General features: G+C 71.2%; 52 protein-coding genes (2 of these 52 only partly in view). 26 read left to right on the top strand and 26 right to left on the bottom strand.

The window, feature by feature from the left end:
• A protein-coding gene (locus tag IF22_RS0115850; RefSeq protein WP_030332675.1) for a DUF3817 domain-containing protein crosses the window boundary here: on the bottom strand, positions 1-132 show its start. The gene continues 207 nt to the left of window position 1, outside the view; 132 of the gene's 339 nt are visible here — the first part of the coding sequence; its start codon is at positions 130-132; its stop codon lies off the left edge, out of view.
• A gap of 152 nt (positions 133-284) precedes the next feature.
• Here IF22_RS0115850 and IF22_RS0115845 point away from each other — a divergent pair, with 152 nt between their 5' ends.
• Positions 285-1,763 carry a glutamate-cysteine ligase family protein gene (locus tag IF22_RS0115845; protein ID WP_030332674.1) on the top strand — a complete coding sequence of 493 codons (1,479 nt, stop codon included), beginning with the start codon at positions 285-287 and terminating at the stop codon, positions 1,761-1,763.
• Between the two features lie 30 nt (positions 1,764-1,793).
• Here the strand turns inward: IF22_RS0115845 and IF22_RS33790 are convergent, their stop codons facing one another.
• Positions 1,794-2,180 carry a DUF2267 domain-containing protein gene (locus IF22_RS33790; protein WP_051708528.1) on the bottom strand — a complete coding sequence of 129 codons (387 nt, stop codon included), beginning with the start codon at positions 2,178-2,180 and terminating at the stop codon, positions 1,794-1,796.
• Positions 2,181-2,544: 364 nt separating this feature from the next.
• Between IF22_RS33790 and IF22_RS0115835 the strand changes: the two genes are divergently transcribed.
• A complete protein-coding gene (locus IF22_RS0115835) occupies positions 2,545-3,564 on the top strand; it encodes a S66 peptidase family protein (protein WP_245233645.1) in 1,020 nt (339 codons plus the stop codon).
• Here the strand turns inward: IF22_RS0115835 and IF22_RS0115830 are convergent.
• From IF22_RS0115830 to IF22_RS0115820, 3 genes are all read right to left on the bottom strand, one after another.
• Positions 3,561-4,136, bottom strand: coding sequence for a GNAT family N-acetyltransferase (locus IF22_RS0115830; RefSeq protein ID WP_030332669.1), 576 nt, complete (start codon positions 4,134-4,136; stop codon positions 3,561-3,563). The genes IF22_RS0115835 and IF22_RS0115830 overlap by 4 nt on opposite strands.
• 437 nt (positions 4,137-4,573) lie before the next feature.
• Entirely contained in the window at positions 4,574-5,746 is a 1,173-nt protein-coding gene (locus IF22_RS0115825; protein WP_030332667.1) for a zinc-dependent alcohol dehydrogenase, read from the bottom strand.
• Positions 5,747-5,773: 27 nt separating this feature from the next.
• The gene (locus IF22_RS0115820) at positions 5,774-6,724 is read right to left on the bottom strand and encodes an SRPBCC family protein (RefSeq protein WP_051708526.1); all 951 of its coding nucleotides are present in this window, start codon (positions 6,722-6,724) and stop codon (positions 5,774-5,776) included.
• 238 nt (positions 6,725-6,962) lie between these two features.
• Here IF22_RS0115820 and IF22_RS0115815 point away from each other — a divergent pair, with 238 nt between their 5' ends.
• The 3 genes from IF22_RS0115815 (at position 6,963) to IF22_RS0115805 (ending at position 9,761) form a co-directional block, all read left to right on the top strand.
• Positions 6,963-7,973: a carboxypeptidase-like regulatory domain-containing protein gene (locus IF22_RS0115815; protein ID WP_051708524.1), complete on the top strand. Its 1,011-nt coding sequence runs from the start codon at positions 6,963-6,965 to the stop codon at positions 7,971-7,973.
• Positions 7,974-8,044: 71 nt separating this feature from the next.
• Positions 8,045-8,581 (top strand): sigma-70 family RNA polymerase sigma factor, encoded by a 537-nt coding sequence (locus IF22_RS0115810; protein WP_156057577.1) that lies wholly within the window; start codon positions 8,045-8,047, stop codon positions 8,579-8,581.
• On the top strand, positions 8,568-9,761 hold the full coding sequence (locus tag IF22_RS0115805) for a WD40/YVTN/BNR-like repeat-containing protein (protein ID WP_030332663.1): 1,194 nt from the start codon (positions 8,568-8,570) through the stop codon (positions 9,759-9,761). The genes IF22_RS0115810 and IF22_RS0115805 overlap by 14 nt, the downstream gene beginning before the upstream one ends.
• 153 nt (positions 9,762-9,914) lie before the next feature.
• Here the strand turns inward: IF22_RS0115805 and IF22_RS0115800 are convergent, their stop codons facing one another.
• Positions 9,915-11,111, bottom strand: a complete 1,197-nt coding sequence (locus IF22_RS0115800; RefSeq protein WP_167337303.1) for a low temperature requirement protein A — start codon at positions 11,109-11,111, stop codon at positions 9,915-9,917.
• A gap of 207 nt (positions 11,112-11,318) precedes the next feature.
• Here IF22_RS0115800 and IF22_RS0115795 point away from each other — a divergent pair, with 207 nt between their 5' ends.
• Both IF22_RS0115795 and IF22_RS0115790 read left to right on the top strand, forming a co-directional pair.
• On the top strand, positions 11,319-11,681 hold the full coding sequence (locus IF22_RS0115795) for an SCP2 sterol-binding domain-containing protein (protein WP_051708522.1): 363 nt from the start codon (positions 11,319-11,321) through the stop codon (positions 11,679-11,681).
• Positions 11,682-11,684: 3 nt separating this feature from the next.
• Positions 11,685-13,751: an amylo-alpha-1,6-glucosidase gene (locus tag IF22_RS0115790; protein ID WP_425339848.1), complete on the top strand. Its 2,067-nt coding sequence runs from the start codon at positions 11,685-11,687 to the stop codon at positions 13,749-13,751.
• A 30-nt stretch (positions 13,752-13,781) separates the two neighbouring features.
• Here the strand turns inward: IF22_RS0115790 and IF22_RS0115785 are convergent, their stop codons facing one another.
• Positions 13,782-14,723, bottom strand: a complete 942-nt coding sequence (locus tag IF22_RS0115785; protein ID WP_030332659.1) for a helix-turn-helix domain-containing protein — start codon at positions 14,721-14,723, stop codon at positions 13,782-13,784.
• Positions 14,724-14,817: 94 nt separating this feature from the next.
• Here IF22_RS0115785 and IF22_RS0115780 point away from each other — a divergent pair, with 94 nt between their 5' ends.
• Positions 14,818-15,828: a saccharopine dehydrogenase family protein gene (locus tag IF22_RS0115780; RefSeq protein WP_030332658.1), complete on the top strand. Its 1,011-nt coding sequence runs from the start codon at positions 14,818-14,820 to the stop codon at positions 15,826-15,828.
• Between the two features lie 87 nt (positions 15,829-15,915).
• Here the strand turns inward: IF22_RS0115780 and IF22_RS0115775 are convergent, their stop codons facing one another.
• Positions 15,916-16,422, bottom strand: a complete 507-nt coding sequence (locus IF22_RS0115775; protein WP_030332656.1) for a hypothetical protein — start codon at positions 16,420-16,422, stop codon at positions 15,916-15,918.
• Between the two features lie 609 nt (positions 16,423-17,031).
• On the opposite strand from IF22_RS0115775, the gene IF22_RS0115770 reads away from it, so the two are divergent.
• Entirely contained in the window at positions 17,032-17,232 is a 201-nt protein-coding gene (locus IF22_RS0115770; RefSeq protein WP_030332655.1) for a hypothetical protein, read from the top strand.
• A gap of 82 nt (positions 17,233-17,314) precedes the next feature.
• Here IF22_RS0115770 and IF22_RS0115765 read toward each other — a convergent pair whose 3' ends face one another.
• Entirely contained in the window at positions 17,315-17,884 is a 570-nt protein-coding gene (locus tag IF22_RS0115765; protein WP_156057574.1) for a hypothetical protein, read from the bottom strand.
• A 218-nt stretch (positions 17,885-18,102) separates the two neighbouring features.
• Between IF22_RS0115765 and IF22_RS0115760 the strand changes: the two genes are divergently transcribed.
• A complete protein-coding gene (locus IF22_RS0115760; protein ID WP_030332652.1) occupies positions 18,103-19,194 on the top strand; it encodes a winged helix DNA-binding domain-containing protein in 1,092 nt (363 codons plus the stop codon).
• On the opposite strand, the gene IF22_RS0115755 is transcribed toward IF22_RS0115760, so the two are convergent.
• Positions 19,191-19,829, bottom strand: a complete 639-nt coding sequence (locus IF22_RS0115755; RefSeq protein ID WP_245233644.1) for a TMEM175 family protein — start codon at positions 19,827-19,829, stop codon at positions 19,191-19,193. The two genes, IF22_RS0115760 and IF22_RS0115755, sit on opposite strands and share 4 nt — an antisense overlap.
• Before the next feature lie 192 nt (positions 19,830-20,021).
• On the opposite strand from IF22_RS0115755, the gene IF22_RS0115750 reads away from it, so the two are divergent.
• From IF22_RS0115750 to IF22_RS35645, 3 genes are all read left to right on the top strand, one after another.
• Positions 20,022-20,717 (top strand): DUF4396 domain-containing protein, encoded by a 696-nt coding sequence (locus tag IF22_RS0115750; protein ID WP_030332648.1) that lies wholly within the window; start codon positions 20,022-20,024, stop codon positions 20,715-20,717.
• Positions 20,718-20,884: 167 nt separating this feature from the next.
• Entirely contained in the window at positions 20,885-23,497 is a 2,613-nt protein-coding gene (rph, locus tag IF22_RS0115745; RefSeq protein ID WP_030332646.1) for a rifamycin-inactivating phosphotransferase, read from the top strand.
• Between the two features lie 59 nt (positions 23,498-23,556).
• The gene (locus tag IF22_RS35645; protein ID WP_209444562.1) at positions 23,557-23,700 is read left to right on the top strand and encodes a hypothetical protein; all 144 of its coding nucleotides are present in this window, start codon (positions 23,557-23,559) and stop codon (positions 23,698-23,700) included.
• A gap of 74 nt (positions 23,701-23,774) precedes the next feature.
• On the opposite strand, the gene IF22_RS0115735 is transcribed toward IF22_RS35645, so the two are convergent.
• Positions 23,775-24,689 (bottom strand): SDR family NAD(P)-dependent oxidoreductase, encoded by a 915-nt coding sequence (locus tag IF22_RS0115735; RefSeq protein ID WP_030332644.1) that lies wholly within the window; start codon positions 24,687-24,689, stop codon positions 23,775-23,777.
• 102 nt (positions 24,690-24,791) lie between these two features.
• Between IF22_RS0115735 and IF22_RS0115730 the strand changes: the two genes are divergently transcribed.
• Together IF22_RS0115730 and IF22_RS0115725 are read left to right on the top strand one after the other, a co-directional pair.
• A complete protein-coding gene (locus IF22_RS0115730; protein WP_030332642.1) occupies positions 24,792-25,457 on the top strand; it encodes a TetR/AcrR family transcriptional regulator in 666 nt (221 codons plus the stop codon).
• A 63-nt stretch (positions 25,458-25,520) separates the two neighbouring features.
• Positions 25,521-26,405, top strand: coding sequence for a S41 family peptidase (locus tag IF22_RS0115725; protein WP_030332640.1), 885 nt, complete (start codon positions 25,521-25,523; stop codon positions 26,403-26,405).
• A gap of 165 nt (positions 26,406-26,570) precedes the next feature.
• Here the strand turns inward: IF22_RS0115725 and IF22_RS0115720 are convergent, their stop codons facing one another.
• The gene (locus tag IF22_RS0115720) at positions 26,571-26,912 is read right to left on the bottom strand and encodes a GlsB/YeaQ/YmgE family stress response membrane protein (protein ID WP_209444561.1); all 342 of its coding nucleotides are present in this window, start codon (positions 26,910-26,912) and stop codon (positions 26,571-26,573) included.
• Positions 26,913-27,128: 216 nt separating this feature from the next.
• Here IF22_RS0115720 and IF22_RS0115715 point away from each other — a divergent pair, with 216 nt between their 5' ends.
• Complete coding sequence (locus tag IF22_RS0115715; protein WP_030332637.1) at positions 27,129-28,202, top strand: glycoside hydrolase family 43 protein; 1,074 nt, start codon at positions 27,129-27,131, stop codon at positions 28,200-28,202.
• 40 nt (positions 28,203-28,242) lie between these two features.
• On the opposite strand, the gene IF22_RS33785 is transcribed toward IF22_RS0115715, so the two are convergent.
• On the bottom strand, positions 28,243-28,899 hold the full coding sequence (locus IF22_RS33785; protein WP_030332635.1) for a class I SAM-dependent methyltransferase: 657 nt from the start codon (positions 28,897-28,899) through the stop codon (positions 28,243-28,245).
• Between the two features lie 61 nt (positions 28,900-28,960).
• On the opposite strand from IF22_RS33785, the gene IF22_RS0115705 reads away from it, so the two are divergent.
• Together IF22_RS0115705 and IF22_RS0115700 are read left to right on the top strand one after the other, a co-directional pair.
• The gene (locus IF22_RS0115705) at positions 28,961-29,599 is read left to right on the top strand and encodes a TetR/AcrR family transcriptional regulator (protein WP_030332633.1); all 639 of its coding nucleotides are present in this window, start codon (positions 28,961-28,963) and stop codon (positions 29,597-29,599) included.
• A 79-nt stretch (positions 29,600-29,678) separates the two neighbouring features.
• Positions 29,679-30,056 carry a hypothetical protein gene (locus tag IF22_RS0115700; protein WP_030332631.1) on the top strand — a complete coding sequence of 126 codons (378 nt, stop codon included), beginning with the start codon at positions 29,679-29,681 and terminating at the stop codon, positions 30,054-30,056.
• Positions 30,057-30,246: 190 nt separating this feature from the next.
• On the opposite strand, the gene IF22_RS0115695 is transcribed toward IF22_RS0115700, so the two are convergent.
• Positions 30,247-30,933: an SDR family NAD(P)-dependent oxidoreductase gene (locus IF22_RS0115695; protein ID WP_030332630.1), complete on the bottom strand. Its 687-nt coding sequence runs from the start codon at positions 30,931-30,933 to the stop codon at positions 30,247-30,249.
• A gap of 149 nt (positions 30,934-31,082) precedes the next feature.
• On the opposite strand from IF22_RS0115695, the gene IF22_RS0115690 reads away from it, so the two are divergent.
• Positions 31,083-31,691 (top strand): TetR/AcrR family transcriptional regulator, encoded by a 609-nt coding sequence (locus IF22_RS0115690; protein ID WP_030332627.1) that lies wholly within the window; start codon positions 31,083-31,085, stop codon positions 31,689-31,691.
• A gap of 136 nt (positions 31,692-31,827) precedes the next feature.
• Entirely contained in the window at positions 31,828-32,190 is a 363-nt protein-coding gene (locus IF22_RS0115685; protein WP_030332625.1) for a nuclear transport factor 2 family protein, read from the top strand.
• A gap of 268 nt (positions 32,191-32,458) precedes the next feature.
• Here IF22_RS0115685 and IF22_RS0115680 read toward each other — a convergent pair whose 3' ends face one another.
• The 4 genes from IF22_RS0115680 to glgX all read right to left on the bottom strand — a co-directional run bounded on the left by IF22_RS0115680 (position 32,459) and on the right by glgX (position 39,423).
• Positions 32,459-32,848 carry a hypothetical protein gene (locus IF22_RS0115680; protein WP_030332624.1) on the bottom strand — a complete coding sequence of 130 codons (390 nt, stop codon included), beginning with the start codon at positions 32,846-32,848 and terminating at the stop codon, positions 32,459-32,461.
• 428 nt (positions 32,849-33,276) lie between these two features.
• Positions 33,277-35,001, bottom strand: a complete 1,725-nt coding sequence (treZ, locus tag IF22_RS0115675; protein ID WP_030332622.1) for a malto-oligosyltrehalose trehalohydrolase — start codon at positions 34,999-35,001, stop codon at positions 33,277-33,279.
• Positions 34,998-37,304: a malto-oligosyltrehalose synthase gene (gene treY, locus IF22_RS0115670; protein ID WP_030332620.1), complete on the bottom strand. Its 2,307-nt coding sequence runs from the start codon at positions 37,302-37,304 to the stop codon at positions 34,998-35,000. The genes treZ and treY overlap by 4 nt, the downstream gene beginning before the upstream one ends.
• A gap of 1 nt (position 37,305) precedes the next feature.
• A complete protein-coding gene (gene glgX / locus IF22_RS0115665) occupies positions 37,306-39,423 on the bottom strand; it encodes a glycogen debranching protein GlgX (RefSeq protein ID WP_030332618.1) in 2,118 nt (705 codons plus the stop codon).
• Positions 39,424-39,739: 316 nt separating this feature from the next.
• Between glgX and IF22_RS0115660 the strand changes: the two genes are divergently transcribed.
• Both IF22_RS0115660 and IF22_RS0115655 read left to right on the top strand, forming a co-directional pair.
• The gene (locus IF22_RS0115660) at positions 39,740-41,179 is read left to right on the top strand and encodes a glycosyltransferase family 4 protein (RefSeq protein WP_030332616.1); all 1,440 of its coding nucleotides are present in this window, start codon (positions 39,740-39,742) and stop codon (positions 41,177-41,179) included.
• 317 nt (positions 41,180-41,496) lie between these two features.
• Positions 41,497-42,141 carry a maleylpyruvate isomerase N-terminal domain-containing protein gene (locus IF22_RS0115655; protein WP_156057571.1) on the top strand — a complete coding sequence of 215 codons (645 nt, stop codon included), beginning with the start codon at positions 41,497-41,499 and terminating at the stop codon, positions 42,139-42,141.
• A gap of 182 nt (positions 42,142-42,323) precedes the next feature.
• Here IF22_RS0115655 and IF22_RS0115650 read toward each other — a convergent pair whose 3' ends face one another.
• The 5 genes from IF22_RS0115650 to IF22_RS0115630 all read right to left on the bottom strand — a co-directional run bounded on the left by IF22_RS0115650 (position 42,324) and on the right by IF22_RS0115630 (position 49,605).
• The gene (locus IF22_RS0115650) at positions 42,324-43,607 is read right to left on the bottom strand and encodes a citrate synthase (RefSeq protein ID WP_030332612.1); all 1,284 of its coding nucleotides are present in this window, start codon (positions 43,605-43,607) and stop codon (positions 42,324-42,326) included.
• Between the two features lie 300 nt (positions 43,608-43,907).
• Positions 43,908-45,953 (bottom strand): sulfatase-like hydrolase/transferase, encoded by a 2,046-nt coding sequence (locus IF22_RS0115645; RefSeq protein WP_051708519.1) that lies wholly within the window; start codon positions 45,951-45,953, stop codon positions 43,908-43,910.
• Positions 45,946-47,379 (bottom strand): class I SAM-dependent methyltransferase, encoded by a 1,434-nt coding sequence (locus tag IF22_RS0115640; RefSeq protein WP_030332609.1) that lies wholly within the window; start codon positions 47,377-47,379, stop codon positions 45,946-45,948. The genes IF22_RS0115645 and IF22_RS0115640 overlap by 8 nt, the downstream gene beginning before the upstream one ends.
• Positions 47,380-47,396: 17 nt before the next feature.
• Positions 47,397-47,546, bottom strand: a complete 150-nt coding sequence (locus IF22_RS35410; RefSeq protein ID WP_165947858.1) for a hypothetical protein — start codon at positions 47,544-47,546, stop codon at positions 47,397-47,399.
• Between the two features lie 217 nt (positions 47,547-47,763).
• Positions 47,764-49,605, bottom strand: coding sequence for a glycoside hydrolase family 15 protein (locus IF22_RS0115630; protein ID WP_036411565.1), 1,842 nt, complete (start codon positions 49,603-49,605; stop codon positions 47,764-47,766).
• A gap of 68 nt (positions 49,606-49,673) precedes the next feature.
• Here IF22_RS0115630 and IF22_RS0115625 point away from each other — a divergent pair, with 68 nt between their 5' ends.
• The 3 genes from IF22_RS0115625 to IF22_RS0115615 are packed head-to-tail and all read left to right on the top strand — an operon-like array spanning position 49,674 to position 52,434.
• Positions 49,674-50,888: a D-arabinono-1,4-lactone oxidase gene (locus IF22_RS0115625; RefSeq protein ID WP_030332605.1), complete on the top strand. Its 1,215-nt coding sequence runs from the start codon at positions 49,674-49,676 to the stop codon at positions 50,886-50,888.
• Positions 50,888-51,262: a sensory rhodopsin transducer gene (locus IF22_RS0115620; RefSeq protein WP_030332602.1), complete on the top strand. Its 375-nt coding sequence runs from the start codon at positions 50,888-50,890 to the stop codon at positions 51,260-51,262. The genes IF22_RS0115625 and IF22_RS0115620 overlap by 1 nt, the downstream gene beginning before the upstream one ends.
• A 47-nt stretch (positions 51,263-51,309) precedes the next feature.
• Entirely contained in the window at positions 51,310-52,434 is a 1,125-nt protein-coding gene (locus IF22_RS0115615) for an FUSC family protein (RefSeq protein WP_081883844.1), read from the top strand.
• 11 nt (positions 52,435-52,445) lie between these two features.
• On the opposite strand, the gene IF22_RS0115610 is transcribed toward IF22_RS0115615, so the two are convergent.
• The 3 genes from IF22_RS0115610 to IF22_RS0115600 all read right to left on the bottom strand — a co-directional run bounded on the left by IF22_RS0115610 (position 52,446) and on the right by IF22_RS0115600 (position 55,070).
• Positions 52,446-53,957, bottom strand: coding sequence for a sensor histidine kinase (locus tag IF22_RS0115610; protein WP_051708516.1), 1,512 nt, complete (start codon positions 53,955-53,957; stop codon positions 52,446-52,448).
• Positions 53,935-54,681 carry a response regulator transcription factor gene (locus tag IF22_RS0115605; RefSeq protein ID WP_030332598.1) on the bottom strand — a complete coding sequence of 249 codons (747 nt, stop codon included), beginning with the start codon at positions 54,679-54,681 and terminating at the stop codon, positions 53,935-53,937. The genes IF22_RS0115610 and IF22_RS0115605 overlap by 23 nt, the downstream gene beginning before the upstream one ends.
• 98 nt (positions 54,682-54,779) lie before the next feature.
• Positions 54,780-55,070 carry a hypothetical protein gene (locus IF22_RS0115600; RefSeq protein ID WP_245233643.1) on the bottom strand — a complete coding sequence of 97 codons (291 nt, stop codon included), beginning with the start codon at positions 55,068-55,070 and terminating at the stop codon, positions 54,780-54,782.
• Positions 55,071-55,198: 128 nt separating this feature from the next.
• Here IF22_RS0115600 and IF22_RS0115595 point away from each other — a divergent pair, with 128 nt between their 5' ends.
• On the top strand, positions 55,199-56,012 hold the 5' portion of the coding sequence (locus tag IF22_RS0115595) for a serine/threonine-protein kinase (protein ID WP_030332595.1). The gene runs 125 nt beyond the window's last position; 814 of the gene's 939 nt are visible here — the first part of the coding sequence; its start codon is at positions 55,199-55,201; its stop codon lies beyond the right edge, outside the window.

Below are 56,012 nucleotides of genomic sequence, written 5' to 3'. Positions count from 1 at the left end.
CCCGAAAATCTTGACGCCCAGCTCGTTGTCGGTCGGGCCGTACTTGACCAGCATGCCGACCAGCAGGGCCAGCCAGGAGCAGGCCTCGGCGATCGCCGCCGCGACGAACAGCCGGGTCACCTTCTCGCGCATTCGCACGCCACCACCTCTCGGGCCGCAATGCTATCGGTCGGCTCTGGTCGGGGTGGCGGGGCGGGCGACTGGGTAGGAAAGGACCATCGGGTCTTCCCCTGCCCGCCGATCAGTGCGAGGTTAGGGGGACCAGCGGTGACGGGGTGGTGACCATGGGCGAGGACGTCGGCGTGCGGACCTTCAGTCGGGAGGATCGGGCCCGCTATCGCGACAAGGTCCGCCGCTGCCTGGATGTCTTCGCCGAGATGCTGCGCGAGTCCCGTTTCGACCTCGACCGGCCGATGACCGGCGTCGAGATCGAGCTGAATCTGGTCGACGAGGCGTCGAACCCGGCGATGCGCAACGCCGACGTGCTGGCGGCCATCGCCGATGAGAGCTTCCAGACCGAGCTGGGCCAGTTCAACATCGAGATCAACGTGCCGCCGCGCCGGCTGACCGGCACCGGCACCGCCGAGTTCGAGGAGTACGTGCGGGCCAGCCTCAACGCCGCCGAGGTGAAGGCCCGGGCGATCGGCGCGCACATGGTCATGATCGGCATCCTGCCGACGTTGCGCCCCGAGCACCTGACCGCCGAGACGCTGTCGGCCAATCCGCGCTACAAGCTGCTCAACGAGCAGATCTTCGCGGCCCGCGGTGAGGATCTGCCGATCGCCATCAGTGGGGTGGAACGCCTGGCGGTCACCGCCGACACGATCACCCCGGAGGCGGCCTGCACCAGCACCCAGTTCCACCTGCAGGTCAGTCCGGCCCAGTTCGCCGACTACTGGAACGCCGCTCAGGCGGTGGCCGGCATCCAGGTCGCTGTCGGCGCGAACTCGCCGCTGTTCTTCGGCCGGGAGCTGTGGCGCGAGACCCGCATTCCGCTGTTCCAGCAGGCCACCGACACCCGGTCGGAAGAGATCAAAGCCCAGGGGGTACGCCCCCGCGTCTGGTTCGGCGAACGCTGGATCACCAGCGTGTTCGACCTGTTCGAGGAGAACGTGCGTTACTTCCCGGCGCTGCTTCCGGTCTGCGACCCGGAGGACCCGGCGCAGGCGCTCGCGGCCGGCGAGGTGCCCAATCTGGCCGAGCTGCGCCTGCACAACGGCACCGTCTACCGGTGGAACCGCCCGGTGTACGACGTGTCGCGTGGTCGTCCGCACCTGCGGGTGGAGAATCGGGTGCTGCCCGCCGGGCCGACCGTGCTGGACACCATCGCCAACGGCGCCTTCTACTTCGGGTTGGTACGCGCCCTCGCCGAATCGGACCGGCCACTGTGGTCGCAGATGTCGTTCAGCGCCGCCGAGGAGAACTTCACCAGTTGCGCCCGGCACGGCATCGACGCGCAGGTCTTCTGGCCCGGTCTGGGCTACCTGCCGGTCACCGAACTGGTGCTGCGCCGGTTGCTGCCGATGGCGCATCACGGCCTGGACCGGTGGGGGCTCGACCCGGGCGAGCGCGACCGATTGCTCGGGATCATCGAGCAGCGCTGCCTGACCGGCCGCAACGGGGCGACCTGGCAGGTGGAGACACTGCACCGGCTGGAGACCGCCGACCACCTGGACCGGCCGGCGGCGCTGCGCGAGGTGGTCCGGCACTACGTGGACCTGATGCACAGCAACCGGCCGGTGCACGAGTGGCCGATCCCGTGAGCGCCCCGGGTGGCCCGATCGGCGCGGGGCTCAGCCGCGCGGGGTGGGAACGCCGAAGAGATCGGTGATGCCACCGGGAAGCTGGGCGAACAGGTCGTGTCGCTCGTCGTCATTCAGCGCATCGGCGACGGTTCGCAACACCGCCTGGGCGTGCTGGCGCACCTGGTCCGCGTTCGCGACCTGCTCCCGGTCGCCGACGTGTTTGAGAAACTCACCGACGTCCCACCGGCGACCCTGGGGATTGCGGGTGACGGACGCGTCCAGTCCGTCCGGTAGCTGGGCCGCCAGGTTGTCGGCCTCCTGTCCGGCGAGCCGTTCACCGAGCACCGACAGGACGGCCTGGATGGACCGGACGGCCTCGTTCTCACCGAGGCCCGCGCGCTGTCGTACCGTGGCGATCATCTGCTCGTACTCCATGCCCCGCTCCTTCGGTCTCGTCGGCATGCCGTCAGGCGCGCCTGCGGACGAACGGGGCGAGTTCCCACGCTCTCTGGCCACAAACGGGTCGCGCGCGGACCCGGACTTCCCGCCGTCGACGCCCGAGGCCTCGCAAGCCGCCGCGAACCGGACGGGTCACCGGTGCCCTCCAATACCGGGGCACCGCGCGCCCGCCGGGATGAACGCGGTCCCTTGTGGACCCCGCATCACACTGATGACTGTCGTAGGCTGGGGCAGCTCGCACATCGTCTGATCACGATGAGGGGACGCGCCGGTGACCGCTTCTGGAACAGACCGAGCCACGATCCAGGGGTCCGCGCGGGTGCCCGTGTCCCGTCGACGCATGCTGCGGATGGGAGCGGCGGCGGCCGGTGGCGCGGCGCTCGTCGGCTCGGCGGAGGCCGCGTCCGCGCAGACCGCGCCGGGTGGTGCGAAGCGCGTCCTGCGGGCGCCGGTGCTGTCACCCGGTGACCGGGTCCGGGTCGTGTCGCCCGGCGGCACCCCCAACCCCACCGCCATGGCCCGCGGCATCGAGATCCTGCGCGGCTGGGGCCTGGAGGTCGAGCTGGGCACGAACGTGTTCGCCAGGTACGGCTACCTCGCCGGCACCGACGCGCAGCGGCTGGCCGACCTGAACGCCGCACTCAACGACCCGGGGGTTCGTGCTGTCTTCGCCGCCCGTGGCGGGTACGGCACCCAGCGGATCGTCGACCAGATCGACGTCTCCGGTCTGCGCCGGGACCCTCGGGTGGTCGTCGGCTTCAGCGACATCACCAGCATCCAGGGCAAGCTCTGGCGCGAGATCGGCCTGGTCACCTTCTACGGCCCGATGGTCAACTGGAACGACGCCCGCACCGGCCCCGAGTCGGCCGAGGCGCTGCGCAGGGCCGTGATGACCACCGAGCCCGTCACGATCACCAGGGATCCGGCCGAGACGGCAGCCCCCGTCCTGGTGCCCGGGCGGGCGTCCGGTCCCCTGCTCGGCGGCTGCCTGACGTTGATCTCCACCTCGCTCGGCGCGGAGGACGCCCCGAGGTTCGACGACGCGATCCTGTTCTTCGAGGACGTGGACGAGGCTCCGTACAGCATCGACAGGATGGTGACCGAGCTGCGCCGGGTGGGTGTGCTGTCCCGGGTCGCCGGGGTGGCCATCGGCCAGATCACCAACAGCGTCGGTGGTCCGGGTGAGTGGGACGCGGCGGCGGTGCTGAAGGACCGCCTGTACGACCTCGGCGTGCCGGTCCTGGGCGGGTTACGGCTGGGACACGGCAACGGGCAGCTCACCGTTCCGCTCGGCGCACGGGCCACCATCGACGCCGAGGCCGGGACCTTGACGGTGCAGCCGGGAGTCCGCCCGCGTTAGCCTCCGGTTACCGCGTCCCACGGGGAAGGGTCGTCGCGCAGCCGGCTGTAGAGGTACCCGTCGCGCCACCGACCGGCCCGGAACTCGCTGGCCCGCACGATGCCCTCCAACTGGAAGCCGGCCCTTTCCAGCGCCCGCTGCTCGGCCACGTTCTCCGGGTGGGTGCCGGCCTGGATGCGTTGCGCCGGGGTGTGCTGGAAGAGGTAGTCGCAGAGCAACGCCTGCGCGCGCCACCCGATGCCCCGCCCCCGCCACGGTGGCAGCAGGACGATGCCGATCGACCAGTACGACGCCCGACCCGCGTAGCACCCCGCGGTGTAGCTGACGATGCCGGCGGCGGCCCGCTCCTGTTCGACCTCGACGATGAGCCGCCCGTCGTCCTCGCCGAGGTAACCGTCCATGGCGAACCGCCGCGCCGGCGCGCCGGCGTCCGTGAAGCCGGGCCAGTCCAGACCGATCAGGCCCGGCTCGGTGCGTAACCGTCGGAACATCGCCAGGTCGGGCTCGGCAACCGGCCGCAGGCGGATAGCGAGGTCGGCCGAGGCCGGCAGCGACGTGTCACCACTGTCCATGGCGACACGCTAGCTGCCGGACGCTGGGAGGGGCGCCCCGCGTTCGCGCCGTGTGGACGGGGGACGACCCGAGGTGGCGGCCGCGGTGGCGACCGAGGTGGTGCCGGGGTGGCGACCCCGGGGTGGCGGCCGGGGTGGTGGTCGAGGTGGCGACCCGGGGTGGTGGCCGGGGTGATGGTCGGGGTGATGGTCGGGGTGATGGTCGGGGTGATGGTCGGGTCCTTTAGAGCTGATTCACTGACGGCATCACCCGCCCGGAGCGTTACGGCTGCACGCATCCGGCCGCTCGACCCCCGGCAGGAGATCCCGGACCAGCCGGGGCTGATTCGTTTGCGACATCAGCTCCAAAGGCGGCGCGGCACTTCCCCGCCCCGCCGGCACCTCCGCGCCTGGTCAGACCTTGAGCGGCACTCCCCCGCCAGCACCTCTGCGCCTGGTCAGACCTTGAGCAGCACCTTCGTACAGTCGTCCTGCTTCTTCTGGAAGATCTTGTAGCCCTTCGGGGCGTCGCGCAGCGGCATCCGGTGGCTGACGATGAAGCTCGGGTCGATCTCGCCGCGCTGGATGCGCTCCAGCAGCGGTCGGGTGTAGCGCTGAACGTGGCACTGGCCGGTCCGCATGACCAGCGACCGGTTCATGAACGCGCCCATCGGGAACTTGTCGACGAAGCCGCCGTACGCGCCGATGACCGATACCACCCCTCCGGAGCGGCAGGCCAGGATCGCCTGCCGAAGGGCGAACGGCCGTTCCGTCTCGACCCGCGCGGCCTGCTTGGCCCGGTCGTACGCGTACATGGCGGTGTTGCCGTGGTGGCTCTCCATGCCCACCGCGTCGATGCACGCGTCGGGGCCCCGGCCGGCGGTCATCGCGTTGAGCGTGTCCAGCACGTCGACGGACTCGTAGTTGATCGTCTCGGCGCCGATGTGCTTCTCGGCCAGCCGCAGCCGGTACGGGAACCGGTCGATGATGATGACCCGCTCCGCGCCGAGCAGCCGGGCGCTGGCGGCGGCGAGCAGCCCGACCGGCCCGGCGCCCCAGACGGCGATCACCTGACCGGGTTTGATGTCGCACATCTCGGCGCCCATGTAGCCGGTGGGGAACACGTCGGCGAGCATGACCGCCTGGTCGTCGCTGATCTCGTCGGGCACCTTGATCGGGCCGACGTCGGCGAACGGCACCCGGGCGTACTCGGCCTGGCCGCCCGCGTACCCGCCGAGCAGGTGCGAGTAGCCGAAGATGCCGGCCGGCGAGTGCCCCATGATCTTCTCGGCGATGCCGGCGTTCGGGTTGGAGTTCTCGCAGACCGAGTAGAGGCCGCGCTGGCAGGAGGCGCAGTGCCCGCAGGCGATCGGGAAGGGCACCACCACCCGGTCGCCGGGGGCGAGGTTGCGGACCTGCGGGCCCACCTCCACCACCTCGCCCATGAACTCGTGGCCGAGGATGTCGCCCTTGCGCATCGCGGGAATGTAGCCGTGGTAGAGGTGCAGGTCGGAGCCGCAGATCGCGGTGGTGCTGATCCGCACGATCGCGTCCCGGGCGTTCATGATCTTCGGGTCGGGTACGTCGATGACCTTGACGCTGTCGGCGCCCATCCAGGCGGTGGCCTTCATTATCGGTCCCTTTCGGAGCGTGGACGGTCAGCGACGCGACGGCGGCAGCGGCTGGGCGGGACGCTGCATGGCCTGTTGGCGGACGGAGATGCCGTTGGGGCTGCCCTCGGAGCGGACGACCTCGCCGGTCTCCAGCACCTGCTTGAACCGGCGCAGGTCGTCACGGACCTGCTGCTCGGGTTCCTCGCCGAAGAGCTTCGCCACCGCTCGACCCAGCGCCCCTGCTGGCGGCGCGTAGCGCAACTCCACCCGCACCTCGGTGCCCCGGTCACCGGGGGCGGGCACGAACCGGACCCGGCCGGCGTTGGGCACCCGGCTTCCCGGCAGCGACCGCCAGGTGATCGACTTGTTCGGCTGGTCGTCGATGATCTCGGCGTCCCACTCGACGCGGTGCCCGGCCGGTCCCCTGGCGATCCAGTGCGAGCGGCGCAGGTCGTCGGCGCGGACGGATTCCAGGTGGGCCATGAACCGGGGCAGGTTCTCCATGTCCCGCCAGAACCGGTACGCCTCGGCGGGCGACCGGTTCACCGTCACCGCGATCTCCATCTGGATCACCCGGGCGCGGGCCCGTCGGGCCCGGCCGGTGCGGACGGCGGCGAGCACGTCCACGGCGGTGATGCCGGCGATGGCGAGGGTGGTCAGCGCGACCCGGCGGCGGCGGTCACCAGCACGGTCGGCCAGGGCCCGCCCGAGCACCGCGAGGTCCATCGCGTCGCCGGCCACCCGACTCCAGGCCCAGCCGGCCGGGCGGCGGCCGCTGAGCAGGCCGGCGGCGCTGCCCAACTCCCGCAGGCCGATGGCGGGGAGCACGGACCGGGCGGCCGGGCTGTCGTCCACGCCCGTCATCCGCGCGACAGGACCGGGCGCGGCCAGGGCGCCCACGCCCAGGGCCAGGCTCAGCAGGCCGAGCGCGCGCGGCAACGTCGCCGGCACCGGCCCGTCCAGCTCGGGCAGGAGCACAGTGTCGACACGACTCATGTCCGGTCCTCTCAGGTGGACGTCGCCGCCGGTCCGCTGCCGGGGCGGCGGTGGTCCCGCCCCCGTGACGCTATGTCGTACCGGTGCCGTACGCGCCGGGTTCGGGGGAGAACGTCCGATCCGGGAGGGGGTGGCCGGTTACCCGACCGGCGACGGTCGACATGGCGACATTGACCGAAATGGATCACTGTCTGCGGTTACCGTCGGCCCACCCGTGGCGCCGTCGGAAGGACACCCCATGAGCCGCGCACTCCTGCGCCAGCTGACCGCCACCGCCGCCGTCGCCCTGCTCGTCGTGGAGGCCGCCGCGCCGGCCGCCGCGGCTCCCCCCGGGTCGTCCGCGCCCGGCGGCGTCCGGACGGTGGTGCGCGACGCGACGAGCGGCGCGCCGGTCCCCCGGGCCTGCGCCGCGCTCGTCCCGGTGGACGCCGCGGCGTTGGCGGCGGTCACCCTCGGCGAGGACCAGCTCGGGCGGTACGGAGGCTGCGCCGACGAGCAGGGTGTCCTGGTGACCGGCGATGTCGCCCCGGGGCGGTACCGGCTGCTGGTGCGCCCCTACGACACGACGACGCACGGCTGGCAGTGGGTCGGCCGGCACGGCGGCACCGGTGAGCGCGAGCGGGCCCGGGTGGTCCGGGTGCGCCCCGGCGCGGTGACCGCCGTGCCGGACGTCCGACTCGACCCGCCCGGCACCGTCGTCGGGGTGGTGACCGACGCGGCGACGGGCGCGCCGGTCCCCCGCGCCCGGGTCATGGTCGTGCCGTACGTGCCGGATCCGAAGTACGGCGACCACGGCCCGACCACCGACGACGACGGCCGCTACACGATCACCGGTCTCGGCCCGTACCACTGGCCGGTCCAGTTCGCCGCCGCCGGCCTGGCGACCGTCTGGTCCGGCGGGGTGGGCAGCCGGCAGCAGGCACGGCCGGTGCGGGTGCGCGCCCAGCAGACGGCGACCCTGAATCAGGCGCTGCCCGCCGGGACACCGCTCGGTGGGGCGGTACGGGTCGACGAACTGCTCACCTACGCCCAGGTGATCGCGTTCGACGCGGCCACCGGGGACGTGGCCGGCGTGGCGGACGTGGGCAGCGGTTACGACCTGCGCCTGCTCCCCGGGCAGCGGGTGAAGCTGCGCTGCGACTGCGCGTACGCCCCGCCGGTGTGGCATCGCGACGCCGCCGGCTTCGACGCCGCTACCGCCGTGCGGGTCGGGCGGACCCCGCTCGTGGTGGACTTCAACCTCGGCTGACAGGGATTCTGTCCAGCCACCGGAACCTTCTCCCGGCCCGTTGGTGGGAGTGGTGAAGAAGGGGGGTGGCGGTGTCCGACGGCGATCTGATCTCCGAGCTCTACGCCGGCTGTTTCCGACGCCTGGTGGTCCAGCTGTACGCGGTGACCGGCGACCTCACCGAGGCGCAGGAGGCGGTCCAGGAGGCGTTCACCCGTGCGCTGGTGTCGCCGGGGCGGTTCGCCGGGCTGGACAACCCGGAGGCGTGGTTGCGTCGGGTCGCGGTGAACTGGGCCCGCAGCCGGTACCGCCGCCGTCGGGTGCTGGACGGGCTGCTGCGCCGGATCGGCCCGCCCCCGGCCGTCGCCGACCACTCCCCGGAGCACCTCGCCCTGCTCGCCGCGCTGCGCGTGCTGCCGGAGGGGCAGCGGCAGGCGCTGGCCCTGCACTACCTCGTCGACCTGCCGGTGGACGAGGTCGCCGCCACGCTGGGCGTGTCGTCCGGGACGGTGAAGTCTCGGCTGTCGCGGGGCCGGGTCGCCCTGGCGGCGCTGCTCGCCGACACCGACGACACCACCACGACCGCCACCGACGCTAGCCAAACCGGGAGGATCGATGTCCAATCGTGAGTTCTCCGGATTCGACGTGGACACGGTCACCGAGGCCGTGTCGCAGCCGCCCCTCGACGAGCTGCGATCCATCGCCCGGTCCCGCCGGCATCGGTCGGTCGCGATGGTGGCGGTCGCACTGGTCGCGCTGGTTGGTCTGTCTGTCGTACCGCTGGTGGCCGAGCCGGACCGGGTCGCTCCGGCGAACCCGCCGACCGCCGAGTTCAGCGAATTCACGCTGACCGGGCCCGCCACCGGCGTGAACGTGCGGCAGGATGGTTGCGTCGTGCGCTTCGCGTACACCGGCGACGGTGGCCGGAGCTGGTCGGACTGGGACGCGGCGCGCTTCGAGGGCACCAGATGTGTGGCCGGTTCCGCCATCGGGACGCCGGGCAGCGGCATCAATTTCTCCGTACTCGGCGAACGGTCCTACCTGGTCACGGACTCGGGGCTACCGCGCGTCTCCACCGACTACGGCCGCACCTGGCGGGACGGGGACTCCGCGATCGTCGCCGTACCGGCGTTCCCGGCGACGGCCCGGCCGGTCCTCTGCGGGTTCGGCTGTCAGCCGCTGTTGGAGCCGCTGGCGGTGGACCCGACGAGCGGGACGGTGTACCGGCTCAGCGCCAAGGCGCCCTCGTGGCGTCCGCTGTTCAGCCTCTACCCGGCAGCGGACGGCAGCATCTGGGCGACGTACCAGATGGGTAGTGCCGACGGAGCGACCGTCGCTCGCAGTACCGACCGTGGCGCGACCTGGACCACCTGGGAGGTGGGAGACGACGCGAACGCGGTGGCTGTGGTCGGGCTCGACGACCAGGAGGGGTACCTGGTGGTCCAGGCACGGGACGGTGGGACGCGGGTATTGCGGACCACGGACGGCGCGAAGACCTGGACGGATACCGGCGCCGACCTGCCGGAGCAGACGCTCTACGACCTGACGGTCGGCGCCGACAGGTCCCTCCTGGCGATCGCTCCTGGCAGGGGTACCGAACCCGACCAGCGCGCGAGGCTCCTGGCCAGCCGGGACAATGGGCAGACCTTCACGCTTGCCCGGGAGTACGGCCGGCTCGTCGGCTCGGTCAGTGTCGCGCCCGGTTACGCCTGGCTCGTCGGGCGCGACGACGGGTCGACCGGAGAGCCGGACCATGCCCTGGTCACCACGGACGGGAGCACCTGGACCCGCTTCTCGCTCGCTCCCTGAACCACTGTGCCGCCCAGCAGACGGCGACCCTGGATCAGGCGCTGCCCGCCGGGACACCGTTCAGTGGGGCGTGCGGGTCGGGCGGGCCCCGGTCGTGGTGGACCTCAACCTCGGCTGACCCGACGGCCCGCGACGCCCACCAGGTCACGGTGATCAGGTCGACGGCGGCGCGGCGTCGGCCTCGGTGGTGGGCCCCTGATCCGACTGCTCCCGGGGCATGACCTCGTTCGCGCCGTGCGACGCGTCGCCGCGGCGTCGGACGGTTGCCTCCTCGGCCGCCACCATCACGGCGATCACCACGATCAGCGACGCGACCGCGGCGAGGGCCGGCATCAGCGTGGCCAGCGGCACCAGGATCAGGCAGGCCGCGCCCGCACCGAGCCGACGCCAGGCAATCGTGTGGTGGATTCGCCAGTGGGCGCAGGCGAAGGTGATGAGGAACAGCGCGCAGCCACCGGCGAGGAGCATCGCTTCGCGGGTTGGCAGTGCGTGGAACGGCTCGGGCACTATGTCCGCCAGGCCGACGGCGATGGTGATGATCCCGAAGCTGTAGAAAAGGTGGCCGTAGACGAGGATCGTCCGGCGCAGGTCCGGCTGGTCCCGGGCCCGTTCCAGTGCCTGCCGGAAGTCGGACAGGCCGTAGCCGAAGTACGCGTACCAGAGGACGCTGACCAGGATGTAGGCGGCACCGACGGCGACGAGTTGCACGAGGGTCAGCCCCTCCTTGGCGGCCACCGCCCCGACCTGGATCACGGACTCGCCGAACATCAGGATGATCAATAGGCCGTAGCGGTGTGCGTAGTGCGCCGGCTGCACGTGGCGCTGCGCCACGAGGCGGCTCGCCACCCAGGGGCTCAGCACGTCGATCGTGGCGGCGGCGCCCCAGAGGACGACCCGGGCGGTGCCGTGCATGAGCGCGCCCGCCAGCAGCAGCGGTGCGGTGAACAGGAAGACGCCGTAGGGGCCGACGAAGAGGGACCGCCAGACGGGGAGGTGGCGGAGGGCGAGTCCGGCCAGCATCACCCGGCCGGCGAGGTAGATGACGACGAATTGAAGGCCCTGGTCTTCGTAGGCCCGCGGAATCGTCAGGGCCATCAGGAGACTGCCGAGCCCGAGCGTGATGATGCCGAGGCGATCCAGCGGTGAGGTGATGTCCCGTTGGTTCGTGTAGAGGGTCACGCCACCCCAGGCCCAGTAGACCGGAACGAAGAGGATCAGCGCGCGGCCGATACCAGACCAGCTGTGATCCTCGTGGAGCTGCGTGGAGAACTGGGTGAGGGCGAAGACGAACGCGAGGTCGAAGAAGAGTTCCTCCCAGGTCACCCCCTTGCTGCCTGGGAGCTTCGACACCGACCTTCCTCCGACCGTCCGGTCGTCCCGATGAGGCGAGGTTAGCCGCGACGATCGTGACGAGGCGGCCGAATGACGGCGGGTCACCGGAAGGGAGCGATCTTCCTCCGTTCGGGCGGCGGCCAGTGCGGGGAACGCCAGGAGTTAACAGCCGCCGGTACCGGGTAACCGACGTGCGCTTCTACCAGCGGCGGTCGGGGAGGTGGGATGTCGGAGACCAGCGACTTCTTCGAGCGGTTGGCGGTCGCCGGCCAGGATCCGCGGTTCAGCAAGGTCCGTGGGAGTGTCCGGTTCGACATCCGCGACGGTGGCCGTCTGGAGCAGTGGCTGCTGGACATCGACCATGGCCAGATGCGGGTGATCAAAAGCGGTGGTCCGGCCACCACCGTGATCAAGGTGTCGGCGCAGGTCGCGGACGCGATGGCGCGGGGCGAGGTGAACGGGCTGGCGGCGATCACCAGGGGCGAGGTCATCGTCGACGGTGATCTCGCTCTGGCGTTGCGCATCGGGCGGCTGTTTCCGCGAGCGTCCGGCCGGTCTCAGCCCGACGATCCCGACAGTGGGGCGTGACCGGTGAGGGACATCGCGGGCACCGTGGCGTGCATCGACGGGAACACCTTCATGGTCTCCGACGCCAGCGGGGACGTGGAGTCGTCCCCGAGCACTCCGGTCGGCCTCTTCGCCGCCGACACCCGCTTCCTGTCCCGCTGGCGGCTCACCGTCGACGGTGAGTGCATGACGGCGCTGTCGGTGGACGACAGCCAGTACTTCGAGGTGACGTTCTTCGCGGTGCCGGGTCGGGCGGTCGACTACGTGGAGGCGGACGTGTCAGCCATTCGGCGCCGGCGCATCGGCCCGGACCTCACCGAATCGCTCACGATCTTCAACTACGGCGAGGAGGACATGACGCTCGACGTACGCCTGGAGGTGGAAGCGGACTTCGCCGACATCTTCGAGATCAAGTTCGACATCGAGGAGAAGGCCGGCACCTACTACACCAAGGTCGGCAAGAACGAGTTGCGCCTGGGCTACCGGCGGGGCACCTACCACCGTGAGGTTGTCGTGTCGGCGAGTGAGCCCGCGCAGTTCGACCCGGGCGGCCTTCGGTTCGCGGTCCGGCTACGCCCGGGGCAGCAGTGGTCGACCCGGTTGCAGGCCGTCATGCTGGCGCTGCGTCCGGACGGCGTCGACCTGCGCTCCGCCCTGCGGGCCCAACGGCCGGACGACTCCACCCTGCCCACCAGCATGCGGGACTGGGTCGCGGCGGCCCCGACCCTGGACACCGACAGCGTCGGCCTCCAGCAGGTCTACCACCGCAGCCTGGTGGACCTGGCGGCGCTGCGCTTCGCCCCGCTGTCGCTCGGCGGCGCGAGCGTGCCCGCGGCCGGGTTGCCCTGGTTCATGACCCTGTTCGGCCGCGACAGCCTGTTGACCTGCTTGCAGACCCTGCCCATCACCCCGTCGCTGACCCCACCGACGTTGCGGATCCTCGCGTCGTTGCAGGGCGCCCGGACCGACGACGTGCTGGAGGAGGACCCGGGCCGGATCCTGCACGAGTTGCGCTACGGGGAGTCGGCCGCGTTCGAGGAACAGCCGCACTCCCCCTACTACGGCACTGTGGACGCCTCACCGCTGTTCGTGGTGCTGCTCGACGAGTACGAGCGGTGGAGCGGCGACGCCGCGCTGGTGCTGGAGTTGGAGCAGGAGGCCCGCGCGGCGCTGACCTGGATCGACAGGTACGCGGACCTGACCTCCACCGGCTACGTCTGGTACCAGCGACGTAACCGGGTCACCGGCCTCGACAACCAGTGCTGGAAGGACTCCTGGGACAGCATCTCCTACGCCGACGGCCGGCTGCCGGGCTTCCCGAGGGCCACCTGCGAAACCCAGGGGTACGCCTACGACGCCAAGATCAGAGCAGCGCGGCTGGCCCGTACCGTATGGGGTGATCCGGCCTACGCCGAGCGGCTGGAGAGCGAGGCGGCGGCGCTGTACGAGCGGTTCAACCGGGACTTCTGGCTTGAGGACCGCGGCTTCTACGCCCTCGCGCTCGACCACGACGGCACGGCCGTGGACAGCCTGTCGTCCAACATCGGGCATCTGTTGTGGAGCGGTATCGTGCCACCGGAGCGGGCGCCCCGGGTGGTGGAGCACCTGATGGGCCCGGCGCTCTTCTCCGGGTGGGGTGTGCGGACCTTCGCCGACGGGCAGCGCCGCTACAACCCGCTCGGCTACCACAACGGTACGGTCTGGCCATTCGACAACTCCTTCATCGCCTGGGGTCTGCGCCGGTACGGGTTCGGCAACGAGGCGGCCCGTATCGCCGAGGGCATCCTGTCCGCGGCCACCTACTTCGAGGGTCGGCTGCCCGAGGCGTTCGGCGGGTTCGACCGTGACACCACCAAGTTCCCGATCCGGTACCCGACCGCGGGCAGTCCGCAGGCGTGGTCCAGCGGGGCGACCATGCTGCTGCTCCGCACCATGCTCGGTATCAACCCACACGAGGACCACCTGGCCGTGGACCCGGCGTTGCCCGCCACCTTCGGGCGGATCGCGCTCCTGGACATCCCCGGCCGGTGGGGCAGGCGCGACGCGTTCGCCCGGCAACGCCCGACCAGCGCTGACGGCTCGGTCAGCTGACGGCGAAGCCGGCGCGCGGGCTCTGAAGGATCACCCGGTGGCCCGGAAGGTACGCCGGTAGGCGTCCGGCGGGACGCCGACGGTGCGGTGGAAGTGTCGACGCAACGTCGTGGCGGTGCCCAGGCCGGCTGCCTGGGCGATGGTGTCGATGCTGTCGTCGGTGTTCTCCAGCAACTCCTGGGCGCGGCGGATCCGCTGCGTCGACAGCCACGACAGTGGGGTGGTGCCGGTGGCCGACCGGAAGTGGCGGGCCAGGTTGCGCGAGCTCATGTTCGCCTGCCGGGCCAGGTCCTCGACTGTCAGCGGCCGGTCGAGGCGGGCCAGCACCCAGGGGAACAGGGTGGTGAGCGGGTGGTCGTCGCGGGCGGGTACCGGTGTCGTGACGTACTGGGCCTGACCGCCGGCGCGGTGCGGTGGCACGACCAGGCGGCGCGCGACGGCGTTGGCGACGGTCGGGCCGTGGTCGCGGCGGATCAGGTGCAGGCACAGGTCGATCGCGGCGGCCTTGCCGGCGGAGGCGAGCACGGTGCCGTTGTCGACGTAGAGCACATCCGGGTCGACCCGGATGCGGGGATAACGGGCGGCCAGCGTGTCGGTGTGGGCCCAGTGGGTGGTGGCCCGCAGCCCGTCGAGCACCCCGGCGGCGGCGAGCACGAACGCGCCGGTGCAGAGCGCGACCATCCGGGCGCCCGCCCGGTGGGCCGCGCGGACCGCGTCGAGCAGGTCGGGGGGTACGTCCACGTCGACGTCCTCGACGGACGGGATGATCACCGTGTCGGCGTGGGTGAGACGGTCCAACCCGTCGTCGGGCTCCAGCAGGAAACGGCCGACGCGGACCGGGCCGGGGCCGCAGACCATCAGGTCGTACCAGGGGTCGGCCAGGCCGGAGGGGTCGTGGGCGAAGACCTCACAGGCCAGTGCCAACTCGAGGTGCAGCATCCCGTCGGTGGCGGCGATCGCGACAAGGGCCATGTCCGAAACTGTACGCGGGATGGCGTTCCCGACACTGGTCGGTAGCGGGCCGCTGCGGAAGGCTGGGCTCAGTCGATCTTTCGAGGGGGCAGTGATGGGCCACAGCGTGGCGGTGTTCGGTGCGTACGGGCACACCGGACGGTTCGTGGTGACGGAATTGAGCGAACGCGGGTTCGACGCGTTGCCGGTGGGTCGCGACGCGGGCCGGCTGGCGTCTCTCGGACTCCCCTTCCGGGTGGCGTCGGTCGACGACCCGGCCTCGCTCGACGCGGCGCTGACCGGTGTGGACGCGGTCATCAACTGCGCCGGCCCGTTCGCGTCGACCGCCGCCGGGGTGATCGAGGCCGCGCTGCGCGCCGGGATCCCGTACGTGGACGTGGCCGCAGAGATCGAGGCCAACCTCGACACGTTCACGCACTTCACCGAGCGCGCCCGGGCTGCCGGTGTCGCGGTGGTCCCGGCGATGGCCTTCTTCGGCGGGCTCGGCGACCTGCTCGCGACGACGGCCATGGGCGACTGGACGTCGGCCGACGAGGCGCACGTCGCGTACGGACTGAGCAGCTGGCACCCGACGGCCGGGACGGTCGCCGCGGGTGTCGTGTCCCGCGAGCGCCGCGCCGGCCGTCGGGTCCGCTACACCGGGGGCCGGTTGGAGTACCACTCCGGCGGGGAGCTGCCGAGGATGGACTGGGACTTCCCCGCGCCGCTGGGCCGGCGCACCGTCCTCGGCGAGTTCAGCATGGCCGACGTCGTCACCATCCCCCGTCACCTGGTCATTCCCGAGGTCCGGACCTACATGACCGTCGACGCCACCACCGACCTGGCTGCTGGGGCGGCGCCGGTCGCTGTCGACGGGCTGGGCCGGTCGGCGCAGACGTTCACTGTCGACGTCATCGTCCGTCGCGGCGACGCGCGCCGCCGCGTCGTCGCCAGTGGCCGCGACATCTACGCCGTCAGCGCACCCCTGGCGGTGGAGGCGGTCCGGCGCATCCTCGATGGTCAGACGAAGGCGAGCGGGGTCGCCTCCGCCGGTGAGATGTTCGACGCTCCCGACTTCCTGCGCGCGCTGTCGCCGGCCATCCGCGTCGAGCCGGTCAGCGACTGAGGACCGCCCGCGGCTGACCATCGCCTCCGTTGTCGACGGACGGCCCCCGCTCAGGCGTGGGGGCCGTCCGTCATCGCATTACGTCGGTCAGAGGATCACATTGATTCCGGCGGCCTTGCACGCGGCGCTGATGTCCTTGCCGGCCTTCTCGAAGGCCGGATTGTCGGCGGCGGTCGCCGGGTCCGCCGCGGCGGCGGCCTTCGCGGCCTCGGCGCCGAAGGCCCGCAGGGCATCGGCCAGCTTGCCGTCGCCGGTGGCGGCGACCCCGCTCACCTTCTGCTCCAGCTCGGTCAGGATCTTCTTGAAGTCCGCCGCCGAGGCGTCGCCGGTGGTGGCGACCTTCACCAACTCGGCCCGCATCTCGTCGTTGGCCTTCTTCACCGACTCGCAGACCTGCTTGTCGTTCGCGCCGCCCGCCGCGGCGGACGAGGCCGGCGTGGCGGCGGCGGAGGTGGCCGCCGAGGACGGGGCCGCGGACGTCGGGGCGGGGGTGGTGGATCCGGCGTTCGTCGCCTTGTCGCCGTCGCCGCAGGCGGCGAGCGCCGTGGTGGCGGCAAGGATCAACAGGGCGGAGGTCAGACGAGATTGCTTCACGGACGCGCACGATAGCCGATGCACCGCGCGCGGGCACACCGGCGCCATCGTGGACGGCCCGCGCCCGGTCGTCGAGCCGGTGCTGGACCAGCCCGTCGACCCGGTGGAGAGGACCGGGCCACCGTCGCCGCGCGGCTGCGGGCGCCGAGCGCGCGCAGCACGACCATCGCCCTGGCGGCCTGGCCAGGAATGCGGGGCTCATCATGAGCGTCGTATTCCGCCCGACGTCCAGCCCGCACACAACAGTTCCAGAGAGCCCATGGCAAGGTGACCATCGACGCCGATGACGGAAACCTCTTGTGAAATTGTTCCGGCGAACTCGAACTCGCGTCAAAGGAGGCTTGACAAATGCGGTTAAAAACAGCCCCGCGCGCCGCCAGCACCGGACGAGACATGGGACGCGCGCCGACGTACGATGTCGCTATGGGACTCGCTGGAGCATCAATCGTGCTGGCAGTGGCCGCTGTGGTGGCGGTATCGATGGCGGTGGCCGGGGCTGTGACACGGCACCGTCGCCGACACCGCTGACGCACCTCTCCGCTGTGGCGCGGGCCGTCGCGCACCATTGCTCCCGCTGAAGTTCAGCGGGGATCGCGCTATCATCAGGCGATGACCACCGTGCTCATAGTCGGATTGTTTTCCGTGGTGGCTGGCGCACTGCTGGCGTGGCAACCCATTGGAATGGCCCGCCTGGTAGGGCAATTCGGCCTGGTCAAATACGACCCGGCAAGAACTTCGGAATATCGGCTCACCGGAATCGTGATGGCCGCAATCGGGCTGACGCTGACCGCAGTGGGCCTCCTCCTCTGAGGCGACGAGCGCCCGGTCGTCGACAACGCATTCGCTGGGTGCCCTCGGATGCCGGCAGCCCCGGCCAGCGTCACCGGCCACGTCACGGCCGACGGGTACGGCGGTAGTAGGACCAGCCGGCCACCGGCAACGCGAACGTCCAGGCCAGCAGGAGCGGGAGACCGATCAGGACACCGGTCGGGGTGAAGATGTCCTCCCGGCCGGGTTCCGACAGGTCAGCGGCGAACTGCCAGGGCAGCGTCGCCGAGTAGCCGATCATCAGGGCGGAGCCGAGCACCGTCGGGGTCAGCGGCACCCACGGCGGAACCCGACGTCCGCGCAGCCACGGCACCCAGTGGGGGAAGACCACACCCCAGTCCTTGATGAGTCCCAGCGCCAGAACCCCGCCGAGTCCGGCGAGGACGCACAGCAGACCCAGGTAGAACGCACCTGCCGGCAGGCCCAGGAACCCGTCGACGGGGTGCTCCCCCACCCCGGGGCCGCGACCGTGGTACCACTCGCGGAACCGGTCGGGATCGGCGAACATCGGGATGCCCAGGATCCACGGCACGTGCAACGGGATGAACCCCAGCACGGGGACGATCCAGGCCACGTGGCCGGCCCGGCGGGCCCAGGTCGGTGGCGGGGCGGGCGCGGGCGGGTGTCGAGTCACAGTGTCGTCTCCCTGTCTCTGGCCGGGTGTCGGCCTTCCGAGATCACCGTGGCTGAGTGGCGCGACGAACGGATCGCCGCGCGGAGGGAGTCCCCTCCCCCGGCCCGGGGACGCTGTCTGTCCGGCGCCGACAGCACGTCCCGGCGGTGCGCCCCGCTCCGCACGCCGGGCTGCGCGCCTGGACCCACCGCAGACGTCACCGCAACTACTGTGCAGACATGGTCGATCGGCACCAGGTGATGAACTTCCGGGTCCGGGCCCAACAGCTCGACCGGGATGAGGGCACGCTCGCCGACACCGCTGTCCTGGACATCGGGGTGCAGAACACCGGCCCGGACGGCGCACGGTGGGCGTTGGCGGTGCGCGGGGTCGACGTGAGGGCGCTGTCCGACCGGGACGTGGTCCTGCTGTGGACCGTGCGGGGCGCGCCGCACCTCTACCGCCGCCCCGACATCGCACAGGTGGCGGCCGCGGTCGAGCCCTTCTCCGAGGCCGACGCGGGCAAGCGCGTCTACGACGCCGCGAAGCCGTTGAAGGCCGCCGGCATCGACACTCTCGCGGCCCTGGACGAGATCGCCGCCCGGATGCGGGCCATCGTCAGCACACCGACGGTGAAGGGGGACGTCTCCGGCCGCCTGGCCACGGCGCTGCCCGAGCCGTATCTGCGGTTCTGCCGGCCGTGCGACGCCACGCACCTCTACGAGATGCCGTTCCGTCTCGCCGCCGTGCGGGCCGGACTGGAGTTGCGGCTTGACACCTCACCGCCGGTCCTGCACCGCATCACCAGGTTCCGCAAGGCGGCCGCCGCGGGTGAGAGGTTCGACCTCATCCGCGCGTACCTGCGTCTGCTCGGCCCGGCCACGCCGAAGCAGGTGGCCGACTATCTCGACGCCCCGCTGAAGGATGTCAAGGCACGCTGGCCCGACGACGTGATCGAGGTGACCGTCGGCGGCGAGGTGCGTTCCCTGCTGGCCGTGGACGAGGAGGCGCTGGGGTCGGCCGACGGCACCGGCACCCGCCTGCTCGGCCCATACGACCTCTTCCTGCAGGCCAAGGACCGGGCGACGCTGGTGCCGGACAGCGCCCACGCCAAACAGTTGTGGCCGGTGCTGGGTCGCCCGGGCGCGGTCCTGGTCGACGGCGAACTGGTCGGCACCTGGCGCCCCCGCAAGTCCGGCAAGACGTTCACGGTCGCCGTCCAGCCGTGGCGCCGACTGTCGGACGCCACCCGTAAGGCCGTCACCGGGCAGGCCGAACGCCTCGCCGCGTACCGCGCCGTCTCCCTCAGCGGGGTCGAGTTCGGCAGCTAGGGTGCGCGGTCGTCCTCGCCGTACTCGCCTCGGATGGGCAGGTAGTAGGCGGGCAGGAAGCCGGCGATGATGACGACGCCGGCGATCGGCGCGAACGCGCCGACGAGGACGCCGGATCCGATCCAGACCAGCGCGAGGAGGAATCGGCGGCCGATGGCCCGCGCACCGCAGGGGCCGAGGCCGGGGTCCAGTAGTCCGGCGCGGCGCAGGTGAGCCCAAATGATGTTGAACAGGGCCGCCGCCGTCCACAGTGTGCCGCCGTAGACGACGACCGCCGCGCGCAGCCCCTGCTCTGCCCGCAACGCGTCGGCCAGCAGGGAGGTGGAGAACGGCAGGAACGCGATGACCATCAGGAGCAGCGTGTTGAGGAACAGGACGCCTCGGTCGACGTGCCGGACCCGGTCGAACATCACGTGGTGGTTGACCCACACCTGCCCGATGAGCAGGAAGCTCAGCGTGTACGCCAGGTACGACGGCCACAGCGCCCTGAGCCCCTGGACGAGGTGCTCGAAGTCATGCGGCGGTTGGATCTCCAGCACCAGAAGTGTCACGGCGATCGCGAAGACGCCGTCGCTGAAGGTCAGTAACCGGCCCGAACCGCGGGTTAGCCGTGGAATTTCCCTTTTGGGGGGCACGGCGAAAATTATGCTATAGGTCAGCTTTTCTCGTCGGCGGAGCCGGCCGTCCTGCGCAACACCCGATCCTCCGGCCCGTACGGGTGCGGCGTGACAGACTGCGAGGTGCCCTCGGCCGCCGACACCGGCCATTCAATCCCCCTCACGTTCGGTTCCGGGAGGCTCTGGGAGCGGAGTGCGGAGGGGGCGGGGATGCAACCGACGTGGCTCGTGGCGCTCTCGTGGGCGTCCCTCACGGTCGGCGCGGTCAGTTTCGCGATCGTCCTCGCCGACACCTATCTTCGCGGGCACCGTCAGCCGGTCAGGGTCATGGAGATCGTCTGGCTGGTGACCGTCCTCTATGTCGGCCTGGCCGCCGTCCGCCTCTACTGGAACTGGGGCCGGCCCGAGACGTTCGCCCAGCGTCGGCGGGAGGATCGACCGCGACGGCCCCGCCGGGGCATCGTCGTCACCCACGTGTCCCGCTGCGGCGCCCACTGCGCCCTCGGCTTCGTCGTCGCCGAGGTCGCCCTGTTCGCGGTGAGATTCGACCCGGCGAAGGACCCGCTCTGGGTCGGTTACGCCGGCGACTATCTGGCGGCGGTGACGATAGCCGTGCTCTTCCGGTACTTCGCCGGGCCGGGGCGCGGCCTCGCGAAGGTCGGGAACGCGCTGTCGGGCGTGGGCAGGATCGAGCTGCTGACCATCACCGTGTTCGAGGCGGCGTTGTTCGCGTGGTTGACGGTCGCGCATCACATGTTCTTTCCGGAGCCACCACTGCGACCCGACAACCCGACGTTCTGGTTCCTCGGTCAGCTCGGGCTGATCGCCGGCTTCGTCACGGCCTGGCCCACCGCCTCCTGGCAGATCGGCCGACGGCTGCGCATCGAGCCGCGCCCCGACGAGTGAGCGCCGCGATCGGCCGCCAAAAAGAAGCGGCAAGGAGATCACACTCCCTGCCACTTCTAACGTATATCGCACCTGGGGGCTTGCCGCAAGACCCCGGTCGTGGCGCAGAATCGGCGGCCGGACCAGCACAAACGAGGTGACGGGGGCGCGACGTGGATGTGTTGTCGATGGGCGAGGACCGCGGCGACCGGGTACCGCTGGTGGATCTTCGAGAGGTGGACGAGACGCAGGTGTCGGTCGTCGGCGGCAAGGCGGCGCACCTGGGCGCGCTGGCCCGGGTCGACGGCATTCGGGTGCCCGCCGGATTCTGCGTGACGACAGCCGCCTTCCGGCAGGTCATGGCGCAGGTGCCGGCGGTCGACGACCAGCTCGAACAGCTGTCGCGGCTGAGCCCGGACGACGCGGAGGCGATTCGGACGCTCAGCGCGGCGATCCGCCGCAGCATCGAGGAGACCGCGATCCCGGGTGACCTGGCCGCCGCGATCACCGGCGCGCTCGCCCGGTTCGGCGAGGAGGCCGCCTACGCCGTGCGCTCCAGCGCGACGGCGGAGGACACACCGACGGCGTCCTTTGCCGGGCAGCAGGACACCTACCTGAACGTGGTGGGGTCGGCGGCGATCCTGCGGCACGTCAGCCGATGCTGGGCGTCGCTGTTCACCGAGCGGGCCGTCATCTACCGCCTGCGCAACGGTGTCGACCACCGGACGGTTCAGATGGCTGTCGTCGTACAGAAGATGGTTTTTCCGGATGCGGCGGGCATCCTGTTCACGGCGGACCCGGTGACGGGCAACCGGAAGGTCGCGACGGTGGACGCCAGCTTCGGCCTCGGCGAGGCCCTGGTGTCCGGCCTGGTGAACCCGGACGTCTTCCGGGTGCGTGACGGGGAGGTGGTGGCCGGGTCGGTCGCCGTCAAACAGCGTGCTGTCGCTGCCGTGCCCGGCGGCGGAACGCGGGAGGTGGCGATCGAGGCGCAGCGGCGGGACCAGCCGGCGCTGACGCAGGAGCAGGTCCTCCGGCTGGTGCGGCTCGGGCGACGGATCGAGGCGCACTTCGGCCGTCCGCAGGACATCGAGTGGTGCCTGGTCGACGACGACTTCCAGATCGTGCAGAGCCGGCCGATCACCACGCTGTTCCCCGTTCCCGCGGCCGACGACCAGGAGAACCACGTCTACCTCTCGGTCGGTCACCAGCAGATGATGACCGACGCCATGCGGCCCCTGGGGCTGTCCATGTGGCAGTTGACGGCCATCGCCCAGATGCGGGAGGCCGGCGGCAGGTTGTTCGTCGACGCCACCGGGCTGCTGGCCTCGCCGGTGAGCCGCACCGGTTTCCTGGAGATGGTCGGGAAGTCCGATCCGCTGACGAAGGACGCGTTGGAGAGCCTCCTCGACCGGCCCGGCTTCATTCCGACGACGCCCCCGAGCGGTGCCGGTCCGGCCAGGCTGCCGAGCGGCGGCGCGTCGGTCGAGGCCGATCCGACGATCGTGCCCGAGCTGATCGCGCGCAGCGAGGCGTCCATCGCCACCCTGCGGCGCGACATCGCGACGGTGACCGGTACGGCGCTGTTCGACTTCCTGCTGGAGGCCTTCCAGGAACACAAGCGGGTCCTCGCCGATCCGCTGAACATGCGGGCGATCATGGCGGGCATGGAGGCCACCTGGTGGCTCAACGACCGGCTGCACGAATGGCTGGGCGAGAAGAACGCGGCGGACACCCTCACCCTCTCCGCCCCCGGCAACATCACCTCGGAGATGGGGTTGGCGTTGCTGGACGTCGCCGACGTGATCCGTCCGCACCCGGAGGTGGTGGCGTTCCTGCAGGGCGTCGCGGACGACGACTTCCTCGACGAGCTGCCGAAGGTCGCCGGCGGGGCCGAGGCGCGCGCCGCCATCGAGGCGTACCTCGACCGGTACGGGATGCGCTGCGTCGGCGAGATCGACATCACCCGGCCGCGGTGGAGCGAACGCCCGAGCACCCTCGTGCCGGTGCTCCTCGACAACGTCAAGCTCTTCGAGCCGGGCGCCGCCCGGCGGCGCTTCGAGCAGGGCCGGCAGCAGGCGCAGCGCAAGGCGCAGGAGGTGGTGACGCGCCTGCGGGCGCTGCCGGACGGGGAGCAGAAGGCCGCCGAGACCGAACGGATGATCGACCGGGTACGGACCTTCATCGGCTACCGGGAGTACCCGAAGTACGACATCATCAGCCGCTACTTCATCTACAAGCAGGCCCTGCTGGCCGAGGCCGAGCGGCTGGTACGGGCCGGCGTCCTCACCGCTACCGAAGACGCCTTCTACCTCACGTTCGGGGAGTTCCACGAGGTCGTCCGGTCGCAGCGGGTGGACGTCGACCTGATCCGGCGACGGCGGGACGCGTTCCGGACGGACCAGGCGCTCACCCCGCCCCGGGTGCTCACCTCGGACGGCGAGATGATCACCGGATCGTACCGGCGCGACGACGTGCCGGCCGGTGCGCTGGTCGGTGTGCCGGTGTCCGCCGGGACTGTCGACGGGCGCGCCCGCGTCATCCTGGACATGGCGCAGGCTGATCTCGAAGCGGGTGACATCCTCGTCACGACCCACACCGACCCCAGCTGGACGCCCCTGTTCGTCGGCATCGCCGGCCTGGTGACGGAGGTCGGCGGGTTGATGACGCACGGCGCGGTGATCGCGCGGGAGTACGGCCTGCCGGCGGTCGTCAGCGTGCTCGACGCGACCCGGCTGATCAAGGATGGCCAGCGGATCCGCGTGCACGGCAGCGACGGGTACGTCGAGATCCTGTCCTGACCGAGGAGGAGGCGATCGCCGCAGGAATGCCGGAACGTGCCGGCATCTCCCATGAACAGATGAATGCGATCGGGCAACCCGCCCGCCCGGAGCACGCGCGGGCCCTCGGCATTCCGCTCACGACCTTCGCGGAGTGGACGTGCCAGTATCTGCGCGACGAGCGGGCCGGCGGGCACCGCGACGTTCGGTCCCTGTGGAGCTGAATCGTCTGTGATATCAGCTCCACAGGGACCCACCTCCCCGAACGGCGCAGTGCCGGCCAGCACCCTCGGCACGGTCAGGCTGCGGCGACTGCCTGGCCGAGCGGGAACCGCACGCCGGTGAGGTCTTCCGAGACGGCCCAGAGGCGTTGCTGCACGGCCAGGTCGTAGGACTCGGGGCTGGAGGTGACCAGTCTCGGGTTGCCGCGCGTCTCGCCGAGGCCGTCGGGGCCGTAGTACTGCCCGCCGAGGACGGACGGGTCGGTGGCGGCCCGCAGCGTGGGCAGCGCGCCCGCCGCGGCGGGCTGGGTGATCACCGGGGCGAGCCAGGTGATCGGCGCGCGGACGACCGCCGGGGCGTTGCGGACCAGTTCGGTGTTGGAGACGCCGGGGTGTGCGGCCACCGCGACGGTGGTGCCGTGCGCGGCGAGCCGGCGCTGCAACTCGTAGGTGAACATCAGGTTGGCGAGCTTCGACTGGCCGTAGGCGGCGACGCGGCTGTACGAACGCTGCCACTGCAGGTCGTCGAAGTGAATGGCGGCGCGGATGCGGTGACCGACGCTGCTGACCGTGACCACCCGGGAGCCGGGCACCGGCAGCAGCAGGTCGAGCAGCAGTCCGGTGAGGGCGAAGTGGCCCAGGTGGTTGGTGCCGAACTGCAGTTCGAAGCCGTCTCTGGTGGTCTGCTTCGGGGTGTACATCACCCCGGCGTTGTTGATCAACAGGTCGATCCGCTGGTGGGTGGCGTGCAGGCCGGCCGCGGCGGCGCGCACCGATTCCAGCGAGGTCAGGTCCAGTTCCCGTACGGAGACGTCGCCGTTGATCCGGGCGGCAGCCTGTTCGCCCTTCGCGGTGTCGCGTACGGCCAGCACGACGGACGCGCCGCGTTCGGCGAGCAGCCGGGCGGTCTCGAAGCCCAGCCCGGTGTTGGCCCCGGTGACCACTGCCACCCGGCCGTCCTGGCGCGGAATCTGCTGCTCGGTCCAGTTCATCTCAGGCTCCCCAATGTACCGCCGGTAACTTATGCTCGAAACGGTAAGGTACCGCCGGTACACTGTCAAGGGACCGGCGGTACCTAAGTTAGGGTTGGTGTCATGACGTTCCAGCGGGCGCGCAGCGAGGAGCAGCGTGAGATCCGGCGCCGGGCGATCCTGGAGACCACCTCGGCGATGCTCGACGAGATGCCGGTGGCCGAGGTGACCCTCAACGAGCTGAGCCGGCGGGTCGGCCTGGCCAAGACGGCGGTGCTGCGCTATTTCGAGTCCCGCGAGGCGGTGCTGCTCGACCTGATGGACGACCGGACGGCAACCTGGCTGGCCGAGCTGGAGCAGGAGTTGGCCGACGGCGTCGACAGCAGCCGGTCCGCGCCGGAACGGGCCGAGCAGATGGCCGACGTGCTCAGCCGGTCACTCGCCGCCCAGCCGGTGCTTTGTGATCTCTACGGCGCGCAGGGCGGGGTGCTGGAGCACAACGTGTCGGTCGAGGCGGTCCGCCGCCACAAGCGGGCCTCACTGGGCAACCTCGCGGTGATGGCCGCCCTCGTCCGGCGACACCTGTCCGAGGTCGGCGACCCCGCCGAGCTGTTCTGCCTGCACGCCCTGCTCATGGCTGGCGCGCTGTCCGCCTACGACTCGCCGCCGCCCAGCCTGCTCGCCGTCTACGAGTCCGAGCCGGCGCTCGCGGTCCACCATGTCGACCTGCGGACGGCCCTGCGGGTCGCGATCATCACGTCGCTCGTGGGCATGCTACCGCGCTCCTAGCGTCTGGGTCGGAGCGCGAAATTCGATGGCCGTGAGGCCGTTCGCGGTCTACCGTGGCCCGCCGTGCCCTCACACGAACAGATCATCGGACAGGCCCTGGACCGGATCGAGGCCGGGTACGTCTTTCCTGAGAAGGTCGCGGACATCGACGCCGCGATCCGGCGCCGTCTCGCAGCAGGAGAGTACGACGACCTGGACGGACCGGCGCTCTGCGAGACGGTGACCGCCCATCTTCAACAGGCCTGCCCGGACAAGCATCTGCGGTTGCTCTGGACGGACCAGCCGCAGTCGCTGGACCCCGCCGACGAAGACGGGGGGCGGGCCGCGTTCCTCGCACTCCTCAGGACGGAGAACCAGGGAATCCGCCGGGTCGAGCACCTGGACGGGAACATCGGGCTGATCGACGTGCGGCGCATCGCGTACGCCGACGAAGGCGCCGCCGCGATCGGCGCGGCCATGCAACTGGTCGCCCTCAGCTCCGCGCTCATCCTGGACCTGCGCGCCTGCTCCGGCGGAACACCGGAGGGAGCCGCGATGTGGTGCAGCTACTTCTTCCGCGACGACCAGGTGCACCTCAACGACTTCTACGAGAGGTCCACCGGCAACACCCGCCAGTTCTGGACGACCGCGCATCTTCCCGCGCCACGCTACGCGGACCGCCCTGTCCACGTGCTCACCAGCGCGATGACGTTCTCCGGGGGCGAGGATGTGGCGTACACCCTCCAGGCGCACGGCCGGGCCGTCGTCGTCGGTGAGACGACCCGCGGCGGCGCACACCCGACGGCCCGCCACCCGGTCACCGAACACATCCTCGTGACCGTGCCGACCGCCCGGACCATCAACAGCGTCACCGGCACCAACTGGGAAGGCGTCGGCGTGATCCCCGACGTACCCGTCCCGGCGGACCAGGCACTCGACGCGGCACTCAAGGCCATCTCGAGTGGATAGGCGCTTGTTCGCTCACGCGCGCCGGCGGGACTGTCAGTCGGGCGGGGGCGGACACTCCAGGACCGCTATCGAGTTCCCGGCGAACAGCCGCAGGTGCGGATGCTCGGAGAAGATCTGAACCGGGGCGGCCTTTCGAGGGTGGTCCCTGCGCTGGTCGGGGTCAGCTCAGCTTTTGGCCTTGCTGCGACGGACCCGCCGACGGGGCGTCTCGTCGCCGCCGGCAAGCCGGGTGAAGGTGAGCATGTTCGCCAGCGCCACGGCGATGACCGCGACGCCGACCTGGATGGCGAGCACGATCCAGTCCCAGCGCAGCACCCACACCCGTACGCCTGCGTCGTCGTCGACGTGGAGCGCCTTGGCGACCACTGTGCCCAGCACTGCCGAGCCGACGCCGATAACGAACGTGGCGACGACGCCGATCCGTTGCCTCCCCGGCAGGATGAGTCGTCCGAGCAGGCCGACGAGGGCACCGATGAGCACCGCGCCGAGATAGCCGTATACCAGCATTGCTGTCTCTCCCCTCCAGCGGTGCCGAGATACATGCCCGATTCTCACGTTCCCGGAAACCCCGCCGGCTCCATGCCCGGCAACCCACGCTGCGGCTCGTCGACTCCTGGCCTAATCTATCGACATCAGTCGTTGCCCTGCGGGCGCACGACGGCTGGCCGACCCGATCCGGGTCCGACCGTCGGCCAGCTCACGTCGCGGAGAGGAATCCCGATCGTGAACGCCGACAGTCGAACCCTTCCGCGACTCCTCTCCGCCCTGGTGGCCGCCGTGCTCGCCACCGGCCTGTCAGTGGTCGGCGCCGGGCCGGCGGCGGCCGGGCAGACCAGCCTGCGGGCCGCCGACCCGAGCGTGATCCGCGTCGGTTCCACCTACATCTCCGTCCAGTCGCTCAACGGCGGGATCGCCGTACGGCAGGCAGCGTCACCCGACGCGCTGGCCGCCGCGACCGCGCGGCAGGTGTGGACGGACAGCCGCAACCTCGGTGAGGTCTGGGCTCCGGAGATCGTCACCGACGGCGGCCGCTACTACATCTACTTCTCGGCCGGGCGCAGCACCGCCCACCGCATGTACGTGATCCACTCGGCGTCGCCGGCCAGCGGCTACACGTCCGAGCGGCAGCTCGCGCTGCCGGGCGGCAAGTGGGCCATCGACGGCAGCCTGTTCACCTTCAACGGGCAGCGATGGTTCGTCTGGTCCGGCTGGGCCGGCGACACCAACGTCGAGCAGAACATCTACCTCAGCCGGATGAGCGACCCGCTCACCCCGACCGGTAGCCGGTACGTCATCTCCCAGCCGCGCGAGAGCTGGGAGCGTGTGGTGGGCAACCCGTTCATCAACGAGTCCCCCGAGGCGATCAGGGACCCGAACGGGCAGCTGCACATCGTCTACTCCGCCAACGGCAGCTGGAGTGACCAGTACTGCCTGGCCGACCTGCGACTGCGCGCCGGCGGCGACCCCACGTACGTGTGGGACTGGTACAAGTCCAACGGCTGCCTGTTCGGCTCGAACCGGGCCACCATGATGGCCGGCTGGGATCCCACCCTGTACGTGAACGGCCCCGGGCACCACAGCTTCGTGCTGCTCAATGGCGACATCGCCACGAGCCCACCCGCCGGGCCGAGGTTCCCGCTGATGTTCCACGCCGTACCCAAGGGCACGGCGTACTCCTGGGCGAACCGGTACTGGTACACCGGCACCTTCTGCTGGTGGGGCAACACCACCTACCGCCGCGCCAACGTGCCCGGCCCGACCAGCGACACCGGGTTCAGCCTCAAGTTCTTCGAGTGATCGCGCAACGCGCACGCCGGCTCCACGCGGTCGGAAGGTGCTAGGCGTCGCGGCGCAGCGTGAACCAGAAGGTCGGCACCGAGTTGGTGCCCGGCGTGACGTCGATGAGTGCCCAGCCGGGGAACCTGTCGCGGAGTTCGTCGGCGGTGACGCCCGCCGCCCATGACGTGATCTCGGAGACCGGATTGTCGAGTGTCTCGGGGCCGTACCCGAACATCAGCAACAGCGCTCCGGGCGCGGCGCGGTGGGTGAGCCCGGCGGCGTAGGCGTCGCGGCGGTGCAGTGGGATTCCGCAGTAGCAGCTCAGGTCGAAGAACAGGTCGAACGGGCCCGGCACGTCCAGGTCGTCGAGGCGCGTGGCGTCTCCGTGCCGCACCCGTACCGCCACTCCCGCCGCCGCGGCCTTCTCCCTGGCCTGGTCGACGGCGCTGTCGATCAGATCGACGGCGGCCACCTCCCAGCCGTGCCGCGCGAGGTAGATGGCGTTGGTCCCGGTGCCGCAGCCGAGTTCGAGGGCCCGGCCGGGCGGCAGCGCGCCATGCCCCTCAATCAGGTCCACCAACTCGGGCGGCGTCACGCCGGTGTCCCACGGCGGCTTGCCGGTGCGGTAGTAGCCCTCCAGGGCGCGGTGAACGGCTTCCTCCTCCGGGTCCCGCCGCGTCGTGGCCGGGTTCTGGCTGGCGTTGAGCTGGGACATCGTCTCCTCCAGAAATTTAGAGTTGGACTCTAGTGACGTACTCTAAAGATAGGCTCGCACTATGGAGAAGGTCAAGCGGCCGGACAAGCGGGCTGAGCGCTCACAACGCACCCGCGAGAAGGTCATCGAGGCGGCTCGCGAGCTGTTCGTCGCGCAGGGTTACGGGGCGACGAGCCTGCAGGAGGTCGCGGACCGGGCGGGCGTGGCCGTCCAGACGGTCTACTTCGTCTTCCGCAACAAGCGCACGCTGTTCAAGGACGTCGTCGACACGTCCATCGCCGGGGACACCGCGCCGGTCGCCACCATGGACCGTGAGTGGTTTCGCGCCGCGTGCGCCGACCCCACCGCAGCCGGGCAACTCCGCGGGCACGTGCACGGCGCCAGCGAGATCCTGGGCCGGGTCGCCCCGATCATGCCGCTGATCGCGGCCGCCGCAGCCACCGACCCGGAGATCGCCGCACAGTGGCCGGACGACGCCGATCCGCGTTACACAGTGCAGTACGCGGCAGCCGAAGCCCTGGTGGGCAAGCCCGACGCCCGCCCCGGCCTCACCGTCGAGATGGCGGCGGACCTGCTGTACGCCCTGCTCAGCCCGGAGCTCTATCTGATCTTCGTCCGCGACCGCGAGTGGTCACCGGACGCGTGGGAAGAGTGGGCCCGCGCCACCCTGACCTCCCAACTCTGCGCCGACGGCGGCTGAGCGGAAGGCGTCACTGTCGCTCGCCAGCCCAGCGCCACGCCCCGACCAGAGGTTGCCCGCCGCTGGCACCATCGCTCTGATGAACGTTCGTCGCCTGGCGGCCATCGACATGCACGGCAGCCGGGGAACCACCCGCCGACGGCGGATCATCCTGGCCGAGTTCCTCGTCGGCGTGGTGCTGATGGTGACGTGGGGCAGTTGGCTGCTGGCGTCGTCGACCGGCTTCGGCAGCCGAGCGCTCGGCGTGTGGCTGGTCGGCGCGGGTCTCAACTACGCGCCCCTGTCCCTGCACGCGCTCGCGCTGATGCGGCCGGGCGCCCTCGACGCGGAACTGGCCGGCGCCGACATCGACCGGGAGCTGCGCCGGTACACGGTGCTCCAGCTCTGGGTGGTCGTGCCGCTCTCGCTCGTCGTTCTCGCCATCCGCGACGCACTCGCCCAACGTCGCAACGCCTAGGAAAGCACTTGGTTCGAGATACAGGTGAACACGTACCACGGCGGCTACAACGATCCCAGCTGCTGAGCACCGCGCGACTGTGACCTGACGCAGGAGCGGCCCTTGAGCGACGCCGGACATCGGTGTCGCCCAAGGGCCGTCCCCCGCCGCCCACTCCCCCACCGACCATCCCCGGCCCTGTTTGCCCGTACTACCAGTTCAAGGGACCGAGCTCGTCGGTGAAGGTGCCGGTCGGGCCGTCGGGGCCAAGGGTGGCCAGGCGTACGACGGTCTTGGCGCTCTCCGCCACCGGCCGTCCGATTCCGAGGGCGGCGGTCATGTCGGTGGCGGTGGTGCCGGGCTCCAGCGCGTTGAACTTGATGCCCGGATTTGCCTTGGCGTACTGGATCGTGAGCATGGTCGCCGCCGACTTGGAAGCCGCGTAGAGCGCCGCCGGAAGATTGAATTCCGGCCGTTCCGGGTTGGTGACCGCCCAGAAGGACCCCATGCTGCTGGACACGGTGACCACCGTCGGGTTCGACGACCGTCGGAGCAGGGGTAGTGCCGCCTCGGTGACGCGGACGATCCCCACCGCGTTGGTGTCGAACACCCGCAGGGCGGTGGGGCCGTCGACGGGGCCGTCGCCGAGGATGCCCGCGTTGTTCACGAGGACGTCGAGTCGACCCTCCGCCGAGTCGACAGTCGCCAGCGCGCCGCTCACCGACGCGTCGTCGGTGACATCGAGCTGCACGAACCGTGCGCCCAATTCGGCTGCGGCCTTCTCGCCCCGCTCGACGTCGCGGGCACCGATGTAGACGGTGTGGCCCAGTTCGAGAAGCTGCCTGGCGGTCTCGAACCCGATGCCCTTGTTGCCACCGGTGATGAGCGTGACGGTCATTCTTATCTCCTACATGTGCAACCACGGGGCGCCCTGTGAGCGACCGCCGCTGGTTTTGTACCGCTCGGTTGCCAATGACCGTAACAGGGTTTTGTACTGATCAGTTGGTGACCCGGGTCACGATCTGTACCGAGCGGTACGCTGGCGCCATGAGCACCGAGACGCCCGCCGTGGGACGCCCCCGGGCCTTCGACGAGGAGACGGTCCTCGACCGGGCAACCGAGGCCTTCTGGCGGCACGGCTACGAGGGCGCGTCCCTGAGCGTCCTCACCAGCGCGATGGGCATCAACCGGCCGAGCCTGTACGCCGCCTTCGGCAGCAAGGAACAGCTGTTCCAGCGTGCCTTCGCCCGCTACCACGACACCCAGGTGGCCAACGCCCGCGCCGCACTCGGCCAACCCACCGCGTACGCCTCGATCGAAGCCTTCCTGCGCGCCAGCGCCGACGGCCTCACCGACCGTGACCACCCGGCGGGCTGCCTCTCCATCCAGGGTGGCCTGGCCTGCTCGCCGGAGAACGCCCGCATCTCCGAGATCCTGGCCGCCGGCCGCGCCGCCACCGAGGCGGCCGTGGAGGAGCGACTGTCCCGCGCCGCGAAGGAGGGGGACCTCCCGGACGGCATGGATCCCGGCGCGCTGGCGCGGTTCGTGATGGCCCTCAGCGAAGGGCACGCTGTCCACGCCGCGTCCGGCGCGAGCCGCGAAGACCTCCACGCCTCGGTCGACATCGCCCTGCGAGCCCTCGCGCTGCGTCAGTGAGCCGCGCCGCGTCGGCGGCGCTCACCGCACCCGGCGGCCGCAGGGGCCCTGGAACAGCAGCTCCCACCCACCGCCCACATTCTGCTGACCGCGAAGTGACTTCCCTGAGGTCTGGTCCACCAACCATGCTGGCTCGATGAAGTCGCCGGATCTCGCAACGTCGGAGAGGCTGCTCACGAACCTCTACGCGGCATTCAACGAGCGCGACATCCCCGCACTGCTGGCCGCCATGACGCCGGATGTGTCGTGGCCAAATGGCTGGGAGGGAGGCCTCGTTCACGGCCGCGACGAGGTGAGTGCCTACTGGCGCAGGCAATGGGACCAGCTCGAACCGACCGTCATGCCGACCGCGTTCGTCGCGGAGGCCGACGGGCGAATCGTCGTCACCGTCCACCAGGTCGTCCGCAACAAAACCGGAGCGACAATCGCGGATCACACCGTCACGCATGTCTACCGATTCAACGACGGGTTGGTGGCAGAGATGGAAATCCGAGCATAAAGACGTCCGCAGTTGGCTGGCACTGCCGCTGAGCCCGGCGTTTGACGGCTGGCGACGGCACCCACGGTCGGAGTGCGCTCGTGACATCATCGCCGGCTGGACGTTCGTCGCCTGGCGGCCATCCGCGGCACGCTGGCGCGGCGGGGGCGGCTGCCGTGATGGTCAGTGCCTGTGGAGCTGAATCGTCTGCGGCATCAGCGGCCGGGCCGCCGGGTGGGGTCGATGAGCGTGGCCCGTCGCGCCCACACCGGCGGCCGACGCTACGCGGCTAGCAGGAGCCGTGCCAATTCACCTTTGTCACGATGACCTGAAGGTAGAAAATGTTGCCGCGCGGAGTAGCGCAGTGCGTGATGACAGTCGAGTCGTCCTGCCACGTGTGGTGGTATTCCAATTCGACGTTCGCGGTCGTGTAGTTGTAGAAGGTCTTCGTCGGGGCGCTGCCGGTCCACGGGCCGGTGGTCACCAGGGACGGAGTCTCCGTGGGGCCGGTGTTCACCGGAGCCCAGTTGGGCCAGGCGCAGAAGGTGCCCTGCTGGCAGTTGCCGGGCGGCCACGGCTCCTCACTCGGCCACGGGCCGGCGGCGGAGGCCGACGCGGCGGGGATGGTGGCCAGCAGGCCTGCGGTGGACAGGGCAAGGGCGAGGGACTTCAGTCGCACAGATCTCAAGATTGGCGCGGAAAGAGCAGCAGCAGTGCGTCTCGTCGATGCCCTTGCTAAGCTCGGATTAGTAGTCGTCCAAGATGGTGAACTGGAATCACTCGCACCTCACCTAGCGGTTAAGAAGGGTGCAAGATGGCTCCCAGCCGCGCTGGAGGCTGGCGCTCACATGGACGCCGCCGCGCAGGGGCACATTCATCGAGTAGTTGCCGCTGCTCGCCTTCAGGCTGCGTCGCGCAGCCTACGTGAAACAGCCGACGACGGTTCAACCTGAACAGCTATTGGGCTGATCATCGGTTCTACGCACACCAGCATTGCTCATACTTGATTAAGAGCCGGAGCGGTCGAGTCAGCCACTCCGGCCCCGAGCGTTGCTCGGTAAGCCCGGGTGACGTGTGCAAAAACATCTCGCCCGTCAACGTGCCCAGTCACAGCGCCACGATCGCCGCAGTCTCCGCAGGAAGCTCGATCCGGTCCCGCATCACGGTGACCCCCTCCCCCGTGGCAAGAAGCACCCGCCGAGCCACCCCAGGCAACGACACCCCCTGCCCACGCCCAGCCAAGTTCGCCACGACCAGCGTGTCCCCCCGCCGCATCACCAAAAACTGATCCCCGTGCTGCACAGAAACCGCGTTCAACCGAGGATCCGAGAGATCAGGAAGAGACCGCCGCAGCCCAATCAACCGCTGGTAAAACGACAACATCGAAGCATGCTCAGGCTTGTCCAGCTCCGCCCAGTCCAACCGCGACCGTACGAACGTCTCCGGGTCCTGCGGGTCCGGCACGTCCCCCTCAGGCCACCCGTGCGACGCGAACTCCCTTCGCCGCCCCGTCCGCACCGCAGACGCCAACTCCGGCTCGGGGTGCGACGTGAAGAACTGCCACGGCGTGGAGGCCGCCCATTCCTCCCCCATGAACAGCATGGGAGTGAACGGCGCGGTCAGCAGCAGCACAGCGCCAACCCGCAGCAGCGCGGGCGACAACGAAGCGGAGATCCGATCCCCGGTAGCCCGGTTGCCGATCTGATCATGGTTCTGCAAATACGCCACGAGCCGATGACCAGGCACCCGCGAATCCAGCGGCCGCCCATGGTGCCGATTGCGGAAGCTCGACCAGGTCCCCGCGTGGAAGAACCCACCGGTCAGCACGTCCGTCAGCGTCTCCAGGGAGCCGAAGTCGCCGTAGTACCCCTGCCGCTCCCCCGTCAACAACGTGTGCAGCGCGTGGTGCGCATCGTCGTTCCACTGGGCGTGCAGCCCGAACCCACCAGCCTCCCGAGGCGTGATCAGCCGCGGGTCGTTGAGGTCAGACTCGGCGATGAGCGACAGCGGCCGACCCAGGTGCGTCGACAGAGCCTCGACCTCAATCGCCAGCTCCTCCAAAAGCGGCACCGCCCGCGTGTCCGGCAGCGCGTGCACGGCGTCCAGGCGTAGCCCGTCGACGTGGTAGTCGCGCAGCCACATGAGAACGCTGTCGATGATGTAGCGGCGTACCTCGTCGGAGTGCGGGCCGTCCAGGTTGACCGAGCGGCCCCAACTGTTGCTCTGCTCGGCGAGGTAGGGCCCGAACTGCGGCGCGTAGGCCCCGGAGGGCCCGAAATGGTTGTAGACAACGTCGAGGATCACCCCCAGCCCTTTGGCGTGGGCGGCGTCGACGAACCGTTTGAGGCCGTCGGGGCCGCCGTAGGGCTCGTGTGGGGCGTACCAGCAGACGCCGTCGTACCCCCAGTTGTGTTCGCCGTTGAAGGCGTTGACCGGGAGCAGTTCGATCAGGTCGACACCGAGCGAGACGAGGTGGTCGAGGCGGTCGATGGCCGCGTCGAAGGTGCCGTCCGGGGTGAAGGTGCCGATGTGCAGCTCGTAGAGGATGCTGCCGGGCAGTTGCCGGCCGGTCCACGAGCTGTCGGTCCACGCGAAGGCGGAATGGTCGTAGCGGCGGCTGGGCCCGTGCACTCCCGCAGGCTGCCACGGTGACCGGGGGTCGGGCAGTGGGGTTTCGTCGTCGTTCAGCAGAAAGGAGTAGTCGAGGCCGGCGTCGGGCACCTCGACCCGCCACCAGCCGTCGGCGGCGGCGCGCATCTCGTGGTCGGTGTCGCCGGCCAGGCGCAGCCGCACCCGGGTGGCGTCCGGTGCCCAGACGGAGAATTCGGTCATGAAACGGCCTCCTCGGCAGCGGTGGGAGGAGCCAGCAGAGCGACGGGATAGTCGGCCAGGAGATTGTCCAGCGGCGTCTCCCCGCCACTGTAGACCCGCCCGGTGAACAGGTCCTTCATCTCGTGAACGGGAAGTGACAGGGCTGTGTCGCACCACCCGCCGGCGCGGGCCAGGCCCAGCGGCAGCCGGGTCGCCACGGCGATCACGCCACCCCGGTCGAAGGCCAGGGCGTGCCGGCCCAACGGCCCGTGCGCGGGCACCGGCCGGTAGGTGGTGAACAGTTCCGGGTGCGCCCGCCGCAACCGCAGGGTCCGCGACACGACGAGCAGCTTCGCCGCTCCGTCGGTGTCGATCGGGGGACGCCAGCCGCCGTCGATGCGTGCCAGCAACTCTCGGCGTACGTCGAAGTCGACCGGGCGGCGGTTGTCGGGGTCGACGAGGGAGTTGTCCCACAGCTCGGTGCCCTGGTAGGTGTCCGGCACCCCGGGCATGGTGAGCTGGATGAGCTTCTGCCCGAGGGAGTTGCACCAGCCGGCCGGGGTGATCGCGGCGGCGAGTTCGGTCAGCTCGTCGTGCAGGCTCGGGTCGTCGTACATGCGGTCGACCACGTCGTGCAGTGCCTGCTCGAAGGCCGGGTTCGGGTCCCCCCAGCTGGTCGAGGCGCCGGCCTCCCGGGCGGCCTTCTCGACGTACGCGTGCAGCCGCTCCCGTTCGATCGGCCACGCGCCGACGGCGGTCTGCCAGAGCAGATGGGCGAACGCCGGGTCGGGCAGTGGCGCGTACTCCATCCAGGTCTTGACCTGCTCGGCCCAGCGGCCCGGCAGTTCGCTGAGCACGGCGAGGCGGGCGCGGACGTCCTCGCCGCGTTTGGTGTCGTGGGTGGAGAGGGTGGTCATGGTGGCCGGCCAGCGGACCTGTTGGGCGGCGGCGAAGCGGTGGAACTCCGCGGGTGGCACCCCGAAGCGGGTGGGGCTGTCGCCGACCTCGTTGAGCGCCACGAACCGGGTCCACCGGTAGAACGCGGTGTCCTCCACGCCCTTGGCCATCACCGCGCCGGTGAGCTGGGGGAACCGCATGGCCAGCTCGTCGTCGGGGTTGCGCAGCCGGCGGGTGATCGCGTCCAGGGCGGCGGCCAGGTCGGGGCGGCGGCGGCCGGCCTCGGAGCGGGCGGCGGCGAGGTGCCGGGCGCCGTGCGGCGGGTAGCCGCGGTAGACGTCGAACGCGGCGGCCAGCTCGGCGAGCGCCGCGCGGGCCTGCTCGGTGGGCACCTCGGGGGCGAGAGCGGCCAGCCGGGTCAGCTCGGCGGCGAGCAGTTGGGTGGCGGCGGCCAGCTTGGTGGTGTGGGTCAGGTCCTCCCAGGAGGTACGCCGACCCGCCAGCTGGGTGTCCAGCACCGTGAAGTCGCCCTCGGCGTCGATGTCGATGAAGAGCCCACCGGCCATGGCCAGGGCGTCGTAGCCGGTGGTGCCGTCCACCGGCCAGTCCGGCAGCTCCTCGCCGTACTCCAGGATCTTCTCCACCACGAGCCACGCGTCCGGCGCGGCGGCCCGCAGCCGGGCCAGGTAGCCGGCCGGGTCGCGCAGGCCGTCCGGGTGGTCGACGCGGATGCCGTCGACCTCCCCGGCGGCGGCCCAGCGCAGGATCAGCTCGTGGGTGGCGGCGAACACCGCCGGGTCCTCCACCCGCAGGCCCGCCAGGCCCGCGATGGCGAAGAACCGGCGGTACGTCAGCTCGGCGTCACCGCGCCGCCAGGACACCAGCTCGTAGTGCTGCCGGTCGTGCACCTCGGCCGCGGTGCCGTCGCCAGTGCCGTCGGCGACCGGGAAGCGGTGCTCGTGGTAGCGCAGCTCCCCGTCGACGAGCTTGAGGTCGTCCAGGGCGCCCGCGTCGTCGGCCAGCACCGGCAGCAGTAGCCGGCCACGGTCCCAGTCGATGTCGAACCAGTCGGCGTACGCCGAGTCGCGCCCCCGGCGCAGCACGTCCCACCAGGCCGGGTTGGCGGCCGGGACGGCCACCCCGGCGTGGTTGGGCACGATGTCGACGACCAGGCCGAGGCCCTTGTCGCGCAGCGCGCGCAGCAGCCGCTGCCGGGCGGCCTCCCCGCCCAGCTCCGGGTTGACGGCCCGGTGGTCGACCACGTCGTAGCCGTGCTGGGAACCGGGGGTGGCGGTCAGCAGCGGGGCGCTGTAGAGGTGGCTGACGCCGAGGTCGGCCAGGTAGTCGACGATCGCGGCGGTGGCGTCCAGGTCGAAACCGGGGCGGACCTGGACGCGGTAGGTGGCCTTCGGAGGGGTGGCCGGCATGTCAGATCATCCTCTCCAGCACGACGAGGGAGCGGTCCGGCACCCGGATGGTGCCGCCCGCGCTGATCACCGTGGCGTCGTCCGGCTCCGGCTCGGCGGTGCTGATCACCCGCTCCCACTTCTGGCCGTACTCGCTGCCGGGCATGGTGAAGTCCAGTGGCGCGTCGTGGGCGTTGAAGCAGAGCAGGAACGACGCGTCGTGGTGCTTCTGGCCGTACTGGCCGCGCTCGCGGATGCCCTCGCCGTTGACGAAGAGCGCCACCGAGCGGCCGAAGTCGTTGCCCCAGTCCTCGCCGGTCATCTCCCGCCCGTCCGGGGTGTACCAGGCCAGGTCGGGCAGCGGCTCGTCGATGCCGCGCCCGCCCACCGGCAGGCCGGTGAAGAACCGGCGGCGGCGGAACACCTGGTGTCGTTTGCGGAACGCGGTGAGCGTGCGGACGAAGTCCAGCAGCTGCTCGTCGGCGTTGTCCCAGTCGACCCAGGCCAGCTCGCTGTCCTGGCAATAGACGTTGTTGTTGCCGTGCTGGGTGCGGCCCAGCTCGTCACCGTGGCCGATCATCGGCACGCCCTGCGACAGCATCAGGGTGGCCAGGAAGTTGCGCCGCTGCTTGGCCCGCAGCGCGAGCACCGCCTCGTCGTCGGTGTCGCCCTCGACCCCGCAGTTCCAGGACCGGTTGTGGCTCTCGCCGTCCCGGTTGTCCTCGCCGTTGGCCTCGTTGTGCTTGTCGTTGTACGACACCAGGTCGTTGAGGGTGAACCCGTCGTGCACGGTGACGAAGTTGATGCTGTGGAACGGGCGGCGGCCGTCGTCCTGGTAGAGGTCGGCCGAGCCGGAGATGCGGGACGCGAACTCGGCCAGGGTGGCCGGCTCACCGCGCCAGAAGTCCCGCACGGTGTCGCGGTACTTGCCGTTCCACTCGGTCCACAGCGGCGGGAAGTTGCCCACCTGGTAGCCGCCGGGGCCGACGTCCCACGGTTCGGCGATCAGCTTCACCTGGCTGACCACCGGGTCCTGCTGCACCACCTCGAAGAAGGTGGACAGGCGGTCCACCTCGTAGAACTCGCGGGCCAGGGTGGCGGCCAGGTCGAACCGGAAGCCGTCGACGTGCATCTCGGTCACCCAGTACCGCAACGAATCCATGATCAGTTGCAGGGAGTGCGGGCTGCGCACGTTGAGGCTGTTGCCGGTGCCGGTGTAGTCGACGAAGTAGCGGGGGTCCTCCTCGCTGAGCCGGTAGTAGCTCGGCGCGTCCACCCCCTTGAAGCTCAGCGTCGGCCCGAGGTGGTTGCCCTCGGCGGTGTGGTTGTAGACCACGTCGAGGATGACCTCGATGCCGGCCGCGTGCAGCGCCTTCACCATGCCCCGGAACTCCTGCACCTGCTGGCCGAGCCGGCCCAGCGCCGAGTAGCCGTGGTGCGGGGCGAAGAAGCCGATGGTGTTGTAACCCCAGTAGTTGCGCAGCCCCAGGTCGGCGAGGCGGTTGTCGTGGATGAACTGGTGCACCGGCATCAGCTCGATCGCCGTCACCCCGAGCCGGGTCAGATAGTCGATCATCGGTGGGGAGGCGATGCCCGCGTACGTGCCGCGCAGCTCCTCCGGGATGTCCGGGTGGCGCATGGTCAGCCCGCGTACGTGCGCCTCGTAGATCACCGAGTGGTGGTAAGGGGTGCGCGGCGGCTTGTCGTTGCCCCAGTCGAAGTACGGGTTCACCACCACCGACTTCGGCATGAACGGCGCGGAGTCGGTTTCGTTCATCCGCTCCGGCTCGTCCATGTCGTAGTCGTAGACCGCCGGGTCCCACGTCACGTCACCGTCGATGGCCTTCGCGTACGGGTCGATCAGCAGCTTGTTCGGGTTGCAGCGCAGCCCGTTCGCGGGGTCGTACGGACCGTGCACCCGGTAGCCGTAGCGCTGGCCCGGCTCGATGCCCGGCAGGTACGCGTGCCACACGTAGGCGTCCACCTCGCGCAGCTCGACGCGGCGCTCCGCGCCGGTGTCCCACTCGTCGAAGAGGCACAGCTCGACCCGCTCGGCCACCTCGGAGAAGATGGCGAAGTTGGTGCCCATCCCGTCGTAGGTGGCGCCAAGGGGGTACCGCTCGCCCGGCCAGACCTGCATCTTGCTCCCTCAACCCATGGTGATGTGCGCACCGGCCGACGCTGCCCCGCGCGCAGGCAGGTAGTGCCCCCTGCCCGTACGCGCCAATCCATCCTTTCAGGCGGTGCCCGGAAACCACCTGTCTGATGCGACCTAAACCATCGGGTGTCCTCCGTCACGATGGCCCTTTTCGAGATGCGTTCTTGGGCCGGATGCCCTTTCCTTGTTCGGGGGCAAGCGTCCGCTCGCGCCCGCCAGGCCCTCGGCCACCCCTTACACCTCTCGCTCCGCCGCCACTGACGCCGGCGCGCACCACCATGCATGGACGGAGATTGATGTGACGACCCTGCGGGTCGACGAGCAGCTCGCTGCCACCAAGGACCGGGCCCACCGGCCCACCCTCACCTCACGGCCCAACGCGCAGCCCGGCCCGAGCCCGCAGTCCGGCCCGGTCGTGCCGGCGCAGTCCGGCCCCGGGGTGCCCCCGCAGACCCGCCGCATCCTCATGCTGTCCTGGGAGTACCCGCCGGTGCTCGTCGGTGGCCTCGGCCGCCACGTGCACGCCCTGTCGGTGGCCCTGGCCGCCGCCGGCCACGAGGTCACCGTGGTCACCCGGCACAGCGAGGGCGCGCCCCTGGAGGAGTACGCCGAGGGCGTACGCATCCTGCGCGCTCCCGAGGACCCGGTCACCTTCCCCCTCGCCACCGGTTCGCTGCTGGCCTGGACGATGGCCTTCAACCACACCCTCACCCGCACCGCGCTGCGCGCCACCCAGGCCGGCTCGTACGACGTCATCCACGCCCACGACTGGCTCGTCGCGCACACCGCGATGACGCTGCGCGAGCACCTGGACATCCCGCTGGTCAGCACGATCCACGCCACCGAGGCCGGTCGGCACCAGGGCTGGCTGCCGGAGGAGATGAACCGCACCATCCACGGTGTCGAGCACTGGCTCAGCAGCGAGTCCAACCGGGTGATCGTCTGCTCCGGGTACATGCGCGACGAGGTGAACGCGCTGTTCGGCGTACCGGCCGGGAGGGTCGACGTGGTCGCCAACGGCGTGGAGCCGCACCGCTGGCGGGTGCCCGCGAGCGCGGTGGCCGCCGCCCGCGCCCGGTTCGCCGGGGACGGCCCGCTGGTCACCTTCGCCGGCCGCCTGGTGTACGAGAAGGGCGTGCAGCACCTGATCGCCGCGCTCCCCCGGCTGCGCGAACGGCACCCCGGGCTGCGTGCCGTGATCGCCGGCGACGGCCCGTACCGCGCCGAGTTGGAGGCCGAGGTGCACCGCCGCGGCCTCGGCGGCATGGTCAGCATGCCGGGCTTCCTCGGCGGCACCGACCTGCCGGCGCTGATGGCCGCGTCCGACTGCTTCGCCGTGCCCAGCATCTACGAGCCGTTCGGCATGGTCGCCCTGGAAGGCGCCGCGGCCGGTGCGCCGCTCGCCGTCGCCGCCACCGGTGGCCTCGCCGAGATCGTCGAACCGGGTGTCACCGGGATGACCTTCCGCCCGCACGACCCGGACAGCCTGACCGACGCCGTGCACGCCCTGCTGTCCGACGCCGACCGCACCCGTGCCATGGCCCGCCACGCCCGCCGGATGGTCCACGACCAGTACGGCTGGGCCGCGATCGCCCAGCACACCGCCGCCAGCTACGCCGCCGCCATCCAGCACGACGCCGCGTTCACCGCCGAACGCGCCGAGCAGCGGATGTCGCAGGGCCGTGCGCTTCCGGCGCTCCCCGAGGGCAACCTGCTCGCCGCCGCCGGCCTGCGCTGACCACGCCGGCCCGGCCCTTGCGGTTGGCCGGGCGGGGCGGGCGGGCCGGGCGGGGCCTTGCCTTGTGCGGTTGATCGACTCGGTTTTCTTGAAGTCGGGGTGTCCCAGTGCCGGGGACGCCCCGACTTCCTGAAAGCCGAGTCGATCACGCTGGGCCCGGCGGGTGTGATGCCCGTCGGGGCGGGCCGCGCGGGTGGGCCCGCCGGGTATGGTGCCGGCCGGGCCGAGTCGATCACGCTGGGCCCGCCGCGTATGGTGCCCGTCGGGCCGGGCCGCGCCGCTCGGCGGCTGTCGGCCGGTCCTGCCAGAATGTGCTGATGTTTCGCGCTGTCGACGCCCTGGATGCCGCCTTTCCGACCGCCGCCGCCGTCGCGCTGGACCTGATCCGACGCCCCGAGGTGACCGAGCGGTGGTCACACCCGAGCGCGCTGCCACACCTGTCAGTGGGTGGCCTGGCGTGCCACCTGGGACGTCAGGCGGTCCGCGCCGCCGAGTTGCTGCCGATGCCGACCGACCTACCGACGTTGGATTCGGCGGACGACCACTACGAGCAGGCCCCGTGGGTCAGCGAGGGCACCCCGGACGAGAAGTCGGTCGCCGAGAGCAACGACGAGGCGGACGCGGCCCGCGGACCGGCCGACCTGCACGCCCGCTGCGCCCAGGCGCTGGAAGTGGTCGGCGACCTGCTCTCCCGGGGTGCCGCCGGTGAGGTCGTGCCGATCCCGTGGCAGGGCTGGTCGTTGCGGCGCGGGGACTTCCTGCTCACCCGCCAGCTGGAGATCGTCGTGCACTCCGACGACCTCGCGGTGAGCGTCGGCGTACCCACGCCGGAGTTCCCGGCGGACGTCTTCGACCCCGTCCGGGACCTGCTGGTCCGCCTGGCGGTGCGCCGCCGTGGTCAGTCGGCGCTGATCAGCGCCCTGAGCCGCAGCGAGCGGTCCCAGGACATCTCGGCATTCTGACTCCCGGCGGTGCCCGGTCGTGATCGACTCGGCTTCCTGAAAGTCGGGGTGTCCCGGACCGGGGAACACCGCGCCTTCAAGAATCCCGAGTCGATCAAGGCCGATCGGGCACGGCCAGAGCGGAAACGCGGCAGGCCGCCGACCCGGAGGGGTCGACGGCCTGCTGTGCAACGAAGAGCGGGTCAGCGCTCGCCGAAGGGGACGTAGTTCCGCTCGGCGGAGCCGACGTAGACCTGCCGCGGACGGCCAATCTTGGTCTCCGGGTCGTTGATCATCTCGCGCCACTGGGCGATCCAGCCGGGCAGCCGGCCGAGCGCGAAGAGCACGGTGAACATCTTGGTCGGGAAGCCCATGGCCTTGTAGATCAGACCGGTGTAGAAGTCCACGTTCGGGTAGAGCCGACGCGAGACGAAGAAGTCGTCGGCGAGGGCGATCTCCTCCAGCTCCATGGCGATGTCCAGCAGCGGGTCGGGCTTGGCCATCCGGCCCAGCACGTCCTGCGCGGCCTTCTTGACGATCGCCGCCCGCGGGTCGTAGTTCTTGTAGACCCGGTGGCCAAAGCCCATCAGCTTGACGCCGTCCTGCTTGTCCTTGACCTTACGGACAAAGGACCGGACGTCGTCGTCGCCGGCGTGGATCTGCTGGAGCATCTCCAGCACCGCCTGGTTGGCGCCGCCGTGCAGGGGGCCGAACAGCGCGTTCACGCCGGCCGAGACCGAGGCGAACAGGTTGGCGTTGCTGGAGCCGACCAGCCGGACTGTCGACGTGGAGCAGTTCTGCTCGTGGTCGGCGTGCAGGACGAAGAGCATGTCCAGCACCTTCGACATCACCGGGTCGACCTCGTACGGCTCCGCCGGCACGCCGAACGTCATCCGCAGCAGGTTGTCCACGTAGCCCAGCGAGTTGTCCGGGTACAGCAGCGGCTGACCGATGGACTTCTTGTACGCGTACGAGGCGATGGTGGGGACCTTGGCCATCAGCCGGACCGTGGAGATCTCCACGTGCTCGGAGTCGAACGGGTCCAGGCTGTCCTGGTAAAAGGTGGACAGGGCGCTCACCGCGGACGAGAGCACCGCCATCGGGTGGGCGTCCCGGGGGAAGCCGTCGAAGAAGCGACGCATCTCCTCGTGCAGCAGCGAGTGGCGCCGAATCCACTCGGTGAACTCGGTCAGCTGCTGCTCGGTCGGCAGCTCACCGTAGATGAGCAGGTAGGAGACCTCCAGGAAGGAGGACTTCTCGGCCAGCTGCTCGATCGGGTACCCCCGGTAACGCAGGATGCCCGCGTCGCCGTCGATGTAGGTGATCGCGGATGAGGCAGCGGCGGTGTTGACGAAACCGGGGTCGTACGTGGTCATCCCGGTTTCCTTCAGCAGCTTGCTCACCCCGATACCGGCGGGGCCCTCGACCGCAGGATGCACCGGCATCGACAGCTGCCCACCGGGGTGATCGAGCTTGACTTCCGTCATGTGGTTCCTCGCTTCGCCGGCAGATCTACGTTGAATTGCCTTCGCTTCTACCGTAATTGCGGCTCGGGGGACAACGCCCGCCGTGGTTCGGCGGTGAGGTATGCGTCACCCGATTCCCGACCAGGCGGCCGGGAAACCCGGCATCCCGCCAACCGGGACCGGACCGGACCGGACCCGGAAGCCAGACCGGACCGACCCCGGACACCAGACCCGACCGGCCCGGAGAGCCAGGCCGGATCGGACCCCGACGCCAGACCGGGCCGACCCCGGACATCAGGCGAGACCAATCCGGAAGCACAGTCACGACAGGGTGAGGCGGCGCAGCGCACCGTCCGCCGCGACCTGGTAGACGTCGAGTGTGTTGGTGCCGGCGTGGAACAGCTTGTCGTCGGCGAGCAGCGCGGCGAACCGGCGTCCGCCGGGGTCGGCCGGCACCACCGGGACGACCGCCCCGACGCGACCGTTGACGGCGACGGCGAGCAGGGTGCCGTCCGGGATCCGGTCCGGGACGTCGCCCCAGACCAGCGCCGGCAGGGTGCCGGTGTCCGGGTCGGTGGCGGTGAACGCGGCCAGGTCGGCGACCCGGGCGCTGCCGGCGGCCGGGCCGGCGCGTACCTCGGTGCCGACCAGAGGGTGCGGTGTGGGCAGCGGCGGCGGGGTGGGTACGCCGCCGGGGAAGGTGACCGGTTCGCCGGGGCGGTCGTAGAAGTGCTTCGTACCGTCGGTGCGGGGCGCCTGCCGGGCGGAGCGCCCGTCGACCCGCCAGGGCAACCGGATGCCGGCCTCGTCGGCCACCGTCGGCAGCAGGTCGACGTGTTCCCAGTTGCGGTCGTCGACCCGGCCGGTCTGCTGCCGGGGTTCCTTGACGAACGTCGGCACCCAGGCGACCTCGCCGGCGGCGGCCTTGATGGCGTCCATGCCCCGGCCCTGGGCGCCGGGGCGGAAGCTCACCCCGTGGTCGGCGGTCACCACGACGAGCGCCTGGTCGTAGAGGCCGCTGGCGCGCAGCGTCCGCAGTGTCTCGCCGATCAGCCGGTCGGTGTAGCCGAGCTGGGCGAGGTGCCGCTGCCGGGCCAGATCGACCCAGCCGGCGCCGTCGTTGGGCAGGTCCTCGGGGGCGTCGTAGCGCGCGCCGGACGGCAGGTACGCCCACGGTGAGTGCGGCATCAGCAGGTGCAGGAAGTGCAGGGTGGGGCGGGCGGTCGGCTTCAGCCCGGCCAGGAAGCTGGTGAACCGGGCCGGTTGGTTGTCGTCCAGGCTGTCCCACCGGAACTTCGGGTCGGCCGGCACCGGTTCGGCGGCGTCCAGGCCGGCTTCGGCCCGGGTCTGCTCGCGATAGGAGTCTTCCGGGTCGACGGTGCTCTCGGTCGGCCCGGCGACCCGGCCGAGCAGCTTGCCGGTCTCGCGGACCAGCACGCCCATCCCCTGTTCCGGGGTGACCGGCTGTTCGCACCGGCTGGGTGGGCACAGCCGGGTGATGCTCTCCTCGGCCTTGATGTCGTAGAGGCCGCCGAAGGCGGTGAAGATGTTGTCCGGGTACTGCGAGTAGTGCGGGGCGACGGGCTTCGCCGGGTAGCGGCCGGTGAGCATCGCCGGCAGCGCGTTCGGTGTCCACCCGCTGACCCCTGTCGAGTTGCGGTACCAGGTGGAGGCGCCGGCCAGTTCGGCGAAGTGCGGGTACCGACCGGCGTCGATCTGTCCGTCCGGGCCGAGCAGGCTGACCAGTGGCAGCTCGTCGAGGATCAGCATGACCACCGGTGGGTGCACGGCCGAACCCTGCGCGGTCCCTGCCGCACCGCCGTCGCCGCGCGGCAGGACCACCGCCGAGGTGGGCGAGACGAGCAGGAAGAGCGCCACGAAGGCCACCGGGCCGGCGGCGGCCAGTCGCAGGGCCCGGCCCGGCGCCCGCCACCGCCGGTGCGCGAGCGCGCCGGCGGCTCCGGCCAGCACGGCCACCAGCAGCAGCGGTACGCCCCGAAGCGGCGTCACGTGTCGGCCCACCTGCACGGCGAGCGCGGCGACCAGCAGCCCGACCAGCCCGGTGTGGGTGACGGCGCGGGCGGTCCGGCCGGCGAGTCGGCTGAGCGCCCCGAGCAGCGCCACCGCGACGGTGGGAACCACCGTCACCAGGGCGACCAGCAGCAGGATCTCGGCCGGGTCGGCGCGGTGGAAGAGGAAGAAGTCGGGGCTGCGGCCGAGCACGTCCAGCAGGGGTTGGGTGACCACGAGACCGACCAGCGCGACGATCTCCAGCAGCCGGCCCAGCTCTGCGCGCCAGCCCCGCTCCCACCGCCCGGCCGGCGGGTCCGGCAGGGCGGGCGGGTCGACGGAGGCCGGTTCAGCCACCCATCACCGTCCGGTAGAGGGTGCGGGTGCCCGAGGGCAGCTCCAGCCGGTCGGTGATCCGTCCCCGGGCGGCGAGCACCGTCTCGAAGGCGTCGCGGCGGTAGTCCGGGAAGAGGTCGGCGGGCTTGTTGGCCAGCAGCCGGGTCGCCATCGGGTCCTCCGGGTGGACGAACTCCACCACCACCGCCCCGCCCGGTGCGGTCAGCCCGGCGAGCCAGTCGACGACCTCCGGCAGCGGCACGTTGCGCCCGATCGCCAGGTGGTGCACGACGGCCAGGGCGAGCACCACGTCGGCGGACGCCCGCTCGGCGAAGCCGGCCCGCTCGACGCCGCGCCAGCCGCCGCCCGGCGAGGGGTCGGCCAGGTCCAGCACCAGCGGCAGGATGCGGCGCTGCCCCTCGGAGCGCAGTTTGCGGTACAGCTCGTCGACAACGGCCGGGTCCTGCTCGACGGCGACCACGTAGTCGGCGTGCCCGGCCGCCAACCGGGAGTACCGGCCGTCGTTGGCGCCGAGGTCGAGCACCAGGCGGGGGCGGGTGCCGGCGGCAGCCACCGAGGCGGCCACGAACTGCTCCTTCGCCACCCGGTCGCGGGCCGAGTAGCCGCAGGTGCGCTGGTAGTCCGACCAGTGGGTCCCGGCCGGGCGGTGCTCCAGCTTGCGGACCAGTTTCTCGATGCCGCGGACGGTGGCGAGCAGCAACTCCCGGGAGAAGCCGGCAGCCCGCAGTTGGTCGCGGACCTCGGTGGTGCTGGCGGCGGCGTTGCGTTGCTGCATGGCCCCGTGCAGATGCAGGTGGGTCAGCACGCCGGGGCGCAGCCGACGGGCACCGGTGAACAGGGGCCGCAGCTCGTCGGCCTCGATGCCGTCGACCCGGGCGCGCAGCCAGGGTTGGAAGTCGACGCCCAGGTGGGCGGTGAGCATCAGCGGGTAGAGCACTGTCTGGCAGAACTGCCGGTAGCCGGCCCACGGTTCGCCGTCGCGGACCGGTTCGAACGAGCCGATGTCGATGAAGACCGGTTCGGCGCCGCGCCACTGGAGGTTGTACGCGGAGCCGTCCTTGGTGGTGAAACCCTCGCCGAGCGCGGCGTTGAGGATCTCCAGGTGCAGCAGGGCGGCGTCGCGCAGCATGCTGAACGACCACTCGTACGGGTGGGAGACGAACGGGATGCGCTCGTGACGCAGCACGGCGGCCCACGGTGTTCCGGTCGCGGCGGGCACCAGTGTGGGCGGGGCGTCATCGGTGGCGCAGACCTTGCGCGCGGCGACGAGTGCCGGAAAGAACGTGCTGCCGGTCAACGCCCGCCAGTGCTGCGCGGCCTGGGGGTCCAGCCCGCGCAGCACCTCGTCGCCGACGTGGAAGACCCGGTTGGCCGGGTCGCGGAAGGAGGCCGGCTCGGGCCGTACCCCGGTGGGTGAGATCGCCATGGTCGGGACTGGCCTGCTCAGCGCTGGTCGGTGGGTTGCCGGCGGAACCGGTCGACGAGCCGTCGCCAGTAGAGCTTCGCGGCGACCGCGGCGCCGGCCACCCCACCCACGACCGCCTGCACGATCAGGCTGCCGGACCCCGCGTCCAGGTAGGCCAGATGTTCCACGGATCGCTCCTTGCCCTCGCCGTCTCGACACCGGCATCCCGGTCATCACCAATGAGGCTTTTAACCCGGAAAGCCGGACTTGTCCATCACCGTACGCTGGTCCCCGTTGCCGTCGCGGGCACATCGGCGGACTCCCAGACTCGGCACAGAATGCGGCAACGACGGCCGGGCACGCCGGCACGCTGCGGACACGCGCTGGGACCTCACCGAGACGCGGTCAGCCGTCGGCTGTTCCCGGTCGCGCCGCCCGTTGCGCCCACGCGTGCAGCGCGTCGCGGTCGCCGGCACCGTCGAGGTTCAGCGCCGCCTCGATCAACGCCAGGTGGGTGAAGGCCTGCGGGTAGTTGCCCAACGCGGTGCCGTCGGCGTCGAGCTGCTCGGCGTACAGGCCGAGCGGCCCGGCGTACCCGCACAACTGGTCGAACAACTCGGCGGCCTGCTCGCGTCGCCCCGCCAGGACCAGGGCCGAGACCAGCTCGAAGCAGCAGAGCAGGAACGCGCCCTCCTGCCCGGGCAACCCGTCGTCGGCCGTGTACCGGCGGATGAGCGCCGGGGCGACGGCCAGATCCCGCCGGATGCGATCGATGGTGGACAGCACCCGCGGGTCGTCACCGGCGAGGAACCCGACCAAGGGCATCCGCAGCAACGACGCGTCGAGTTCGGTCGAGTCGTACGCCAGCACAAAGCTGCCGATGCCGCTGTCGAAACCACGCTCGACGACCTCGGCGTGGATGGCGTCGCGCTCCCCGCGCCACCGCTCGACGGGGGCGTCGTGGTCGCCGACCAGGTCGGCGAGGCGGATGCCCCGGTCGAGGCAGACCCAGGCCATCATCTTCGAGTTGACGTAGTGCCGCAGCGGCCCGCGGATCTCCCAGATGCCGTGGTCCGGCTCCCGCCACCGGGTGGCCATGGTGTCCACGTGCCGGCGCAGCACCTGCCACTGCTCAGTGGTCAACTCGCCGGTGAGCTGCTGGTACGACAGCGTGGCGTCGAGCACGTGCCCGTACGTGTCGAACTGCAGCTGGTGGGCGGCCTCGTTGCCGATACGCACCGGCCGTGAGTCGGCGTACCCGTCGAGGTGCTCAAGCACCGCCTCCTCGCGGGTCACCCCGTGGATCCCGACGAGGGGGGTGAGAACCTCGCCGGCACAATCGCACATGGTGAGCAGGAAGTGCAGGTAACGACGGCCCTCCTCGGCGTGACCCAGCCGGAACAGCGCGAGCAGCAGCAGCGCGGCGTCGCGGTGCCAGGTGAAGCGGTAGTCCCAGTTGCGCACGCCGCCGATCTCCTCGGGCAGCGAGGCGGTCGGCGCGGCGAGCAACGCACCGGTCTCGTCGAACGACAGGCCCCGCAGGACGGCCGCGCTGTGCCGCACCTCGGCGCTGCCCCGCCCGGTGTAGTCGGTACGGTCCGTCCACTCCCGCCAGGTCCGGCAGGTCCGCGCCAGCAGCTCGGCCGGGTCGACCTCGTCGATGCGGCCGGGGCCGTAACCGAGCAGTACGTCGACCGTCTGCCCCGCGCGCAGCACCGTTTCGGCGCGCAGCGTCGCGCCGTCGACCCGGAACGACAGCCCGGAACGCAGCCGCAGCCCCGCCTCGGCGGCCACCCACTGGCCGTGGTCCCACCGCCAGTCCACCGGGCGGGAACCGTACCCGGGGCGCGGTGTCACCTCGGCTCGTACCCGCACCGACCCGGCGCGCACGTGCAGGCGGCGCACCAGCAGCATGTCCGCGCGGAACGGCTGCGCCTCGTCGCCGGTCCGGACGGCGAGGAAGTCCTGACCGGTCGCGGTGCCACCGGCGGCCCGGTACGCGCTCTCCACCACCAGGGTGCCGGGCAGGTACCGGCGGACCGGCGCGGCGTCAGCGGCGACGGAGAAGGTGAACGCGCCACCGACGCGACGGTCCAGCAGCCGGGCGAAGACCGCGTCGCCCTCGAAGTGCGGCACACAGAACCAGTCGACAGCGCCGTCCGCGCCGATCAGCGCCCCGGTGTGGGTGTCGGAGAGGAACGCGTACGAGTCGATCGGCGGCGTGCTCGCGGAGCCGAAGGCCGGCACGCGACTGCCTACCCGGCGGGTCGGCGCGGAAACGCGACTACCGGTCATGCCGGTGGGTACACCGCCGCATGCGACAGTTCGTCAACTGGTCCGGCAGCCTCTCGTTCACCGCGAGGGAGTTCGCCGAGCCGGCCGACGAGGACGCGGTGCGGGAGCTGGTCGTCCGGGCGCGGGAGTCCGGGCGGACGATCCGGCCGGTCGGGTCGGGCCACTCGTCGAGCCCGCTGACCCGCACCGACGACATCCTGCTCAGCGTCGACCGGCTCGCCGGTGTCATCGCCGAGGACGCCGACCGGGCGCGGGCCTGTGCGGGCACCAAACTCAAGGCCCTCGGTGAGGGCCTGTACGACGCCGGGCTGGCCATGGACAACCTCGGCGACGTGGACTACCAGTCGATCGCCGGCGCGACCGCCACCGGCACGCACGGCACCGGCGTCGGTTTCGGCAACCTGTGCACCCAGGTGGTCGGCGTCCGCCTGGTCACCGGCACCGGCGAGGTGCTGGACATCTCCGCCGACGACAACGCGGACCTGCTGCCGGCGGCCCGGCTCTCGCTGGGCGCTCTCGGGGTGGTCACCCAGGTCACCCTGGACGTGCAACAGCAGTACGAGCTGCGCCGTCGGGCGTGGTGCGCGCACGTCGACTGGACCCTCGACCACCTCGCCGAGTTGCAGCACACCAACCGCAACATGGACTTCTACTGGTACCCGCGCAGCGACCAGACCCAGATCCGCACCCTCAACCGGTCGGACGGGACGTCCGGCGAACGGGTGTGGGCCGCGCCACGGGTGCCGGACTCCGGCCCGTGGGGTGCGCCCCACGAGATCCGGTCCGGTCCGATCCACCGCACCATCCCCCAGGAACGGGAGCTGCGGTTCGAGGAGATCGAGTACATGCTGCCGTCGGAGGCGTTCCCGGCCTGCTTCGCCGAGGTCCGACGCCGGATCCTGCAACGGCACCGCACCGTCGTCGGCTGGCGGGTCCTGGTGCGCACCATCGCCGCCGACGACATCTGGTTGAGCAACGCGTACGGCCGACCGACCACCACCATCGCCTGCCTGCAGAACACGTCGCTGCCGTACGAGGACTACTTCCGGGACATGGAGGCGGTCTTCCGTCAGTACGGCGGCCGGCCGCACTGGGGCAAGAAGCACTGGATGACTGCCCGTGACCTGCGGCCGCTCTACCCGCGGTGGGACGACTTCCAGGACGCCCGCCGCCGGCTCGACCCGGACGGGGTGTTCCTCAGCCCCGACCTCGCCCGGCTGCTGGAGGAGAGCTGATGACCGAGATCGGGGCCCGCCTGTGGGTCGTGCCGGGCGGGCACATCCCGTTCCCCAGCACCGGCCCGGAGCCGGCGTTCACCAGCTTCGACCAGCTGTGCGTCCTGAACACCACCGACACCCGCGCCGACACCGAACTGCACCTCTACTACGCCGACGCCGAGCCGGTCGGCCCGTACGCCATTACCGTCGACGCCCGTCGGGTGCGCCACGTGCGGCTCAACGACCTGATCGACCCGGAGGCGGTGCGGCTCGACCGGCCGTACGGCTGTCTGCTGCGCTCCCCGGTCCCGGTGGTGGTGCAGTTCCTGCGCCAGGACACCCGGCTGCCCGGGGTGGTCGCCCTCACCGCGGCGATGGCGTACCCGGCGTAGCCGTTCGGCGCAGGTTCGGTCGGGGGCCGGGCCGGGTAGCCCCCGCCATGAGACTCACGGCCGGGACGCGGACGGCGGGCAGGCTGCGGACCCGCGCCGGGCGGGCCGTGCGGGAGAGTCGCCAGCGGATGCGGCTCTATCTGATCGTGGCGCTCCAGGCCGGTGTGGCTGCCGCCCTGGCCTGGCTGGTGGCCCGCGAACTGCTCCGCAACCCGGAGCCGACCTTCGCGCCGGCCGCGGCGGTCGGTGTCATCGCGGCGTCGCTGGGCAACCGTGCTCACCGCGCGCTGGAGCTGGTCGCCGGGGTGGTGCTCGGCATCGGCGTGGGTGATCTCCTGATCAGCCTGTTCGGCACCGGCCCCTGGCAGACCGGTGCGATCGTCTTCCTGGCGATCACCGCTTCGGTGCTGGTACGCGGCACCGGCGCGCTGATGACCCAGGCCGGTGGTACCGCCGTGCTCATCGCCACCCTCACCCCGACCGCGCCGGACCTGGAGCTGCCCCGAACGATCAACGCCCTGGTCGGCGGGGCGGCGGGGCTGTTCGTGATGCTCGTCCTGCTGCCCCTCAACCCGATGCGGATGGTGCGCCGCTCCGCCGAGCCCGCCCTGAACCTGTTCGCCCGGGAGATGACCGCCTCGGCGCAGGCGCTGGCCGAGGCGGACTGGGGCCGCGCGCGGGCGGTGCTGGACCGGATGCGTGCCGCCGACCCGCAACTGCGCCAGCTCGTCGCCGTGACGACCGCCGCCGACGAGGTCGTCCGGCTCTCCCCGGTGCGGTGGCGACGACGCCGGGCGATCGCCACCTACCGGGCCGGGGTGACGCACATGGAGCGGGCCTTCCGCAACAGTCGCGGTCTGGTCCGCCGCATCGGCACCACCCTGCGCGACGAGGAACCGGTGCCGGCGGCGCTGCCCGCCGCCGTGGAGCACCTCGGCGAGGCGGTCCGGCTGCTGCACCGGGAGTTCGTGGCCGCGCAGGAGCCGGTGCGGGCCCGGGAGCGGGTGCTGCACGCCGTCCGGGAGGCGGGCGTGGCCGGCCGGCAGGACCTGGGTTTCTCCGGGACGATAGTGGTCTCCCAGCTGCGGACCGCCGCCAACGACCTCCTCCGGGCCACCGGCGTTCCTCGGGACGAGGCACGCCGGCTGGTCCGCGAGGCCGCCGCCGGCTGACCGGCGACCGGTCACGCCGGCTCGGCGTCCGCTGTGGGATTCGGCAACCGGACGGTGAACACGGTCCGACCCGGACGGCTGTGCACCCCGACAGTGCCGTGGTGGGCCTCCACCACCGCCGCGACGATCGCGAGGCCGAGACCGGTGCTGCCCTGCGCGCGGGACCGGGAGCTGTCGCCCCGGGCGAAGCGCTCGAAGATCTCCGGTTGCAGCTGCGCCGGCACCCCCGGCCCGTCGTCGGCGACGGTGAGCACGGCGTCGGTGCCGTCGACGGCCAAAATGGTGGTGACGGTGCTGCCCGGCGGGGTGTGCACCCGGGCGTTGGTGAGCAGGTTCGCCACCACCTGGTGCAGCCGGGCGGCGTCGCCGGGCACCCGGATCGCCACCTCGGGCAGGTCGAGCTGCCAGCGGTGGTCGGGGCCGGCGACGTGCGCGTCGCTGACCGCGTCCACCACCAGGGCGGTCAGGTCGACCGGTTCGACAGCGAGGGGACGGCCGGTGTCGAGGCGGGCCAGCAGCAGCAGGTCGTCGACGAGGCTGGTCATCCGGGTGCTCTCCGACTCGACCCGGCGCAACGCGTGCGCCACGTCGGCGGGTACCTCGTCGCGGCCGCGCCGGGCCACCTCGGCGTAGCCGCGGATCGCCGCGAGTGGCGTGCGCAGTTCGTGGCTGGCGTCGGCGACGAACTGGCGTACCCGGGTCTCGCTGGCCTGCCGGGCGGCGAGCGCGTCGGCGACGTGGCCCAGCATCCGGTTCAGCGCCGCGCCGACCTGACCGACCTCGGTGCGTGGGTCGGTGTCGGCGGTCGGCACCCGGACCGCGAGCGCCACCTCCCCACGGTCCAGGGGCAGCTCGGTGACGCGGGTGGCGGTGGCGGCCACCCGGTGCAGCGGTCGCAGGGTGGCCCGCACGATCAACGCCCCGGCGGCACCGGCGATGACCAGCCCGATCGCGGCCACCCCGAGCTGCGCCGCGATCATCCCCCAGACGATCTCCTGGACGCCGGAGAGGGGGATCGCGACGACGCGTACCCGGCCGTCCCAGTACTGCCGGGCCACGGCCCGGTAGTCGCCGCGGTCACCGAGGTCGACGGTGCGCGGTGCGGTGTCGACTGGCAGGTCCGCCAGCGCGGCGACCTCCGCCACCGGCACGGACCGCGGGTCGGGGAACGCGTTGGAGGCGCTGTTGGTCAGGGTCCGGGCGCTGGTCACCCGGCCGTCGGTGATCTCGGCGACCACGGTGCCGGACGGCAACCCGGGTGGGATGCCCGGTCCGTTGCCGGGGAAGGCCGGCCGGCCCGGCCGGTCCCCCCGCATGGCCGTCGCGGGGGCCAGCTGGGCGTCCAGCCGGTCGATGAGGAAGTGCCGCAGCGCCACGGTGGTCAGGCCACCGATGGCGACGCTGACCAACGCCAGCAGCGCGAGCAGGGCGAACACCAGTCGGGTACGCAGGGAGCGCCCGGCCAGCCAGCCACGGACGGCGCGCAGCGGACGGCGGTGGCTACTCGGCGGGTTTGAGGACATAGCCCGCGCCGCGCAGTGTGTGGATCATCGGCGGCCGACCGGCGTCGATCTTCTTCCGCAGGTACGAGATGTACAGCTCCACCACGTTGGCCTGGCCGCCGAAGTCGTAGTTCCACACCCGGTCCAGGATCTGCGCCTTGCTGAGCACCCGGCGCGGGTTGCGCATCAGGTAGCGCAGCAGCTCGAACTCGGTGGCGGTGAGGGTGACGAGTTGGCCACCCCGGCGGACCTCGTGGCTGTCCTCGTCGAGGCTGAGATCACCGACGGTCAGCACCGCCTCCTCCCGGGCGGCGACCGCGAGCCCGGAGCGGCGCAGCAACGCGCGCAGCCGGGCGATCACCTCCTCCAGGCTGAACGGTTTGGTGACGTAGTCGTCGCCGCCGACGGTCAACCCGGCGATGCGTTCCTCGACCGCGTCGCGGGCGGTCAGGAAGAGCACCGGCACGGTCGGGGCGTCCTCGCGCAGCCGGCGCAGCACCTGGAAGCCGTCCAGGTCGGGCAGCATCACGTCGAGCACCACCGCGTCCGGTTGGAACTGTCGGGCGGTGCTCAACGCCGCCATGCCGCTGCCGGCGGTGCGCACCTGCCACCCCTCGTAGCGCAGGGCCATCGACAGCAGGTCGGTGAGCGTGGGTTCGTCGTCGACCACCAGCACCCGGACGGGTTCACCGTCGGGGCGACGCAGCTCGATCCGGCTCGGCGCGGCCTGCCCGTTCATGACCATGCCCCCATCGTGGCCACGATGCCTGTGCCGGGCCCCTGCGGACGCTGTGTGCCAGCTGTGCGGCCGGGCCGCCGCCACCGGTCAGCCCCGCCTCATGGTCACTCGGACACCCCGTAGGCGTCGGTGCGCACGAAACGCATGCTCCAGCCACCAGCCTCGTCGGGCCGGTCGCGTTCGTAGAGATGGTCGGGGCCGGGCTGCACCGGGCCCGTACCGTCCGGGTGCCGCATGATCCAACGCTGGGGTGGGGCGCCGTCCGACCCCGCCGGCAGCAGCCGGACCAGGCCGTCCGCGGGCCCGCCGACGAAGCGTACGGTGACCTCACCCATCGCGGTGTCCCCCCAGGTGACCGTGCCGGCACAATCGGTGACACCGGCTCTGGCTCGCAAGCTACCGCACCCCGCCGCCGGGGCGCAGCGAGTGCCCGGGGCCGTCCGGCCTCGGTTTGCCCAGTTCGGAGTACGGGTACCGCGATCGAGCACCCGGCCGTCGGCGGGGCGAGGGCGAGGAGTGGTCGATGCGGACGCTGGACGGGCGGTACCGGCTCGAACAGCGCATCGGGGTGGGCGGGATGTCCGAGGTGTGGCGGGCGTACGACGAGGTGCTCGACCGGCCGGTCGCGGTGAAGCTCATCTCGCCCGGTCGCGACGACCAGGACGGCCCGGTGGACCGGATCCGCGCGGAGGCCCGGTCGGCGGCCCGCCTGGAGCACCCGAACGTGGCGAGCGTGCACGACTTCGGCACCTCCTCGACGTGGCCCGGCCGGCCGGTGTCCTACATCGTGATGGAGCTGGCCGAGGGTGAGACGCTCGCGGTGCACCTGCGCTCCGGGCCACTGGACTGGCGGATCGCGGTGCGGGTCTGCGCGGAGGTCGCCGCCGCGCTGGCCGCCGCGCACGCCGAGGGCATCGTGCACCGGGACGTCAAGCCCGCCAACGTCATGCTCACCCCGGCCGGGGTGAAGGTGCTCGACTTCGGCATCGCCATCGCCGCCGGCGCACTGGACCCGATGCCGTCCGGGATGGTGCTCGGCACCCCGGCGTACCTGGCGCCCGAACAACTGGAGAAGACGCCGGCCACCCCGGCCGCCGACATGTACGCCCTCGGCGTGCTGCTCTACTACAGCCTGACCGCTCGCCTGCCGTACCGCGCGGAGACCGCCAGCGAACTGCTCCTCGCCCGCCGCTGTCAGCCGCCGGAGCCGCTGCCCGACATCGCCGGGCTCCCGGCGGAGGTCGCCGAGCTGTGCCACTCCTGCCTCGCCGACGACCCCGAGCAGCGTCCGAGCAGCCTGGTCGCGGCGCTGCTGCTGGCCGAGGCGGTGGACGCCC

Source organism: Micromonospora parva (assembly GCF_000718515.1).
Classification (GTDB): domain Bacteria; phylum Actinomycetota; class Actinomycetes; order Mycobacteriales; family Micromonosporaceae; genus Micromonospora; species Micromonospora parva.
Note: the sequence above shows the minus strand (reverse complement) of the source record. Positions and strands in the feature narration are given on the sequence as shown.

Coding starts and splice junctions, on each gene's coding strand:
- IF22_RS0115685 (WP_030332625.1), top strand. CDS start 31,828: ATGAAGTCGCCGGATCTCGCAACGTCGGAGAGGCTGCTCACGAACCTC.
- IF22_RS0115605 (WP_030332598.1), bottom strand. CDS start 54,681: ATGGTCATGAACGGGCAGGCCGCGCCGAGCCGGATCGAGCTGCGTCGC.
- IF22_RS33785 (WP_030332635.1), bottom strand. CDS start 28,899: ATGTCCCAGCTCAACGCCAGCCAGAACCCGGCCACGACGCGGCGGGAC.
- IF22_RS35645 (WP_209444562.1), top strand. CDS start 23,557: ATGAATGCGATCGGGCAACCCGCCCGCCCGGAGCACGCGCGGGCCCTC.
- IF22_RS0115835 (WP_245233645.1), top strand. CDS start 2,545: ATGCTGCGGATGGGAGCGGCGGCGGCCGGTGGCGCGGCGCTCGTCGGC.
- IF22_RS33790 (WP_051708528.1), bottom strand. CDS start 2,180: ATGGAGTACGAGCAGATGATCGCCACGGTACGACAGCGCGCGGGCCTC.
- IF22_RS0115785 (WP_030332659.1), bottom strand. CDS start 14,723: ATGGCCCTTGTCGCGATCGCCGCCACCGACGGGATGCTGCACCTCGAG.
- IF22_RS0115695 (WP_030332630.1), bottom strand. CDS start 30,933: ATGACCGTCACGCTCATCACCGGTGGCAACAAGGGCATCGGGTTCGAG.
- IF22_RS0115845 (WP_030332674.1), top strand. CDS start 285: ATGGGCGAGGACGTCGGCGTGCGGACCTTCAGTCGGGAGGATCGGGCC.
- IF22_RS0115700 (WP_030332631.1), top strand. CDS start 29,679: ATGAACGTTCGTCGCCTGGCGGCCATCGACATGCACGGCAGCCGGGGA.
- IF22_RS0115720 (WP_209444561.1), bottom strand. CDS start 26,912: ATGCTGGTATACGGCTATCTCGGCGCGGTGCTCATCGGTGCCCTCGTC.
- IF22_RS0115760 (WP_030332652.1), top strand. CDS start 18,103: ATGGTCGATCGGCACCAGGTGATGAACTTCCGGGTCCGGGCCCAACAG.
- IF22_RS0115730 (WP_030332642.1), top strand. CDS start 24,792: ATGACGTTCCAGCGGGCGCGCAGCGAGGAGCAGCGTGAGATCCGGCGC.
- IF22_RS0115820 (WP_051708526.1), bottom strand. CDS start 6,724: ATGAGTCGTGTCGACACTGTGCTCCTGCCCGAGCTGGACGGGCCGGTG.
- IF22_RS0115805 (WP_030332663.1), top strand. CDS start 8,568: ATGTCCAATCGTGAGTTCTCCGGATTCGACGTGGACACGGTCACCGAG.
- IF22_RS0115795 (WP_051708522.1), top strand. CDS start 11,319: ATGTCGGAGACCAGCGACTTCTTCGAGCGGTTGGCGGTCGCCGGCCAG.
- treZ (WP_030332622.1), bottom strand. CDS start 35,001: ATGACCGAATTCTCCGTCTGGGCACCGGACGCCACCCGGGTGCGGCTG.
- IF22_RS0115655 (WP_156057571.1), top strand. CDS start 41,497: ATGTTTCGCGCTGTCGACGCCCTGGATGCCGCCTTTCCGACCGCCGCC.
- IF22_RS0115705 (WP_030332633.1), top strand. CDS start 28,961: ATGGAGAAGGTCAAGCGGCCGGACAAGCGGGCTGAGCGCTCACAACGC.
- rph (WP_030332646.1), top strand. CDS start 20,885: ATGGGCGAGGACCGCGGCGACCGGGTACCGCTGGTGGATCTTCGAGAG.
- IF22_RS0115690 (WP_030332627.1), top strand. CDS start 31,083: ATGAGCACCGAGACGCCCGCCGTGGGACGCCCCCGGGCCTTCGACGAG.
- IF22_RS0115830 (WP_030332669.1), bottom strand. CDS start 4,136: ATGGACAGTGGTGACACGTCGCTGCCGGCCTCGGCCGACCTCGCTATC.
- IF22_RS0115610 (WP_051708516.1), bottom strand. CDS start 53,957: ATGTCCTCAAACCCGCCGAGTAGCCACCGCCGTCCGCTGCGCGCCGTC.
- IF22_RS0115640 (WP_030332609.1), bottom strand. CDS start 47,379: ATGGCGATCTCACCCACCGGGGTACGGCCCGAGCCGGCCTCCTTCCGC.
- IF22_RS0115750 (WP_030332648.1), top strand. CDS start 20,022: ATGCAACCGACGTGGCTCGTGGCGCTCTCGTGGGCGTCCCTCACGGTC.
- glgX (WP_030332618.1), bottom strand. CDS start 39,423: ATGCAGGTCTGGCCGGGCGAGCGGTACCCCCTTGGCGCCACCTACGAC.
- IF22_RS0115620 (WP_030332602.1), top strand. CDS start 50,888: ATGACCGAGATCGGGGCCCGCCTGTGGGTCGTGCCGGGCGGGCACATC.
- IF22_RS0115815 (WP_051708524.1), top strand. CDS start 6,963: ATGAGCCGCGCACTCCTGCGCCAGCTGACCGCCACCGCCGCCGTCGCC.
- IF22_RS0115615 (WP_081883844.1), top strand. CDS start 51,310: ATGAGACTCACGGCCGGGACGCGGACGGCGGGCAGGCTGCGGACCCGC.
- treY (WP_030332620.1), bottom strand. CDS start 37,304: ATGCCGGCCACCCCTCCGAAGGCCACCTACCGCGTCCAGGTCCGCCCC.
- IF22_RS0115650 (WP_030332612.1), bottom strand. CDS start 43,607: ATGACGGAAGTCAAGCTCGATCACCCCGGTGGGCAGCTGTCGATGCCG.
- IF22_RS0115825 (WP_030332667.1), bottom strand. CDS start 5,746: ATGAAGGCCACCGCCTGGATGGGCGCCGACAGCGTCAAGGTCATCGAC.
- IF22_RS0115770 (WP_030332655.1), top strand. CDS start 17,032: ATGACCACCGTGCTCATAGTCGGATTGTTTTCCGTGGTGGCTGGCGCA.
- IF22_RS0115625 (WP_030332605.1), top strand. CDS start 49,674: ATGCGACAGTTCGTCAACTGGTCCGGCAGCCTCTCGTTCACCGCGAGG.
- IF22_RS0115780 (WP_030332658.1), top strand. CDS start 14,818: ATGGGCCACAGCGTGGCGGTGTTCGGTGCGTACGGGCACACCGGACGG.
- IF22_RS0115735 (WP_030332644.1), bottom strand. CDS start 24,689: ATGAACTGGACCGAGCAGCAGATTCCGCGCCAGGACGGCCGGGTGGCA.